A 56,497-nucleotide genomic window follows, 5' to 3' on the forward strand; every position below is an offset into this window, starting at 1 on the left:
TCGCAATCAATCCCATCCGCAATCTCCCAGGTCATCAAAACCCGGGGAGAGTGACATTCCAACTTTGCAGGATCAGGACACTTTAACTTTGCGGCTACAGATTTAAGTCGCATAACATACATTATGGAACTGGACGGTTATTTGGAAAGTGTTGCTTTTTCGTGCCAAATGACCTTTTAGGCGATCGTCCGAAACTGGCGTGAACGGCCATTTGGCTGTTGCGTTCTCGCGCTACATCGAAGTGTGGCGCGTCCTTTCACCTGCAACGCAACATGCCACTCAATCTCAGTTCGACATCGTTGCCGCCAGCGACGGCTGGTTTGATCAGCGCCGGCTCGTCCGGGAACCTCGGCGATGAAAACGTCCTTGAGACCGTCGACACGCCGCAGTCATCTCCAGAGATCGTCGAATGCGCTGCCCATCCACATTGAGAGCGTTGTTATTGACAACAACGCCAGAGTGTTGTTATCAATAACAACATGAAGGCCAGACTGATCGAGAAATCGCGAACGGTGATCAATGACAAGACGTATTTTGAGGTCGTGTTATGGCACCTACCCAACCCGGTTCCGGGCAGCACGCACCCGTTCAAGTATCGGCTGGCCTTCGTTGTGAACGGTGAGTGCGTTCTCCGCTACGACAATGAGCGCGGGAAAGGCGATCACCGGCACTTAGGTAACCGCGAAGAAGCCATCGAATTTACGTCCCTTGAAGCACTTTACGATGCCTTCCAAGCTGACATGGAAAGGATGCTCAGATGACAACTTTGACTGTGCGCTTGAGTACCATAGCGGATGCCAAGGCTCGCTTTGTCGAGGCCGGAAGGCGGGCGCTTGCAGGGGAGACAGCAGAGGCCGTACCTTCGGTCAACTTCACCTCCTACGATGACATGCACCGAGTGCTCGCGCCTTCCCGCCTCGCTATCGTCAAGGCGCTCGCGGGACATGGGGCGTTGTCGATCCGCGAGGTCGCGCGTCGGGTCAACCGCGATGTGCAGGCCGTTCATCGTGACGTGACGACGCTCGTCAATGCTGGTGTCATCGACCGGACAGAGAATGGAATCGAGTTTCCCTATGATCGCATTCATTTCGAGTACGATGTGAGCGCCGCAGCGTGATGAGGAAGTGTTGGCGCTGATCGGCTATGCGCGTTTCCACCCGCGAACAAACCGTCGCGGGACAGCTCGACGCGCTACGCAGGGTCGAGCTGTCCCGCATCTTCGAGGAAACCGCCTCGGGCGCGAACCGCGATCGGCCGCCGCCCGATCATCATGCCCCTGGTCCGATCCAGGCTCTTGGACAGGACCTTGCCTCACACCGCCGTCACTCGGGCCGTCGAGACCGTGGTCTTGGTCGGGGATCCGAACCTCCTCAACGAGGTCATCTCCATGGCACCGAGGAGCCTGCAACGGAACAGTGCCCTGAACTTCAAAACGCAATAAATAGCAACAACGGCCTCAGCAGGCGGCGCTACAGTGCCGTTCGTTGTTGCGAAGGTCTCCACAATAAGAGCAACAAACGTCCCAAAATCGGTACCGCAACACCGAGATAGAGGGCGTGACGCGTTCAGCCCCTGCCCTGCCGACATTCAGCCACTCACTCACTCAGCTACAGCAGCCGAAACTGCACTCTTTGGAACTTAATTGCGAGCATCCATTCGGGCCCGTTAGCGGTTCCGTGCCGTGTCATCGAGGTCGATCCCGGCACGACGCTGATCTACATAGCACTGGACAATCCAGCCGGACGGTCACGGCTTCACTCTTTGGCTGGAACACCGGGGCTTCGACCTTGAAAACCCGCATCGCTTCGCCTGCGACAACATGCCGACTGGTTGGCACACGCTCGTCTTGCCGCGCTTTGCAAGGGGCCCCGAGGCCAGTGAATGACATCTTCGGTTTCTTGATCCCAGCGCGGCAAACTAAACCTGCCGCGCTCGAACTCCGAAGGACTGGCGCTGATCACGTTGATCGTATTTTGGAAGACTCCTTACCGACGAGGTAGCCGCAAATCAGCCTTCCCTACTCAGGGCCGGATAGTTCTCGTCAGTACTTACGGCTGCACAAGAGGGTGCTGCCGGCCTTCCCTGACCTTTCGGCCATCATCCATGCCGGTTCCCATTGCCATCAAACATGTGGAGCGCTTCGGTGTTTGCCCCGACCTTCAGCTCGTCACCGATCTCGTTGCGCGCGCGCCCGGAAACGCGAAAAACCAGCTCGTCGCCGTTTTGGAGGCGACCGTGTATGAGGCTTTCGGCGCCGACCAACTCGATGCCATCGATGTGGACCGTTGCTTCGAAGGCTCGCGCCGGAGCATCGCCTGGCATCGGCGAAATATCTTCCGGACGGACGCCAAGCGTGTAATCGCCATTCGGGCGTGCCACATCCGATGCGAGCGACCATCCCGCCGACATGTCCTTGCCTTGCAGCAGGTTCATCGAGGGCGAGCCGATAAAGGTGGCGACGAAGGTGGTCGCGGGCTTCTCGTAAAGCTCCAGTGGCGTGCCGACCTGCTCTATGCGGCCGGCGCTGACGACGACAAGCCGGTCGGCAAGCGTCATCGCTTCCATCTGATCATGCGTGACATAGACGCTCGTCGTTGCGAGCGAGCGCTGCAACCGCTTGATTTCGATGCGCATCTGCCCGCGCAGCTTGGCATCGAGGTTCGAGAGCGGTTCGTCGAACAGAAACGCGGCGGGTTGGCGAACGATTGCCCGCCCCATGGCAACGCGCTGGCGCTGGCCGCCCGAAAGCTGCCGTGGTTTGCGGTCGAGATAGGGCTCGATTTCAAGCGTCCTTGCGGCCGTGGCAATGCGCTGGTCGATCTCGGCCGGCGGTGTCTTCCGGTTCTTGAGCCCATAGGCAAGATTCTGGCGCACCGTCATGTGCGGATAGAGCGCGTAGTTCTGGAAGACCATCGCGATGTCGCGCTCTGCCGGCTCGACGTCGTTGACCCGACGCCCGCCAATCAGGATATCTCCGCCGCTGATGTTCTCGAGCCCGGCGATCATGCGCAACAGCGTGGACTTGCCGCAGCCGGACGGCCCGACAAGAACGACAAACTCTCCGTCCTTGATCTCGAGCGAAACGCCCTTGATCGCTTCCACCGTGCCATAGGTCTTGCGGACGTCATTCAGGGTAATTTCAGCCATTACTTTTCTGTCTCCACAAGACCTTTGACAAACCAGCGCTGCATCAGCACGACCACGACGATCGGCGGGATGATTGCAAGGATCGCCGTCACCATCACATAGTTCCAAGGCGTCGAGGCGTCGGTAAAATCGATCATCCGCCGGAGCCCGATGATGATCGTGTTCATCTTCGCGTCATTGGTGACGAGCAGCGGCCAGAGATACTGGGTCCATCCATAGATGAAGAGGATAACGAAGAGCGCCGCGATGTTCGTTGCCGAGAGCGGCAGCAGGATATCCTTCATGAAGCGAAACGGACCGGCATTGTCGATGCGCGCGGCCTCCACCAGCTCCCCTGGTATCGTCAGGAAGAACTGGCGAAAGAGGAACGTCGCCGTTGCCGACGCCATCAGCGGCAGCGTCAGCCCCGCATAGGTGTCGATCAAGCCGAGATCGACGATCACCTTGTAGGTCGGCAGGATGCGCACCTCGACCGGCAGCATCAGGGTGATGAAGATCATCCAGAAGAACAGCATTTTCAGCGGAAAGCGGAAGAAGACGATCGCAAAGGCTGACAGGAAGGAGATGACGATCTTGCCGACAGCGATCGCGATCGCCACGACCGTCGAATTAAACAACAGCCGCTCGAGGCTGACGCCGACGACACGCTCGACGCCGCCGCCGATCGCCTCCCGATAGTTCTCGACAAGGTGATCTCCGACCACCAGCGACATGGGCGGCCGCACGATTTCGATCGAACTGTGGCTTGAGGCGACGAAGGTATAGTAGATCGGCAGCGCTACGATGATGATCCCGATGACGAGTATCAGGTGGCTTATCGCAGTTGATATGGGACGGTTCTCGATCATCTGCGCCTCACGAATAGTGGACCCGCTTCTCGACGAAGCGGAACTGGAACGCCGTCAGCGCAATGACGATGATCATCAGGATCACCGACTGGGCTGCCGAACTGCCGAGGTCGAGATTGACGAAGCCGTCGTTATAGACCTTGTAAACGAGCGTCTCGGTGGCCTTGGCGGGGCCTCCGCCTGTGACCGCGTGAATGATGCCGAAGGTGTCGAAGAAGGCGTAGACGGTGTTGACGACGAGCAGGAAGAACGTCGTCGGCGCAAGCAACGGGAAGACGATGGTCCAGAACCGTTTAGTGCCGCGGGCACCATCGATGGCTGCCGCTTCGATCAGCGACTTCGGGATCGCCTGCAGGCCGGCGACGAAGAAGAGGAAGTTGTAGCTGATCTGCTTCCAGGCTGCCGCCACGATCACCAGAAACATCGCCTGATTGCCGTTGAGCAGCGGATCCCAAGCGAAGCCATTGCGGCGCAGAATGTAAGAGAAGGTGCCCATTGCCGGGTTGAACATGAACAGCCACAGCATGCCGGCAACAGCCGGGGCAACCGCATAGGGCCAGATTAGCAGCGTGCGATAGACGTTGCGCCCGCGCACCACCCGGTCGGCCGCCGTGGCGAGCAGCAGCGCGAGCGCCATCGACAACAGCGCGGTCGCAAGGCTGAAGGCCACGGTGACCTTTAGCGAATGCAGATAGTCCGGGTTGGCAAGGATTGCCCGGAAGTTGGCGAGACCGACGAAGCCGGATTTAAGGCCGAACGGATCCTCGCGAAGCACCGACTGGTAGAGCGCCTGGCTGGCGGGCCAAAAAAAGAAGATGACCGTCAAGACGATCTGAGGTGCCAGCAGAAGATACGGCAGCACCTTGTTTGGAAACACGACGGACTGCATGGACTCCCCTCCCCATCAAAGACCGGTCCGCACCGCCTTTCGGCGATGCGGACATTTCGTTTTGGGGGTCAGTTTCCGACTGCAGTCTTGATCGCTGCGTTTGCTTTCACGACACCTTCGCTGAGCGCGGTCTTGGCATCCTTCTGGCCGGCAAGCATCGCTTCGAACTCTTCGTTGAGGATGTCGCGAACCTGCGGAAGGTTGACGAGGCGAACGCCCTTGGAGTTTTCGGTCGGCGCCTTGCCCATCATCTGCTTGATCGGCGTCTCGCGGCCCGGGTTCTTTTCATAGAAGCCGGACTTCTTGGTTTCCTCATAGGCTGCAAGCGTGACCGGCAGGTAGCCCGAAACCTGGTGAAGCTGGGCCTGGGTTTCCGTTTTCGAGAGGAAATGGAAGAACTCGGCCACGCCCTTGTATTCGCCATCGCTCTTGCCGGCGAAGACCCAGAGGCTTGCGCCACCCGGGATAGTGTTCTGCGGGCCATGGCCCTCATAGTAGGGAAGCTCGCCGACACCGTAGTTGATGCCCGACTTGACGATGTCGCCGAGGCCACCGGAGGATTCCGTCAGGATAGCGCACTCGCCCGACATGAACAGCTGCTTGGCTTCCGAGGTGCGACCGCCGTAACGGAAGGTGCCGTCCTTGGCGAGGTCGGCGATCGACTGGAAGTGGTCGACGAAGAGCGGCGCGTCGATCTTCAGTTCCACTTCGAGCCCGGCAAGCCCGTTTTCGTTCGTGCCGTAGGGCACATTGTTCCAGGCCGAGAAGTTTTCGGTCTGGATCCAGGTCAGCCAGGTCGAGGTGAAGCCGCAATTTGCCGCGCCGCTCGCCTTGATCTTCTTTGCCGCTTCGAAGACCTCGGGCCAGGTGGCCGGCGGCTTGGCCGTATCGATACCAGCCTTCGTAAAGGCGTCCTTGTTGAAATAGAGAATCGGGGACGACGAGTTGAAGGGGAAGGACAACATGGTCCCGTCAGCCTTGGAATAGTAGGCGACGATGCCCGGCAGATACTGGTCCTTATTAAACTCGTAGCCGCCCTTCTTAAGCACCTCCGCCACGGGGACCACGGCACCTTCCGCGCCCAGCATCACGCCACTGCCGGCGTCGAACACCTGCAGGATGGCGGGAGCCTGCTTGGAGCGGAACGCGGCGATACCCGCGTTCAGGGTCTCGCCATAGGTGCCCTTGAACACGGGGACAATCTTGTACTCCGACTGGCTTTCATTGAATTCCTTGGCAAGCCTTTCAACGGTTTCGTTGTTGGCGCCCGTCATCGCGTGCCACCAGGCAAGCTCCGTTGCCGCGAAGGCGTTCGAGGCGGCGAAGATCGAGATTGCAGATGTGGCCGCAAGCGTCCATTTCAAAACTCTCATGGCGGTTCCTCCCAATATTGAGACGACAAGTCTCGGTGCTCAGTCGCGTTGATCCTCCTCAATCAGTCGCGCCTGACTTTCGCAGCGAAAGTGCGCTGATTAAAAACGAACGATAACGAACCTGCAAGAGAAAATAGAATGCAGAATTCGCAAATTTCCGCCTTCGGAATATTCGTTCTGTTTCATATATGAACGCTGGAGGCACAATTGTCCCGGGCGAGATACAAATCGCCAACCACCCACAGCCTGCGCGACCGACTTGCGGCCGATGGACTTGCCCGCCTCATCGCCTTGATGCCTGTCGCCCTCCTGCTCTGCTAGGGGCGGCCGCCGGGGTTCTGACACTGCAGCCTATCGACGCGCCTTGGGACGTGTCGCGAGCACGTTGCGGATCGCAAAGCTCGAATGGATCCGGGAGACCCCCGGTAAAGCCGAGAGAATCTCCTTGTGGATGCGTTCGAACTCGCCGGCATTGGCGACTTCGACGCGCAGGAGATAGTCCGATCCACCGGTCATCAAAAAACACTCCCGCAACTCGGGATGTCTTCGTACAGCCGCCTCGAACCGGTCGAGATAGTCCTCCGTCTGGCGGTCCAGCGTGATGTTGATGATAACGGCAATGCTGGCCTCGACGTTCGAGGTGTCCACCAGGGCGGTATAGCCGCGGATGACGCCGGACTGTTCCATCAATTTTATCCGCCTTAGACAAGCGGATGGCGAGAGCCCGACCTCGGTCGCGAGGCTGGCATTGCTCCGGCGCGCGTCCAGGCGCAGCAGCCGAAGGATATTGCGGTCTATGGTGTCGAGCGCGGGCATTGCAGATTATACCAATTCTTCGCTGTTTCATTCAAAGATCACGAATCCGCGCAACGATCAATCGACAATTCGTCGACAATTCTGCGATCGTTTCACTACCCTCCGGACAAGTTGGGAGGCTCGGCCATGGACGGCGCAGTCAGGGAAAATACGCAGCAGAAAGCGATCAAGGGCGGCGCCTCAGGCTACCTCACGATCGATCTTGCGGCGCTCGTTCGCAATTACGACCGGCTTGTGTCTGAAATTGCGCCGGCGCGGGCCGCAGCAGTCGTCAAGGCGGATGCCTATGGGCTTGGCGCGGACCGGGTCGCGGCGCGCCTCTATGACCACGGCTGCCGGCACTTCTTCGTGGCCCAGTTCGTGGAAGCTCGGCGCCTGCGACCTCAGCTTGCCCGCGATGCGATGATCTTCGTTCTGAATGGCCTGCAGCCGGGCAATGAGCTCGCCTGCGCCGACGATGGCATCGTTCCAGTCATCAATTCCCTCGAACAATTGCGGCAATGGGCCGGTGCGGCTGTAAACCTCAACCGTCGCCTTCCCGCGGCGCTGCAGTTCGACACAGGCATGTCGCGGCTCGGTGTCCCGCCGCAGGAACGACCGGCGATCGCATCGATGCTGCGGACCTGCGGCATGATCGACATCCAGTTTGTCATGAGCCACCTGGCCTCTGCCGACGATGTCTTGAGCGAGCAGAACGGCAACCAGCTTGCCGAACTCCGACGCATCGCCACGGAGTTTCCGGAATACGAACTGTGCTTCGCCAACTCGGGCGGCATTTTCCTCGGCGAAGCCTATCACGGCGTGCTCGTTCGGCCAGGGATTGCACTCTATGGCGGTGCTCCGACGGATGGTCATCCAAACCCGATGGAGCCGGTCATCAAGCTCGATGTTGCGGTGGTACAGACGCGTGAAGTGCCGACCGGAGCGCGCGTCGGTTATGGCGGCAGCCATGTCGCCGCAAGCCCGACCCGGCTTGCCACCATTGCTGCCGGCTATGCCGACGGCCTGCCGCGCAGCTTGAGCGATCGCGGTGCGGTCTATTGCGACGGTGTTCGCTTGCCGATCGTCGGCCGGGTGTCGATGGACAGCATCACCATCGACATCTCCGCCTTGCCGGAGGGGCGCCTGCAACTCGGCAGCCTGGTGGAGGTCCTCGGGCCCAACCAGACACTCGAAGACATCGCACGCGATGCCGGCACCATCTCCTACGAAATCCTGACCGGTCTCGGGCATCGCTACGAACGGCAGTATCGCTGAGCTTCCTTTCCTTTTGAGGACATCATGAAAGTTATCGTTCTCGGCGCCGGCATCGTCGGCGTCACCTCGGCCTACCAGCTTGCCAAGAGCGGACATGAGGTCACCGTCATCGATCGCCAGCCCGGACCGGCGCTGGAGACGAGCTTTGCCAATGCCGGCGAGGTTTCCTTCGGCTACTGCTCGCCCTGGGCAGCACCCGGGATTCCGATGAAGGCGATGAAATGGCTGTTCATGGAGCACGCGCCGCTCATCCTTCGACCCAAGGTCGATGCCGCCATGATCTCCTGGATGATCAAGATGCTCTCGAACTGCACGTCCGGGCGCTACGCGATCAACAAGAGCCGCATGCTCAGGCTTGCCGACTACAGCCGCATCTCGCTCGCTGCGCTGCGCGCTGAAACCGGCATCGCCTATGACGAGCGCATGCAGGGAACGCTGCAGCTCTTCCGCACCCAAGCCCAGCTCGACGCCTCCGGCAAAGACGTCAAGGCGCTCGCCGCCGACGGTATTCCCTACGAAGTTCTGGACCGCGACGGCTGCATTCGCGTCGAGCCGGCGCTAAAACATGTGCGCGAGAAGATCGTCGGCGGCCTGCTGACGCCGAAGGACGAGACCGGCGACTGCTTCAAGTTCAGCAACGAACTTGCGAAAAAGGCGGAAGCGCTCGGCGTGCGCTTCAACTACGGCAGCATCATCCGCAGCCTCGACGTGGAAGGCGGCCGGATCAAGGGCGTCGTCACGGCGCATGGCACGCTCAAGGCCGACGCCGTCGTCGTGGCGCTCGGCAGCTTCTCCCCTCTCCTCGTCAGGCCGCATGACATCCGTCTGCCGGTCTATCCGGTCAAGGGCTACTCATTGACGATCCCGATCACCGACGCTTCGCGCGCGCCGGAATCGACCGTTATGGACGAAACCTTCAAGATCGCCATCACCAGGCTTGGCGATCGCATCCGCGTCGGCGGCATGGCGGAAATCTCGGGTTATACCAACGATCTCGGCGAGCCTCGCCGCCTGACGCTCCAGCACTCCGTCACCGATCTCTTCCCGGGTGGCGACGTGTCGAAGGCAAGCTTCTGGTCGGGGCTTCGCCCAATGACGCCGGATGGCACGCCTGTGATCGGCCCGACGAAGGTCGCCGGCCTTTATCTCAACACCGGTCACGGTACGCTCGGCTGGACGATGAGTTCCGGTTCGGCCCGCGTCATCGCCGATCTCGTCAGCGGACGCCAGCCGGAAATCGACGCCACCGATCTCGCGATCGCCCGCTACGCATAAGCGTGTTCCAATCAACCACCAATCTCGGAGACGGATCATGATCCAGGAAATCCACACCACCGACGCGCCGGGTGCCGTCGGTCCCTTCTCACAGGCAATCAAGGTCGGCAACCTCCTGTTCGTTTCCGGTCAGCTTCCGATCGATCCGGCCACCGGAGAGTTCAACTCGGACGACGCGATCGCGCAGGCCGAGCAGTGCCTCAAGAACCTTGGGGCTATTGCGACCGCAGCGGGCACGACCCTTTCCAACACCGTCAAGACCACGGTTCTGCTCACCGACCTCGGACAGTTCGCGGAGATCAACAAGGTTTATGCGGGCTTCTTCACCAAGCCGTTCCCGGCACGCGCCTGCTACGAGGTCAGCGCTCTGCCGAAGGGCGCGAAGGTGGAGATCGAAGCGGTCATCGCCATCCCGTAAAGTTTGCTGGCGCCGACGCTATTTCGGGAACTGCGGGCGAAGCCGGCCGGCGGTCGACAGCCTCGCCGGCCAGGTTTCCGCGTCCGAGTTCGGATTCGTCATTTGGACGACGAGGAAGACCTGATCATCCGCTCATCTATTACCCAGCCCGGTTCCGCGCTTGCCTAGGTCTGTCGCTTGGCCTTGCCTCCTCCCCTCGCCCACGCAAACAATGAGTTGACCGTTTTAAGCGCCGAGGCGACACTTGTGAGGTGCAGCAAGGCAGGAGGGTAATGATGGCTGAGGCGGACCACTGGCGTCATATGGCAAGCGCGCCGAAAAACGGGAGCCGGATCCTCGTCACGATCCGCCCGTCCGAACAAGGCGCCGCGGAAGTCGATCTCGCCTATTGGTCGAAGGGTGATCAGTTTGGGTCCGAAGGCTGGCGCGCCTCCGATTCCTCGCCCGGTCGCATCATCGAGTATGCCGAGCCTGAGCTGAAGTGTTGGATGCCGATGCCCATGGCAAATCTCGATCGCGCCGCGATGCCCCTGCCCTGGGAAGGCGAGGACGAACAGGAACTGGACGGCTCCGGGATCTAGGAGCCCAGGCGCCAGCTCGTCAGGTAGACCTTCGCTGTCCGTTGGCTTAGGCCGTCGCGTTGTCGAACTTTCTTCGCCACGGCGACACAATCGGCAGGTCGAGCCGATGCTCTTCATATCGCAGGGCACGGCCGCGGTGGTGCTCACCGCGGCCGCACAATCTGGCTATCGCATCATCGCCGCGACATTGCCGCCGTCGACGGTGATGACCGCGCCTGTGCTCGTGCGTGCCTTGGCAAGATGCACGAAGGCTTCGGCCACATCCTTGGCTGCGACTTCGCGATGAACGAGATTGCCGCGCATGTAGGCTTCCGGTGTGATGCCGCGGGCGCGGCTGCGCTCCTCGACCATCTGGTCGGTCATGAGACCGGTGCGGATGCGATCGGCGTTGACGGCGTTCGAAGTGATGCCGTCCGCGCCATGCTCGACGGCGTATTGCCGCATCAGCGCCATCAGCGCCGCCTTCGAGGTGCCATAGGGACCGAAGTTGGGGCCGGGATTGACCGCCTGCTTGGAGACGTTGAACACCAGCGCGCCGCCGGTGCGTTGCGCCTTCATGATCCTGGTCGCAGTCCGGGCAATGTAGTGATGCCCCCAGAAATTGAGCGCGAAGGCTTTCTCGAAGAGTTCGTCGGAGACCTCGATCATGGCGCCCTGGAAGGCAGCGCCGGCGTTCGAAATGACGATGTCGACACCGCCGAAATGTTCGGTAACGCCGGCGAGAGCGGCTTCAACGGCCTTGGGGTTGGTCACGTCGCAGGCGACGCCAAGGCCGCCAAGCCGGGCGGCCTCCTTCGTGACCGCCGCTTCGGCAAGATCGACGAGGGCGATTTCGGCGCCTTCCGCACGCAGCGCCTCGGCAATCGCAAGGCCAAGGCCGCCGGCGCCACCGGTCACCACCGCGACCTGTCGGCTGAGCGGCTTTTCCACCTGCTTCGCCAGTTTCACCTGCTCAAGCGACCAGTATTCGATGTCGAAGAGATCCTGTTCCGACAGCGCCTCGAAGCTCTCGATGCCCTCGGCGTTGCGGATGACGTTGATCGTGGCTTCCGCGACATCGGCGCCGACGCGTGCCGCCTTCTTGCTGGGACCTGCTGCGAAGAGGCCGACGCCGGCGACGTAGAAGACGCGGGGCATCGGGTCGAGCATCTTCTTGTTGCCGCCAACACGCGCGTTGTTGCGCTCGAAGTAGGCGCGGTATTCGGCGATGTAATCCGCCACCGCCGTGCGCACCGTCTCTGCCCAGGTGGCCATTTCTCCGGTAACCGGCGCCGGCAGGGCCAGTCCGAAGCGCTTGATGTGAATGACATGTTCCGGCGTCGCATTGCCGCGGCGCGCGAGATCGGCAGCGTTTTCTGCGTTGCAGAACTCGAGCACGGTCTCGCTCGCGCGGTGTTCGAGCACGAAGCGCTTCGGAGAGCCTTCGACACCGGTGTCGATGGCGACGGCGCCCCGCAGGATCGGGGCGATTTCGGCGGCCGACGCAATCGCTGCCGGTTGCTTTGCCTGAACGAACGGGCGCGGATTGCCTTTGGCGATGCGGCGCTCGGCCATGTCGATCGCCACGATCATCTTTTCATAGGCTTCGCGCGGATCCTCCGACCAGGTGAAGATGCCGTGCTTCAAGAGGATCATGCCGTCGGCGGTCGGATCGGCGCGGAAGGCCTCGTCGCAGGCTTTTGCGAGATCGAAGCCGGGCATGACATAGGGAACGATGATCGCCTTGGGGAAGAGTTCGCGAACGATATCTTCCCCGTGCGGCTGGTTGGTCAGCGACACGATCGCGTTGGCATGGGTGTGGTCGATGTGCTTGAACGGCAGGTTGGCGTGCAGGATCGCTTCGACAGAAGGATTGGGCGCCGCTGGATCGAGCAGCAACCGGCGCTGCAGCATGACCATGTCGTCGTCGCTAAGCGTCTGGAAAGCGACCATCGCCTGCAGGGGCTGCAGGCGGACGGCCGGCAGTCCTGCCGGTTCGATCGTGCCCATGTCCCAGCCGCTTCCCTTGACGCAAAGAACCGGAATTTCCGAACCGTCGAGATCGGTAAAGGTGGTCTTCACCGACGTGTTTCCGCCGCCGTGCAGCACCAGTTCCGGATCCGATCCGAGCAGGCGCGTGGTGTAGGTGCGGATCGCCAGGTCGCGGTTGACGCCGTTGCGGACGTAGGCGTCGACGACACTGGCATATTCGGTTTCAGACCATCTCGATTTCATGCAAAGGCTCCTCAGCTTCCGGCAGACATCACCTGCGACGGCTCCGGACAAAAATGACATGGCGGGACCATGCCCACCGAGCCACAGGAGGCTGACGGGAAAGGCCGCTTGGGAAATTTGGGATCGGCGTCTGGCGCGGGCCGCGTCGAAGAGGCGCGGGTCCGATCCTGTCTGCCGCGGTCTCGCCTGCCCATGCGGCCACATCCGCGGCCGCGTGTTCAAGCGCGATTCCGTTCTCGATCGTCCGTCACAACGGAACATAAACAAATGACAGCATAGTGTGTCAAATGTCAATTGAGCGTTCGAATTTGTTTGACGGCAGCCGCTTTTCCGGTTTGAGGTGGCGCAAACGGTATCAAGCGGAGTGACGGATGACGGAGAGCGCGCGGGCAAGTTGGATGATCGGCGAAGGCAAGTCGTTGCCGCCCGAGTTCGATGACGGGGTCGTTTGGGCCGCCTGGCTCTACTACGTCGATCAACTGACCCAGAGCGACATCGCCAAGATCCTCGGCATGTCGCGCGCGACCATCGTCAACTACCTTCAGGAGGCCCGCGAGCGCGGCCTCGTCACCATCCGCGTCAACACCGATGTCGGCGGACGCGTCGCCGTGGCTCGCAAGCTCAAGGAGAAGTTCGGGCTCGAAGGAGCGCTGGTCATTCCCGCGGGAGAGCCTGCGTCGCTGGTGACGCGGCTCGGTGAGGCGGGCGCCCGCCTGCTTGCCGACATGATCAAGCAAGGCGACACGATCGGTGTGGCCTGGGGACGGACCGTACTTGCAGTCGCCGATCAGATCTCGCTGGCCGAAGCACTCGATGGGCTGACTGTCGTCCAGGTCTCGGGTAGTTCCATCGCCAATCCCGAATTCTCGCCGGAGTTCTGTACCTCGCTGATGTCCCAGCGCATTCACGCGCGCTGCGTCAACCTTTTGGCGCCGGCGCTGCTGTCGACGCCGGAACTGAAACGCTGGCTTCTCTCCGAACCGGTGCTCGTCAAGCAGTTCGAGCTTATCCATTCGACCAACATCCTGGTTTTCGGCGTCGGCGATATCGGTCCTGACACGCTGATCCGGTCGGCCAATGTCGCAAGCCAGGAGGACTTCGACTCCTACCAGGCGCACGGCGCAGTCGCGGTGCTGATCTGCCGGTTCATCGACGAGGCGGGCCGACAGGTGAGCGGCGAACTCGACGATCGCATGGTGGGCATCGAGCTCGACGAACTCGTGCGCATCCCGAGCCGCGTCTGTGTCGCCGGCGGCGCGAACAAGGTAACGGCAATCCGCGCGACGATGAATGGCGGCTACGCCACTCACCTTGTCACCGACATCGAAACCGCCGAGATGCTGCTGGCCGAAGGGGTCTGAGGCGCTCCGTCAGGAGCGCCCTGCCAGCCCGTCAGTTTGCCTTCACGCGCGCGGTGCGCATGAATGCCTGCGTCCCCTCGAAGGAGGCGATGCCGGCATCAGAACCGAGACCGGTCGCCACCAGCGCGGCCGAGGCCTGCGCGAACTTCAGTGATGTCTCCGTGTCCATTTTGTGGTGCAGGCCGGTGATGAAACCGGCATTGAAGGCGTCGCCGCAGCCGGTCGTATCGACGACGTCGATCTCGAAGGCCGGCAGTTTCACGGTCTTTCGGTCCGGATCCATGAAATAGACGCCGTCGCCGCCGAGTGTGAAAACGCAATGCTTCACACCGAGATCGCAGAAGAAGAGCGCTGCATCCTCGGCGGTTTTCCGCCCGGAAATCAGCATGGCCTCCTCCACCGACGGCATGAAGTAGTCGATATAGGGGAAGAGCGGGCGGATGAGGGAAAGCGTCTTCTCACTGGCGCCGAGCAGATCGAAGGTGACGATCCGGTCCTTGGTCTTGGCCGCTTCGAGAAGCACGCGGCTCGGCTCACCGTCGAGGCGGTCGAGCAGGCCCGTGCCGCCAAGGTGGACAATCGGCGCCGCCGTCACGCGATCGAGCGCTTCGGCTGCGATCTCGAAATGACCGGACGCGCCGCGGACGTGAAGAGCAGGCCTTTCGCCGTTGCGGCGGATGTTGAGGATCGTGGCAGACGTCGGAACGCCGGGGATCCGCTGCATCTCGGCCGTATCGACGCCGAAGCGCTGCAAGGTCGAAAGTACGAAATCGGCCTTCTCGTCGTCACCGACGGCGCCAACCGCGAGGCAGTTGAGACCGAGCTTTGCAAGGTCGACGACGGTGCCCCCGGCGGTACCGGCAACCGTCAAGCGGATCTCATCGATAAACTCGACATTGCCGCCCTCGGGAATGCGATCGACCGGGCGACCGAGGATGTCGAGAATGTAAAGTCCGATGACCGAAACATCGTGCGCCATGCACTCAAACCTTTCTCAAGGAAACAGGGTTGTCGAATGACGCCGGCCCTGACCGCGCTTGGCGGCCCCGGGGCCAGCCGTCAGGATTGTCTGCCGCGGATCGAGAAGATCGCGCCGGCGAGAATGATAAAAATACCGACGATGACGAGCTGCCAGGTGCTCGGAATGCCGACGAGAATGAGGACGTTACTGACGAGCGTGATCAGCACGACGCCCAGAAGCGTGCCGATGACGCTGCCGGAGCCGCCGGTGATACGCGCGCCGCCGAGGACCACCGCGGCGATGATTTCGAGCTCGGCGCCGGCGAGATCGAACGGGTTCGCCAGCCGGTTGCTGGAGACGTGAATGATCCCGGCGACGCCGGCGAGAAGCCCCGCATAGGCAAAGACAAAGATACGTACCGTGCGCAGGTTGTAGCCGAGCCGCTCGGCCACACCGGCGTTTCCGCCGACGGCGTAGACTGCACGGCCGATGAGGGTGCGCTCAAGGATCCACCAGGTGACGAGCGAAGCGATGGCGAGGATGAGCACGAAGGCCGGCAGCGTCGAGGTCGAACCGTTGGCGCTGTGATGGGTGAAGAGCGCAAGCTTTCCGAACGCGTCCATTGCCGCCGGAATGTTCATGAACAGCGCCGTGCCGACAAAGGTGAGCAAGAAGCTGCGGATGACATATTGCGTGCCGATCGTCACGATCAGAGACGGCGCCTTGAGCGCGTGAACCAGAACGCCGTTGAGCGCGCCGAAACAGGCGCCGCCGATTGCGCCGAGCGCGAGGATCGCGACGATCGGCATGTCGGGCACGACATTCACGACCAGCATGGTGACGGCGTACATGACGAAGGCGGCAATCGCCGTGAACGAGACGTCGATGCCACCGGAGGCAAGGACGACGAGCACGCCGAGCGCGAAGAGGCCGCGGACGACGGACGCACGCAGGATGTCGAAAAGGTTCGACACCTGCCAGAAGTCCGTGTTGATCGCACCGACGACGAGCGAAACCGCGACGATCAGGATCAGCGTGAAGGCCGGTGGGTGGCGCATGAGCCACGTCCAGATGCCGGCAACAGCGCCCGCGCTTTCAGACCGGGGTTCTGCCGGGGAGAAGGTGGTTTCGCTCATTGAAGCCTCGCAATGGTATCGTCGGTCAGCGCGCGGGAGAGAACGTCTTCCGCCAGCCCCTCGGCGGCAAAGGTTTTGACGACTCGACCCTTGCGCATGACCATGATGCGGTCGCAGTTCTGCAGCAGTTCGGGCAGGTCGTCGCTGATGATGATGACGCCCATGCCGTCGCCGGCGAGCCGCTGGATGATCCGATAGATCGTGTCCTTGGAGCCGACGTCGACGCCGACCGTCGGGCCGTGCAGGATGAGCAGTTTTGGTTCGATCGTCAGCCAGCGCCCGATGAGCACGCGCTGCTGGTTGCCGCCGGACAACGACTGCACCGGCTTGTCGACGCCGGCCGAGACGACCTGAAGGTCGTCGACCGTGCGCTCGGCCAGCGCTCGGCTGCGGCGCCCGTCGACGATGCCGAAGGCATTGCGCAGCCGGTCGAGGACCGGAACCACGATATTGTCCTTGATCGATTGCGAAAGGAACAATCCCTCCGAGAGCCGGTCCTCGGGAACGTAGCCAATCCCGGAAGCGATCGCATCGGCGGGTTTGCCAAGGCGGATCTCGTTGCCTTCGAGAAATACACCGCCGCCGTCGGCCGGCGAAACGCCGGCGAGCGCAAGCGCCAGTTCGTTGCGCCCGGAATCGAGCAGGCCGGTAATGCCGATGATCTCGCCCTTGTGCAGCGACAAGGACACGTCTGCAAAAAATCCGGTTCGTGAGAGCTTTTCGACATTGAGCAGCTTCTCGCCGAGCGTGACGGCGGACCGCTGGCGGGTGTCGTCCAGCACTTTGCCTGTCATCCAGAAGGCCAGATCGGCCTTCGAATGGCCCTCGACGTCGCATTCGGCGACTTTCTGGCCATCGCGCATGATGATCGCCCGCCCGCCGAGCGACTTGCACTCGTCGAGCTTGTGGGTGACGAACAGCACGGCCACGCCCTTGGCGCGCAGGCGATCGACTACGCCGATGAGATTGTCGACCTCGTGTTTGGTCAGCGCGGTCGTCGGCTCGTCCATGATGACGAGGCGGGCGTCGGAGGCGATTGCGCGGGCAATGGCAATCAGCTGCCGCGTCGCCATCGGCAACTCGTCCGTCCGCGTTGAAAGAAAGGCCCTGCTCGCCGGCAGGCCAACGGCCGCAAGGGCGCGCTCGGCCGTCGCCCGCATATTCGGTATGTCGAGCCGCCGCGCAAGCTTGCCCGACGAGGACACCAACTGCTGAGTCAGCCCGATGTTCTCGGCGACCGAGAGATTGGGGAGCAGCGAAAAATCCTGATAGACCGTTTCGATGCCGGCAGCGAGGGCTGCGACCGGTGTCAGTCCGGTGACCGTCTTGCCGTCGATCAAGAGTTCGCCTGCATCAGCCCCTTGAGCCCCGGAAATGATCTTGATGAGCGTGCTCTTGCCGCAGCCATTCTCACCCATCAGGTGATAGATGTTGCCGGCCTCGATCGAAAGGCTCACGCCCTTGAGCGCGCGCACGCCACCGAAGTGCTTCTCGATGTTGCGCACCTCCAGAAAAGGGGGCGCGGGCTTGAGATGCGGTTCACCGCCAGTGGGCTGGGGCTGCATGGCTTTGTCCTGATGGTGCATGAGGGCGTTCGAGGGACACGCCGCCGCGCCGGTTTATGGCGCGACGGTATTAGTCGGCAGAACCAATCAGAACGGGTATTTGCCGTAGTTCGACTTGTCGACGTCGACCCAGGCTTCGCCGACGACGATGATACCGTCACCGGCACCCTTCTTGACCGTCACCTTTTCGTAGCCGGGCACGCCGAGATCCATGCCGTCCTTGATCTCTTCGCCCTTGATGACCATGTCGGCCACCTTGTTCATGACGTAGCCGGCATCCTTCGGATCCCAGAAGCTGATGCCATCGACGGCGCCGGATTCAAGATAGGATCCGGTATCCTTCGGCAGGCCGATGCCGAAGACGCAGGTCTTGTCCTGCAGGCCGGCCTCTTCGACGGCGCGGCCGATGCCGATGACGTCGATGGCGGAGCCGCCCTGGAAGCCCTTGATGTCGGGGTGCTTGCGCAGGATCTCGCGGGCCTTCTCATAGGCGCGGTTGGCGTCGTTGAAGGATTCGTTCTTCTCCGAGACCAGCTCCATTTCTGGGTACTTCTTGGCGTTTTCAGCGCCGCCGTCAGCCCACTGGACATGCGTCAGGCTGCCGAGCGAACCGACGAAGGACGTCCATTTTCCTGATTTGCCCATGCACTCGGCGATCTTCTCGTTGAAGCGGGCGCCGAAGGCCTTGTTCTCGAAGGCTTCGATGTCGACGAGCGTGTTCTTCATGCTGTCGGCCTCGTGGGTCACCACCTTGATGCCGCGCTGGGCGGCGCGCTTCAGCACGCCTTCGAGCGACGACGCATCCATCGGCACGACGGCAATCGCGCTGACCTTCTTGGCGACAAGGTCCTCAATCAGGCGTGCCTGCTGGGCGGCATCCGCCTTGCCCGGGCCGATCTGGCTCGTGGCAACCGTATCGTTGTCGTTGCCATAGGCGGCGACGCCCTCGGCCATGCGGGTGAACCAATTCTCGCCGGTGACCTTGACGACGGTCACGATGCTCGGCTTCTCCTCGGCCATGGCAGCCGCGGCACTCCAGATGGTGCTGAGAGCCACGGTGCAGGCGGCAATTTTACGAAAATCAGGCATAGTTCCTCCCATTGCGCCTTCGAAAGGAAAGAGCTGTGACGCGCGAAGGCTCGCGCCCGGCCCTGGCGGAAACGGGGTTAGCTGCGGGCCGCCCTGAACCAGGCTTTGAAGTCGAAGCCGGAGGTGGCGATGAAAACGAGCAGAAGAACGCCCCAGGCGAGGTCTCGGAAGAAGTTCGAGATGTTCATGAAGTTGAAGAGGCTGGAGAGCATCTGCAGCGACGTTGCCGAAAGCACGACGCAGATGACTCGCCCATAGCCGCCCTCGGGGCGAACCCCGGCCATGACGGCGATCAGGATAGCGATGAGGACATAGGAGGTGCCGTAGTCCCACTTCACGCTCGAGGTGCGCGCGGCAATGACGATGCCGGCAACCGACGCCAATAGCCCGCAAACCGTATAGGTCAGGAACAGGATGCGCTTTTCCGGGATGCCCGCGTAGCGCGCGGCCTTGGCATTGTTGCCGAGCAGAAGCAGACGTTGGCCGAAGGGCGTGAAACGCAGGATGGCGCCGATCGCGAGCGCGACGACCAGGAACAGAGCGAAGCATTGGGGCACGCTCAGGATCGTGGCATTACCGAAATCGTCGAGCGGCTCGACATAGCCGATGCTGAGCGCCGAACCATTGGTGAGAACGATCGCCAGGCCGGTAAAGAGCAATTGCGTGCCGAGCGTGGCGATGATCGGCGTCAATCCAACCTTCGCGATCAGGAAACCGTTCAGCATGCCGCCGACAAGGCCGACGCCAAGCGCTAAGCCGATCAGGCTCCAGGTGAAGAGAAGCGGAGCCTCGTCGGCGGGAATCACGTCGCGCAGAAAGTAGTAGGCGGCAACGCCCGAGAGATTGGCAAGCGCGATGCCGGAAAGGTCGATGCCGCCGTTGCCGGACATCATGGCCAGCATGACGCCAAGGGCGAGGAACCCCAGTTCGGGGACCTGCGACGCCATGGACTGGAAGTTATAGAGCTCGACGAAACTCGCGCCGACGAGTATCGCACCGGCGACAATGGCGGCAACGTTCACAGTGGCGAGAAAGCCGAGCTGCCGATCCATCTGAAAAGCCACGATGTCCCCTCCCATGCTGGCATCTGTGCAGACGGAAATGCTTCCCGGTTCTTCGGCTCCAGGCTCCTGTCTCCCCTGAAACCAACCGACAACCCGCGTCCTCTGTACATTTCTGACATTTGCCAGTCATCGGTGTGTTTTGTCAACAGCGTTCTTCTAGCTGTCCTGTAACCGAAGTGGAGGGTGAGCGGAAATGCCGGGTTGCTATCCTTCTCCTCCGTGGAACGTCCTGCTTGGCGAGACTGCCAAAGCGTCCTCAGCCCAAGCGTGACACCCGCCGGATTTGGAACGGCCAGGGCTGCAAACGGCAAGAATTGGGTGACAACGGGAGGCGAACGGTGGAGTTTGGCTCGGGCGCGTTACGCTTCGGCCTTCTGTTGAGCGAGCCATTCCCGAATGATGGTGGCGAGGCGTTGCGGCGCTTCCATCGGGACCATGTGGCCAGTGTCGGCGACGACCTCGAAGCTTGAGCCGACGAGCCCATTGTGAAGCTCCAGCGTTTCGGCGCGCGACCTCAACCGATCCTCTTCGCCGGCAATGACCAGGCTTGGGCACTGGATCGACGCCAGAGCGTCCCGTTCGTCCCTCCGCTCGATGAGAGCTTGTCGGCGAAAGGCGTCGCCTCCCATTCGATGGCCTGCCACCTGGATGCGATCGAGGATATCGGTCCGCCCCGCATTGTCGGGGTGCAGGGACGAGAGGATAGCCGATCGGCTGAGCCCCTTGAATGCCGTGCCAGCGGCCTGCCCGGCGACGACAGCCTTTCGCTGGCGCTCGACGTCGCTGTCGCCGCGCGCGGACGTGGCAATGAGGATCAGTGCGGTCACCCGGTCGGGCGCCTGCCGGACGATTTCCCGGGCGACGTAGCCTCCCATGGAGAAACCGGTGAGTATGAAGCGATCCGGGGCATCCATCAGCGTGCGACGGGCCATGGCTTCGATCGAGCCGTCTTGCGACAGGTCGGCATAGGTCGCGGGACCGTACTCGCCGAGTGCGGGAACCACATCGCGCCAGAGATCGGCGTCGAGCATGAAGCCCGGAACAAAGAGCATTGCCACAGTCGCCACCTCCCCGCACACCTGCTCGTAGATTGACCCTATCGGAAGAAATGGCGGCGGTCGTCAAGCGAGATGCCGCCTTCGGGCGGAAAGCCTCTTGCGCCCTGGCAGTCATGCGGCGCGAACCGTGCAGTGCGCCTGCCCCTTAGTCGACTTCCAAAGATCGGCTCAGCGCCGATTTCCAGCCGGCGATGAAATCCGCCGAGATGCGCGCCTGCGGTACCATCGTGTCGAAGCCGTGATAGGCGCCGGGAACCACGGACATTTCGACCGGCACGCCGGCCACGACGAAACGGGATGCGAAATGTATCGATTCCTGTGCGAACAGGTCGAGTGTGCCAACGCCGATCCAGGTGGATGGCAGGCCGGCAAGATCGACGGCGCGTGCCGGAACCGCCTCCGCCGGTGGTTCCGCCGTCAGCGGCTTGCGACCGAGCAGGGAAGTCCAGCCAAAAGCATTCGACTGCGCGTTCCAGATGAAGGTTCCGACGTGAGCCGGTGGCAAGCGCAACACAGTGCGGTCGTCGAGCATTGGATAACGCAACAACTGGAAGCGGATCGGCCACTCGCCGCGGTCACGTGCCCGGAGCGAGACGGCAGCGGCAAGTCCGGCGCCGGCACTCTCGCCCATCACGGCGATCCGCTTCCTATCAACGCCAAGCTCGACCGCAGCCTGATGCAGCCAGCCGAGCGCCGCGTATGCGTCCTCGAACCCAGCCGGGAACGGATGCTCGGGTGCAAGGCGGTAGTCGATCGAAACGATAAGCGCGCCCAGTTCCGCGGACAATTGCTGCAGTTCGGGAACGGCGACTTCGGGCTTGCCAACGACCAGTCCACCACCGTGCAGATGCAGGATTGCCGGCTTGTTCGGGCGCTCCGGCGCCGGATCGAGAACGACGGCCCGCAGCTTCGGATTTCCCTCGCCGCCCGCGATGAAGCGTTCCTGTGGCTGCACGGCCGGCGGCGATAGCGCCGGCGGGAATTGGGCGTTGCGGATCATCTGGAGATTGTCCATGCCGAGGTCGAGAGGCGGAACGTTCCCGAGGATCGGCAATCTCGAGGATTCGTCCCTGATCGCCCGCAAGATCGGACGCACCGAAGCGTCTATCTTTGCAGCACCGGCGCTGATCGCGGCGCACGGCATGTCACTGCTGCCTTCCGACCTAACAACCTATCCGTTGATCGGCGAGCAGATCGCACCGGGCGAAAGCCAGACCTGGACACTCCACCATGCGGCGCAAGACCCGGTGAAGGTTGAGTTCAAGCCGCGCATGTGTGCCAACAGCGTCCGCGCCATCTCGGAGGCTATCGAGGCCGGGATCGGCATCGGCCGCCTGCCAACCGTCATCGGCCGCAGGATGGTCGCCGAGGGAACCGCCATACAGATATTGCCTGGCTGAGCCGGCCCCGGACTGGATATTTCGCTGATACATCCTGCGAGCCGCGGCATGCTGCCCGGTGTCTGCCTGCTGATCGACACGCTGAGCCGCGAGGCTGGCGCGTTCTTGTAAGTGATTTCGAAGTCAAACGGTGGTGCCGCCGCAATCACGCCAAGGGCCCGTACCCGAGAGAACAAAATTGGCCTGTCATAACTGACATGGTCGCGATGAGCGTGCCACCGAACAGTATTCCGACTGGTTAGTCAGATTTACCAGTATGGATCGAAATCGGCGTCTTATCGTTCCAATCTTCCCCGCCTACCTTTTGCGTCGACACTGCAACGCAAGACGGAGGAGGAACTGGACAGGGCCCGCTGACTTTCGGCGCTCCGAATGACAGCGCCTCCCCCAAATTCAGCAGACGCGGATAGGACGCGCGCTTGTCGCGCCCTCCCCGGCATCGAATAGCCGGAGGAACGGCGACGTTCGCGATCGTCGGATGTCCCAACAGACAATCTATCGAGGAGAGAAACGTGCTTGATCGCATTCAATCGCAATTCGCAGCCGCAGGTACGGCGGTTTTCCTGGGCCTTTCGCCGGAGGTCGCCTTCGCCCAATCCCTGGAGGAGCGTCGCGAACGCGGCGCCGCCGTCATCCGGACCCTCAACAATGGCGTGACGCAGCCCAACCTGGAACGGATGCGGCAGGAGTTTCCCTTCCTTGCCGATGCGACCGAGGCCTATGCCCTTGGCGACGTCTGGGCTCGCCCGGGTCTCGACAACCGGACGCGGCAACTGGCAGCGGTCGCCGCCTTCGCTGCGATGGGCCTGACGGAGCTGATGAATGTCCATGCCGGATACGCGCTCAACATCGGTGTTTCCGAGGATGAACTCAAGGAAATCATCTACATGGTAACCGTTCCGGCCGGATTTCCCCGCGCCATTGCTGCCTCGCAATCCTTGTCGCAGCTCTTTGCCGAACGGGCCGAAGCGGGCAAGGACAAGTCTGCGGGAGAGCAGCCATGAACAATCTCCCCAAGCTTGCCGCCGCCACCCTTGTTGCCGGTCTGGCATCTGCCGACGCGCCGATCTCCCGTCAAGCCGTCGCGGAGGACGTCATGAGCAGCGAGGCTCAAAGCAAGCAAGCAGATCATCCCTATGTCGGCATGTGGGTGACCGAGGACGGGCGGATCCGCCAGGAACTGTTGCCGAACGGCCGTTATGACGAGGCGCGCGGAAACCGAAAGAGCGCCTATCAGGGGCGCTACGAAGTGACCGGCAACCAGATCGACTACTGGGATGACACCGGCTTCACGGCCGATGGCGAGTTCATCGATGACGTGCTGCACCATGGCGGCATGGTGTTTTACCGCGAAAGGTGATTGCGGAAGGGGAGCACGTGAAGACCGTCGTTACCGGGATCGCCCCGATCCTTTGGTGCCAATGATGGTTGCCGCGTGTCTCCCGCCCCGCCTCTGCGGCCGCATGTCCATTGCGCCGTTTCTCGCGCGGGAGGTGGGGAAGAAGTGAAGGCTCTGCCGGGCTCTTGCGATCGCGGCAGGCCTTCTGGAGGCGATCACAGGCGCGGTAGAACTCGCGGCGACATTCTTTGATGCCTTGAAGGTTGTCGATCGGCGGGCCAAGATTGCATCATCACTCTGCCCAATCACACCGACACTGGTAAGTTGAGCCGTCCAATGGCCGTCGATCTTAATGCCATCTCCGTCTTCATGGCCGTCGCCGAGGCGCGGAGTTTTCGCGCGGCTGCCGAGCATCTGGGCGTTACCCGATCGGCCGTAAGCCAGTCTCTGCGGCGGCTGGAAGATCGGCTCGGCGTTGCACTCGTGCAGCGGACGACACGCAGCGTCAGCCTTACGGAGGCTGGCGCGCAACTTTACTTGCGCGTTGCCCCAGCCCTCGCGGAGGTCGGCCTGGCCCTGGACGCCACAGCCGACCGGGACATGGCCCCAACCGGGCTGTTGCGGCTGGCGGTGTCCTCGATCGCCGAAAGGTTTATATCAGGGGCGCTGCTCGCAAGCTTTGCCGAGGCCTACCCCACGATCCAGATCGATGTGACCGTCACGGACGAGGAGTTCGACATCGTGGCCCAAGGCTATGATGCCGGGGTGCGGCTCGGCGAAGTCATCGAGCAGGACATGATCGCAGTCCCGGTATCGGCCGAGCAACGCCAGACCGCTGTCGCGGCGCCATCCTATATCGAACGCTTCGGCAAGCCCATGCAACCGTCGGACCTCGCCCAGCACCGATGCATCGGCTGGCGTCCGGCGCCTCAAACTGCACCTTATCGCTGGGAGTTCGGCAAGGATGGGCGCGAGTTCGACGTGGCGGTGAACCCGCAGATCACCACCAACGACATGTCGCTGATGATCCGGACCGCCTGCGCCGGAGGCGGCATCACCTTCGGCATGGAGGAAACCTTCAGACCCTATGTTTCTGCGGGACAGCTGGTGCCGCTTCTCGAGGACTATTTCCCGCCGTTCGCGGGCTTTTATCTCTACTTTCCCAATCGACGGAACCTTGCGCCGAAGCTGCGCGCGCTCATCGAGCATGTGCGGTGGCGGCCCAACGCGGGATAGAGCGATCCGAAGCGGCTAAGCGACGATCTCGCGTACGAAGTCGAGAAAGGCGCGGAGTTTTGCAGGCATCAGGTCCGAGCGGCGATAATAGGCATGGAGCGGAAAGGTTTCTTCTGACCAGTCCGGCAGGATCTGGATCAGATCGCCGTCCGACAATTCGTCCCTGACATAGATCTCGAGCAATTGCGCGATCCCCGCGCCGCTGCGGCAGGCGGCAATCAGTGAGCCCGTGTCATTGACCATGACCCGGCCGGTCGCCGCGAACGGTATGGCTTCGCCACGGCTCTGAAACTCCCAGGCGAAGGGGCGCCCGGTCGCCGGGTCGCGGATGAGGACGCATTGGTGCCCGTGCGAAAGATCGGCTGGCACTTGCGGCCTGCCATATTTCTTTAGGTATTGCGCCGACGCGCAGGTGAACACACGCGTTTCCAGCAGCAGCTCCGTATGCATCGAATGGGCGCCAGGCTCGCCGAAGCGTACGGCAACGTCCGTCCCCTCGCCGACAAAATCGCCGATCGAGTCACGCACGAAGATCTCGACCGACAGTTCCGGATAGCGTTCGAGAAAGTCATTGATCCTCGGGGCGAGCACGAAGTGCCCGAAGGTCCCATCGACATTGATCCGCAGCTTGCCACGCACGTGCGTTTTGGTGCCGCCGGCCATGATCGCGGCCTCCTCGATTGCCGAAAGAAGTGGCGCGACGAGTTCATAAAAGCGCCGCCCCTCGTCCGTCAGCGAGATTGCCCGGGCGCTTCGATTGAAAATACGTATGCCGACGCGCTCCTCCAATCGGGCCACTGCGCGGCTGACCGCAGGCTGAGTCAACCCCATTGCTTCACCGGCCCGTGCAAAGCTGCCGGCCTCGACGACTGCTGAAAGCACTCCGATCCCGCTGAGCAAGCGCGCATCAAACGTCATGACAACTCATACTTTCAGTAATTTATCTCCTGCAAATTATGCATTTTTTCTTCTCTCATGCTAGGCGTATCCTCCTCGCGATCAATAGACGGAACACCTGAAAGGCTTGGCACATGAGCAACAGCAACAAGGTCGCGCTGGTTACCGGAGCGTCGCGGGGCATTGGGGCGGAAATCGCCAGGCGCCTCGCCGGTGACGGCTTCAAGATTGTCGTGAACTATGCGGGACGCACTGAGGCGGCCAAGGCGGTCGCGGACGAAATCATCGGCGGCGGTGGCGACGCACGCGTCATTCAAGCGGATGTCAGCGACGCCGGCGCGGTTGCCGCGATGTTCGACACGGCCACGCAAGCCTTCGGCGGGGTGGACGTCGTCGTCAACAGCGCCGGCATCATGAAGCTTGCACCGATTGCCGACGTCACCGACGACGTCGTCGACGATACCATCGCGATAAACCTGAAGGGCGCGTTCAACGTCTGCCGCGAGGCGGCGAAACGACTGCGCAACGACGGCCGGATCATCAACGTCTCGTCGAGCGTGATTGGAATGCGCCTGCCGACCTATGGCATCTACATTGCCACCAAGGCGGCGGTCGAAGGACTGACCCAGGTGCTGGCGCAAGAGATGCGTGGCCGCGGAATTCGCGTGAACGCGATCGCCCCCGGGCCTGTCGCGACGGAGCTGTTCCTGAGCGGAAAGAGCCCTGAACTGCTGGAGCGCATGGCAAAGATGAACCCCCTCGAACGGCTCGCTGACCCCGAGGATATCGCCCGTGTCGTCTCGTTCCTCGCCGGACCGGAAGGCGCGTGGATCAATGGCCAGGTCATCCGGGCAAACGGCGGCATGTGCTGAGCCGCACGCATCTCCTCACAACGAATGCTCATTCATGGAAGGAACTTCCCGTGACACAGGCTACCACGCATGCCATGGTTCTGCCGGATCTGGGAGCAGCACCGGACTTTATCTGATCTTCAACCTCACCGCGGCCTTTGTCGCATTACTTGATGCTGAGGATCACGACGGGTGAAGTCATGAGCTGGTTCGGCTGGGAAAAGCTCTTCAACGGCGACATGCCCCGTGACATCGAGCTTTTCCAGAGTCGGGGCCTCGATCCGGCCGCTCGCCTATCTGACTATCGCCTTGGAGCTTTTCGGCGGTATCGCAATTGCGCTCGGGCTTCTGACCCGCCCCCTCGCCTTCATGCTCTTCATCCAGATGATCGTCATTCTGGTTGTGGTGATGATCCCACGCGGCACGGGCTTTCAGCTTTCGACGGTATGGATCGGCGTCTTTGCCTATCTCAGCGCCCATGGGATCGGACGCTGGGCGCTGGACCGGCCGATTGACCGGCAGGTCTGAGCGTTCCACCGCAGATCATGTGAGGCCAGGGTCTGCCTTGACCACGAGCGCCTGAATGGGCCGGTCGCGCGATAGCGCGGCTGGCCACCCAGCGGTTCGTTTCGGATACCGATCGGGAAGAACTGTTGTGTTCCCTAAACCTCTTTGCTAGAGGTTCCTTGTCGTATTCAGCTTAGGCGAGCATTCATTCGCATCGCCATGACCCGAACCATCGGGGTCCGCAGCGCCGACACTCTCCCCCCCCAAAAAAAACGCTTCGATCCTTCCGGCGCCACGAACGGGCTAGACGTCTTCGCGCGCCGGTTCTCTCCTGCTTCTCAAGCTCAAGGACGATAATCCGTGCCCTCACGCTTCATTTTGCCCACCCTCGCGCTTGCCGTTTTCTTTGTCGGCGCGACCGAGTTCATGCTGTCGGCGATGCTTTCGCCCCTGGCCGTGGCCTTCGAGACGACGCCGGCGCACGCCGCATGGCTCGTCAGCAGCTACGCGCTTTCCTATGCCGTGGCCGCGCCGATCTTCGGCTACCTTTCCGATCGCATAGACCGTCGCCGACTTCTGCTCGTGTCGCTGGTTCTGTTCTCGATTGACGGCCTCGCGCTGACGATCGCGCCGAGCTTCGGGGCAGCGATCGTCCTGCGGGTCTTCGGCGGCCTGGCGTCGGCGGCTCTGATTCCGACGGCCTTTGCCCTGGTGGCAGACATCATCCCCGCGCACCGACAATCCGCCGCGATGATAGGCATGACATCAGGCATCGTCTCGGGGCCGGTCATCGCCGGCGTCCTGACGGAGGCATTCGATTGGCGTGCGCCTTTCCTGGTGACTGCCGCCGGCTGCCTCGACAGTTGCCATAGCCCGGAGTGCGATTCCCGCCCGGGCGGGAAATCCCCCAGTGCCGAAGATGGGGCGTCCTGTCTGGCTCGGCCGTGGCAATTTGATCCGCCCCCTGGCCGCGAAAGGCCTTTGGAACGGAACGGCTGTCGGCGGTTTCCTTCTTGCCGGCGAGGTCCTGCGGCTTCGTTATGACTTCGGCGTTGGGGCCACCGGCGTCTCCATCTCGGCTTTCGGTCTGGGACTCTTGCTTGGCAACCTCGGCGTCGGCCGAGCCGCACGGCTGTTTCGCGGTGACAATCGCACGCTGATCGTTGCGCTGTTCCTCCTGAGTGCGGCGGTCGGCGGCTTCATGCTCAACCCCCTGTCGTTCACGGGAGACCTCGTTTTCCTGACGGCATGGGGCTTTGCCTTGGGGCTCGCCGCACCGACGAGCACCGCCATTCTTGCGAGCCTCGCCGGAGAGGAAAAAGGTCAGGTGCTTTCGCTTTCGGAAAGCCTCAACAACCTGACGATCCTGGCCGTGCTGCCGCTTGCTGCGATGCAGCTCGACGTGACGGGTGCAACTGGAGCGGCGCTGGTCCTTGCCGTATTCCTCGCGATCGGTGTTTTCCTCGCGATCGCGGACCTTGCCACCCGAAAGCCGACAGCGCCGTGAGACCTGTCTCGCGGGGGGAGGCCTGAGTCGGGGCGAACGAGGCGGCGGAGCAAGAACCGCGCCTTGCCGGCAAGCTCCGGGGCGTCCTCAGAGGAAGGTTGGCCAAGAAAGTGCCCGTGCGAGCCTAACCTCCCGCCCCGACAGCTCATTTTTTCGCGCGCAGCGTCATCCGGTGGTTGCCCGCCTATCGGAGGATGCATAAGCTCCCCGCCGCGCGGCATCGCCGCAGGCCGTTTCACGGCATCCTGGAGTCAAGAAATCAACCATGACAGTCGCCATCCCTGCCGTGACACGCCCGAAGACGCATCTGGCCGTCCTGGTCGTTCTCGGGGTCACCCATCTCCTCAACGACCTCATGCAGTCGCTGATCCCGGCCGCCTATCCGATCCTGAAGGACGCCTATGCGCTCGACTTCGTGCAGATCGGCATGATCACCATGACCTTCCAGATTGCCGGGTCTCTGCTGCAGCCGGCGATCGGCATGGTCACGGACAAACACCCCGCCCCCTATTCGCCAGTCGTCGGGATGATGTTCACGCTCTCGGGCCTGGTCAGCCTCGCCCTTGCCGATAGCTATGCCATGATCCTTGTCTCTGTCGCGCTGATCGGCATCGGGTCGTCCATTTTCCACCCGGAAGCCACGCGCATGGCGCGCTATGCCGCCGGCGGCCGGCAGGGATTGGCGCAGGGACTGTTTCAGGTCGGCGGCCAGGCAGGCGGCGCACTCGGTCCGGTTTTTGCCGCGGTGATCATCGTTCCCTGGGGGCAGCCGAGCCTCGCCTGGTTCGCCGCCCTGGCGTTGCTGGCGATGGTGCTTCTCGCGTGGATCGGCGGCAAGCAGCGGGAGATCAGCGCCGCATTCATGGCGCTGCGGGCGGACAGCAAGAGGGCGGGCAGCATCCGCCACGCGCCGGCGACGATTGGCGCCGCTCTGGTGGTCCTGACGCTGCTGATGTTCACCAAGAACGCCTATGGCGAAAGTTTCCGCTCGTTCTACACCTTCTACCTCATGGAGAAGTTCGGCCTCTCCATCCCTTCCGCACAGATGATGTTGTTCATCTTCCTGCTCGCCTCGGCCGCAGGCGCACTGATCGGAGGGATTGTCGGCGATCGCATCGGGCGCTACCGGATCATCTGGATCTCGGTTCTGGGGCCGCTTCCCCTGACGCTGATCCTGCCACATGCCGATCTGTTCTGGACCGGCGTGCTGACGGTGATGATCAACCTGATCATGGCAAGCGCCTTCGCATCGATCCTGATCTACGCCATCGAGCTGTTGCCGAACCGCATCGGGCTTATCGGCGGGCTGTTCTACGGCTTGAACTTCGGTCTCGGCGGCATTGCGGCAGCGCTTCTCGGGATACTGGCCGATAGTTACGGCGTCGAAACGGTCTATTATATCTGCTCGTTCCTTCCGCTTGCGGGGCTTCTCGCGTGGTTCCTCCCGAAGATCGAGGAAGGTCATTCTTGACGAACGTCTCCCACTCTCTCCACGGAGAGAGCGGGAGCGGACATGCCCGATTGTGGGATGACGCAACGCGTTTCATACTCGCCCTGCGTCGACGGCAGCAGCGTTCTAAAGAGAGGATAGTGACATGCATGAACTTGCAATTCTTGCCTCCATCCTGGGCGTCTTCCTGCTTGGAGCCATGAGCCCCGGGCCGAGCTTCATCGTGGTGTCGCGGATCGCGATCGCACGGTCCCGCGCCGATGGATTGATGGCAGCGGTCGGCATGGGCATTGGCGGCTTTTTCTTCGCCTGTATTGCGGTCGCCGGCCTGACGGCGATCCTTCTTCAGGTTGAATGGCTCAACATCCTCCTGAGGCTCGCCGGTGGCGCCTATCTCGCCTGGATCGGCATAAGCATCTGGCGGGCCGCACCGCAGAAGATAATGATTGCCGAGACACCCGCCGACCAGCCGAGCACGCTCTGGAAATCCCTGCTGCGGGGGCTCTTCGTTCAGATCTCCAACCCGAAGACGGCGATCTTCTACGCCTCGATGTTCGCCGCGCTGTTGCCGTCGCCGGCGCCTACCTGGATGCTTCTCGCCCTGCCCCCGCTGCTCTTCATCAACGAGTTCGCGTGGTACGCAATCGTCGCCCTCGGCTTTTCCTCCCACGGCCCGCGGGTCGTCTACCTGCGCTCCAAGACCTGGATCGACCGCGCCGCCGGCGCCGTGGTGGGCGCACTCGGGCTGAAGCTGATGACGGATAGCGCACGAACAATCGCCTGACGGCGCTTGTTCGCAGCGTTGCCTTATCCGAACGACCGGCGCGGCCGCCGGCACCTAAATCCGATCACCGGACGGGACGCCGCAACAGGGCGAGCGTATTCAGCGCGGTGATGACGGCGAGCGGGAATTGGGCGATCCCCGTCAATTCAAAAAGCAAATTATCCGGCAACCGGTACACGGGCTCGGGAAACAGGGACCGTGCTGCATCTGTTCCGAAGCCGAAATAGGCGGCGTTCTTGACCACATGGTTCCAGCCTCCCTCGTAGATGCCGATCATTGCGACCGGAAAGGCGAGCACGACAAGGGCGGCCAGCCAGGTCGCGACACGTCCAGCTGTGGTCCCGCTCCTCGACCGGCCAACGAACAGGGCGGCCACAATGACTATTGCCGCCGGCACGGCCAACTGGACGATATGGAGACGCCACGGTGTTTTATAGATGTAGGCGCCATAGGCGTGATGCACGCTCGTCAGGGTGAGCAGGAAAAGCGCGCAGGCACCCGCTTTTCGAAATGGGGAAGAGAGAGGGGACGTTGCAGAAAGCGCAACCATGGCTGTTCCTCGATGTTGACTAGACGACATTCGGCTAGCACGATCCGGAACACGGTGTTCGGAAGTTGCGAAACAGAAGGGCGCCTCGTGTACCGAATGGGACTGCAACGCGCGCTCGTTCGGAAAAAGGAGAACAAACTTGCCGATCGATCGACGCGTGGCCCGAACGCGCACGGCGCTCTGTGAAGCTCTTCTCGCCTTGATACGCCGCAAGCACTACGAACTGATCACCGTCGAAGACATCCTGACCGAGGCGAATATCGGGCGGTCGACGTTCTATGCGCACTTCACGTCGAAAGACGACCTTCTGAAACGCAGTCTGGAGCGTCTGCGCGATCTGCTGGTGACTGCAAAAGACAAGACGATCTCATCGCCACGCGAGCGGGAGCGAGAAGAGGCGTGGGATCCCAGCCGCGCCTTGTTCGAGCATGTCGCCGAACACGCGGACATCCAGGTCGCACTTGCCGGCGGACGCGGAGGCGGCATCGTTCGCGATGCGGTTGACGGGGTGCTTGCGGAGGTCCTTCGCCAGTCGCTCCCCGCCACGATGCATGCCGCTCTTCCGCGTGACCTCGTGATCCGTCACATGGTCTCCACGTTCAACGCCGTTCTGCGCTGGTGGCTGGAGGAGCGACCGGAAATGCCTCCCCGGGAAGTCGACGCTGCGTTCCGAAAACTTGTACTTGATGGCCTGCCGCCGGAGACATGCCGGCCCTTCATCATGACGTCGTGACCGACAGCCTGCGCGGCAACCGAGCTTTGCTCCGCCGCGAACACGAAGGTTTCGCTGCGAGAAGATCGTGCTCCTAGTTGGCGCACAGCATTCGGGCGTCGAAAGCGCTTTGCTCTTTGTTGAAGCGCACTGCGATGGCCTTCTTCAAACCATCAGGGTGCACTTGAAGCACGCCGTCGGCCTGGCCGGTTTCGGCAGGCGTCTCGATCTGCCGATAATTCACGAGGCCGGGCACGAGATCTACCTGCTCGACATAGCCCGGTACTTCGAAGCTATAGACGATGTCCGTCGAGACGAGTTCGAGGTTCACCACCGCGCCGGCGGGAAGCGTGAACCGAGCGCCAACGGCGCATTGGACGGTGGGATCATCTACGAGACGTTGGCCTGGCTTGCGGTATTCGAGCGTGAGCGCGCCCTTATCCGCCCTCAATAGGATCGTGAGATCATCGTCAGGCGACGCGGCCTCCTCTGCTGTTGCCATACCCGACGATACGAAGGCCATGGTAAGAAAGACGATGATCCTTGACGCCCAAGTCATTGTTCGGTCTCTCCTTTAGGTCGACAGTCGATGGACCGCCGATGGTCCAATTCGACCCAAAGGTGATAGCTTTGCAAGGCTCAACCGGCAAGGCGGTTCGCTGTCACTTGCGCTACTTAGCCGGCCGACTTCCTGTCCGACGCCTGAACGACTGTGACGGCGATCATGTGGAAGACGTCGTCGGCGTTGCAGCCGCGCGAGAGATCGTTGGCAGGCTTCGCAAGCCCCTGCAGGATCGGGCCGATGGCGGTGGCGCCGCCGATGCGCTGGGCGATCTTGTAGCCGATGTTTGCCGCGTCGAGGTTGGGGAAGACAAAGACATTGGCCTCGCCATGCAGCGCCGATTGCGGCGCCTTTGCCGCGCTGACGGCCTCGACAAAAGCGGTGTCGAATTGCAATTCCCCGTCGATCACCAATCCCGGCGCTGAGGCATGGGCCAGGCGCGTCGCCTCCACCACCTTCGAAACGCGCTCATGCGCGGCACTGCCGGCCGTCGAGAACGAGAGCATCGCCACCTTCGCCGGTTTGCCGGAGAGCGCCTCGTAGGAGCGTGCCGAGGTCACGGCGATATCGGCAAGGCCGGTGGCGTCAGGATCCACAACCAACCCGCAATCGGCGAAAACGAAGGCGCCCTTCTTTTCGTGGTGCGGCGCGCAGAGCATCATCAGGAAGAAGCTCGACACCAGTCCGACATCCGGTGCCCGGCCGATGGTCTGGAGTGCGGCGCGCACGGTATCGGCGGTGGTGGCGACAGCGCCCCCGACCGTTCCGTCTGCCTGATCCTCGCGGACCATCATGGCCGCAAAGACAAGAGGCGAGCGTACGGCTGCTGCCGCGGCCGCTTCGTCGACACCTTTGCTACGACGGAGATCGTGGTAGGCAACGGCAAGGTGCTCAGTCAGCGCAGACGAAGTCGGATCCTCGATGCGGATTTCGTCTGGTGCGCCGCCGGCGGCGTGCAACTCCTCCGCGACGATTTTCCTGTCGCCGACGAGCGTGATCTTGGCGATACCGGCGCGCACGGCGCGCAAGGCGCCTTCGACGATGCGTGGGTCTTCGCCCTCGGCGAGCACGATATGGCGCGGGGCGGCTTTAGCGGCCTCGATAATGCGATCGAGCGGTTTCATCAGGCGTGCCCCAGATAGTGAATGCCGACGAGGATGAAGAGAGCGATAAAGACGGTTTCGGCGACGATCAGCGCGACGGCGTCGCCACCGACATCGAGCACGCGGCGAAGCGACGTGCGCATGCCGACGGCGACGATGCCGGCAAGCAGCGCCCAGCGCGACGTTTCCATGCCGGCCTTGGCCACCAGTTCCGGCACGAAACCGAAGGAATTCAGCGCTGCAAAGATCAGGAAGGCGACGACGAAGCCGGGCAAGAGCGGCGGGCGCTTACCGGTCTCTCCCTCAGGCTGCGGTACTTTGCGCAGTGACAGCGAAAAGATGAGCACGACCGGCGCCAGCATGGTGACGCGGATCAGCTTGACGAGCGTCGCCGTTTCGCCCGCCTCCGGCGAGACCGAGAAGCCTGCGCCGACGACCTGCGCGACGTCATGGATGGTGCCACCGAAGAAGATGCCCGTGGCGCGCGCGTCGAGCCCCATGGTCTGGGCGAGGATCGGATAGGCAATCATCGCAAGTGTCGAGAGCACGGTGACCGAAAGCACGGTGAAGATCAGGTTGCGCTCGGAAAATTCGTTCTTTGGAAGAACGGCTGCGATCGCCATCGCTGCAGACGCTCCGCAGATTGCGACCGAACCGCTGGTGATAAGCGCTAGCCGCCAGCCACGCCCGAGAAGCTTTGCGGCAAGCAGGCCGAAGCCGATGGTCGCGGCGATGGCTGAGATGAGGAGCAGGATCGTGCTTGCGCCAAGCCCGATGAGGAGGTCGACGCTGATGCGCATGCCGAGCAGCGCCACACCGATGCGCAGCACTTTCTTGGCACAGAAATCGATGCCGGCGACGCAACGCCCTTCCTCGGACAGAAAGTGAAAGGCGATGCCGAGCAGGAGCGCCATGAGCATGGCCGGCGCGCCGTAGTGGTCGGAAAGGAATTGGGCAGCGACGGCTACCGCCGCGGTAACGGCAAAGCCAGGCCAGTAGGCCGCAAAGCCGGAGGGTACGCTTCGGAAGCGTTCGTGGACGGAGGCGACGAAGGTCATGGTTCTGTTCCGGTCATCTGCGGGTGGCTTCGCCCCGCCCGGGGTACCGGGCGGGGCTTGACGTAATCGAGGATCAGGCCCGCTTCTGGGGGCGCATGTCGGCGCGATCGATACCGGCAACGGGCACCGGCTTCTTCATCGCGTCGCGGCGGAAGGGTTCGCCGAGCTCCTGGTTGAGGATGACTTCGATGAAGGTTGTCACGCCCTTCTTCTGGTCGGCGATCGCAGTAGACAGCGCCTCAGTCAGCGCCGCCGTCGTATTAACGGCAACACCCTTCAGGCCGCAGCCTTCAGCCACCTTGGCGTAGGAGAGGTTGGGGTTGAGCTCCGTGCCGACGAAGTTGTTGGCGTACCAGAGCGTCGTGTTGCGCTTTTCGGCACCCCATTGGTAGTTGCGGAAGATCACCATCGTTATCGCCGGCCATCCCTCGCGGCCGATCGAGCCCATCTCGTTCATCGAGATGCCGAAGGCACCGTCACCGGCAAAACCGACCACTGGCACATCAGGGCAACCGATCTTGGCGCCGACGATCGACGGGAAACCGTAGCCGCAGGGGCCGAACATGCCCGGCGCCAGATATTTGCGGCCCGCTTCGAAGGTCGGATAGGCATTGCCGATCGCGCAGTTGTTGCCGATGTCGGTGGAGATGATCGCTTCCTTCGGCAGGGCCGCCTGGATCGCACGCCAGGCCTGGCGCGGTGACATGCGGTTCGGCTCGCGCGAGCGTGCGCTTTCGTTCCATTCCGTGCCCGGATCATCGTCCTCGTGATCCATCGAGGAGAGTTGCTGCTGCCAGGCCGAGCGGGTCTGGTGGATCGCGGCCTTGCGCTCCTCGCGGCCGGCATCGCCGGCAGACGGCGAGAGCAGCTCCAGGATCTGGCGGGCGACCTGCTTGGCATCGCCGCAGATGCCGACCGACACCTTCTTGGTAAGCCCGATCCGGTCGGCGTTGATGTCGACCTGGATGATCGAGGCGTTCTTCGGCCAGTAGTCGATGCCGTAGCCCGGAAGCGTCGAGAACGGATTGAGCCTCGTGCCGAGCGCCAAGACAACATCGGCCTTGGAGATCAGCTCCATCGCAGCCTTCGAGCCGTTGTAGCCGAGCGGGCCGACCGACAGGCGATGGCTCCCCGGGAAGGCGTCATTGTGCTGGTAGCCGCAGCAGACTGGCGCGTCGAGACGCTCGGCGAGCTTCATGGAATCGGAGATGGCATTGCTGATGACGACGCCGGCGCCGTTGAGAATGACCGGGAATTTTGCCTCGGACAAAAGCTTGGCCGCTTCGGCAATCGCCTGCGGGCCACCAGCCGGGCGCTCGAAGCGAACGATCGCCGGCAAGTCGACGTCAATCACCTGCGTCCAGTAGTCGCGCGGAATGTTGATCTGCGCCGGCGCACAGCCGCGCCAGGCCTTTTCGATCACCCGGTTGAGGACTTCAGGGATACGCGAGGGATCGCGTACTTCTTCCTGGTAGCAGACCATCTCCTCGAACATCGCCATCTGGTCGACTTCCTGGAAACCGCCCTGCCCGATCGTCTTGTTGGCCGCCTGCGGCGTGACCATCAGAAGCGGCGTGTGGTTCCAGTAGGCGGTCTTGATCGCGGTGATGAAGCCGGTGACGCCGGGGCCGTTCTGGCCGATCGCGACCGACATCGTGCCCGTGGCGCGGCTGAAGCCGTCGGCCATCATGCCGGCATTGGTCTCATGGGCGCAGTCCCAGAATTTGATGCCGGCCTTCGGGAACAGGTCCGACACCGGCATCATGGCCGAGCCGATGATGCCGAAGGCATGTTCGAGGCCATGCATCTGAAGAACTTTGACGAAGGCTTCCTCGGTGGTCATTTTCATGGGGTGGTTCCTTTCCTGGTATTATTTCAGAGAGTTAGAGGATCTCGTCACGGAGGTAGTACCAGCGGTACATTCCCCATTGGCCGAGCCGTCGGAACGGCGTCAGAAGCCCGTGGCCCGGCAGAGGCGAAGTGAAGATGGGAAGGTCGAGGCCGCCGCCTTTGCCGGCGACCATCTGGGCCATGCGACGGCCGGCCTGGGCGGAATACATCACGCCGTTGCCGCCATAGCCCATGGCGTAGAACAGCCTCTGGCTCCGGTCCGGCTGGAAGATGCGCGGCATCATGTCGTGGCTGACATCCACCCACCCCCACCAGGAGTAGTCGATGTCGATGCCGCGGAGTGCCGGGAACTTGCGGTAGAGACCGGCAAGCAGAAGCTCGAGATGCTTCGGATTGCTCGCGTCGCGTCCGGTGATGGCGCTGCGGCTGCCGATCTGCACCCGGCCATCCGGCAGCATGCGATAGTAGTGACGCAGCGTCCGCGTATCAGTGAGCGGGATGCGCGCCTTGAAGTTCAGCGCCTTCTGCTCGCTTTCCGTCAGCGGCCGAGTGACGATCGAGTTCGACAGGATCGGCATCAGTCGGTGGCGGGTGAGCGCGTTCATGCCGGGTGACGTGTAGCCGGCCGTCGCAATGCAGACGGCACGCGCCCGCACCGTTCCGCCAGGCGTCGTCAGGTAATGCATGCCGCCCTTGGCGGTGCAATCAAGTACCGGGCTCGACGTATGCACCTTTGCCCCCAGCTTGCGGGCAAGCCTGAGGTAACCGAAGGCGAGCTTGGCGGCATGGATGCCCATGCCATCGGGCTCATACATCGCCCCGCGGGCTTCCTCGTCGCGAACGAAATCGCGGTGGATCTCGTCGCGCGAGACCATGCGGGCGCGATAGCTGAAGGTATCGTTGAGGACGCGGACCTCGCTTTGCAACGCCGGCAGCATCTTGTCGCGGTGGGCGATATAGAGATGGCCGCCATCCTGCGGATCGCAGTCGATTTCGGGCTCGCGGACGAGAGAGCGAAAGAGGTCGAATCCCTCGGAAATCTCCGCATGCATCTTGCGGGCAACGTCCACGCCCCAGCGGGCGATCCATTGCGAGCGCTTCAGGCGGCCGGCAGAAATCTGTGCCTGCCCGCCGTTGCGGGTGCTGCAGCCCCAGGCGACGCCATTGGCCTCCAGAACCGTTGCCTTGATGCCGTGCTCGCGCGCCAGATGAATGGCGCAGGAGAGACCGGTATAGCCGGACCCGATGATCGCAACATCGACATCGATATCGCCCGTGATCGGACCGTCGTCCTCCGGTTCGGGACCGGCAGTGCCGATCCAGTAGGTCGGCGCATAGTCCTTGCCCGTGCCGGGGCTGCGGGCATGGTTGGGGTCATAGGCCGGGTCAAACGGCTCTCTTTCTGGCTTCAAGGGTGTGGCGCGCAGTTGCATGGCTCTAGCTCCAGGCCATCAGTAGCGGGGTTGCAGGACCGGGCGGTTCTTGCGGAACGCCTGCTTGCGCACGATCTTGCCGTTGCGGAAGGTGAAGAGGTCGCAGCCTTCTGCCTCGATGCGGCTGCCGTCGGCAGCCGTGCCGGAGAAGGTCCACTCGGACACGCCGCGATCGCCTTCGACGAAGTGGCTGTGGTCGCCCCATTCGGCGTCCGGCATCGATTTCCAGACCCCGCTGAAGGCATCTGCGATCGGACCGGTGCCGACGAAACGGTTGCCGTAGACCTCCGGGCCGCCGACGGCGTTGAATACGCAATCTTCGGCGAAGAAGTGCATGACCCCGTCGATGTCATGCCGGTTGAAGGCATCGAACAAGGTTTTGAGATCGGTTGCCGTCAGTGTCATGGTCCTGTCCTTTGTCTTGGTCGTAAGGCATGGCTTCGCCGGAGACGGGAAAGGCCGTCTTCAAAAGGCCGCCAGGCCGTATTCAGTTGAAGTGTCGGAGGTAGCCGCCGGTTAGAGGCGGCCCTTCCAGGGGATCAGCGCCTTTTCGAGGTAGCGGATCAGAAGATCGAAGGCGAAGGCGAAGATGCCGATGATGAAGATGCCCATGATCACCGTGTCGCTTTCGAGGTTTTCGGCGGCATTCAAAACCATGAAGCCGAGGCCTCGGTTGGCCGCCACCATTTCGGCGGCAACCAGGGTGGTCCAGCCGACGCCGATGCCGATGCGCATGCCGGTGAAGATCTCCGGCAAGGCGGCCTTCATGATCACCTGACTGATGACCTGCCCGCGGGTGGCGCCCATCGCATAGGCAGCGTGGATCTGTTCCGTCGAGACCGAACGCACCCCTGCCCTTGCGGCAATTGCCATCGGCGCAAAGATCGCCAGATAGATCAGGAACACCTTCGGGAACTCACCGATGCCGAGCCAGATGATGACGAGCGGCAGGTAGGCGAGCGGCGGCAACGGCCGGTAGAATTCGATGATCGGATCGAACAGGCCGCGCACGAAGCGATTGACGCCCATGAGCACGCCAATCGGCACGGCGGTCAGCAGCGCCAGCAGGAAAGCGCCGAACACGCGGCCGATACTGGCAAGCGTGTGCTGCATCAGCGTCGAGTTCGAAACACCGTCGGTCATCGCCAGCATGAACTTGTCCCAGACCGCCAGCGGCGACGGCAGGAACAGCGGCTTGACCCAGCCGCCTTCGGTCACGAGGAACCAGAGAGCGACGATGACGACCGTCGTCGAAAAGCTGATGAGGCCGCTGCTGCCTTCACCGGGCGCGCCGAAGATCTTGCCGGCCTTTACGGGCTTGGCGCGTGTCACTCTGTCAAGCATGGGCCACCTCCGGGTTGCCGGACGCACGTTCGTCGCCATAAATGATGCCGAGCACTTCTTCGCGCATGCGGATGAATTCCGGGCTGGATTTGATTGCGCGCGCATTGCCCTCGGCGAGGAACCGCTTGTTGAAATTGAGCTCGTAGGTGTGGGTGATGCGGCCCGGGCGCGGCGACATGACGATCAGCCGCGAGCCGAGGAACAACGCTTCTTCCACACTGTGGGTGATGAAGAAGAACATCTTGTTGGTGAGCTGCCAGACCTTGAGCAGCAGCTCCTGGATGGTCTCGCGTGTCAGCGCGTCGAGTGCTGCCATCGGTTCGTCCATCAGGAGCATCGCGGGATCGCAGGTCAGCGCCCTTGCGATGCCAACACGTTGCTGCATGCCGCCTGAGAGGTGATAGATCATGTGGCGGTGGAAGTCCTGAAGGCCGACCAGAGCTAGGTTCTTGGTGGCAAGATCCCGCCGGGTCGCCTTGTCGACGCCGCGCAGCTTGAGGCCGAACTCGGTATTCTCGATGACGTTCAGCCACGGCAGAAGCGCGTGCTTCTGGAAGACAACGCCGCGCTCGGCGCCAGGTCCGTTGACCTGGTGGTTGCCAAGGGTGATGTCGCCTTCCGACGGGGCCATGAAGCCCGCCATCAGGTTGAGCAGCGTCGTCTTTCCGCAGCCCGATGCGCCCAGCGCAACGACGAAGTCTCCGCTGTTGATGGTAAGGTTGACGCCTTTCAAGGCGATGATTGCCTGGTCCGAATAGAGGCCCGGGTAGGTCAGACTGATGTTTCTGACGCTCAATGTTTCCATGAGAAATGCCTCCCTGCACCTCGGTCACGGTCTATGGTGGTGCGCCGGCCGCTCCTCAACGGCCGGGCAATCGACAGATTAGCCTATTGTGCGGCCGCCTTGGCAAAGTCGGCGTTCACATAAGGCGCGTAGTCGTCGAGCGACTGGCTGATCTGCTTCTGCTCGACGAGGAACTTGGCGCTTTCGGTCAGTGCACGCGTGGCGCCGCCGCCGAGCCAGACCTCGGAGGCCTGCTCATCCGCATTCGGGAACGAAAGCAGGCGCAAGGCTTCGACGGTGCTCGGGCCATCGCCGCCGATCAGCTTGACGATGCCTTCCACTTGTGGCGACTCCTCCGTCCACGCCGCCTTGTTGGCGTTGTAGTCGGCATAAGCGTCCGCCAGAACCTTGGTGAAGGCTTCCATCAGCTTCGGATTCTCCGAGGCCCAGGCCTTGTCGACCACCAGCCCGTCGAAGGTCGGCACGCTAGCCGCGCCAATCACCTCGGAATCCGAGATCGTCTTGCCGGTCTTCTGGATTTCCGAGAGCGCCGGCGGCCAGACATAGGCGGCGTCGATATCGCCACGCTGCCAGGCGGCAACGATCTGCGGCGGCTTCAGGTTGAGGATTTCCACCTCGCGCGGATCGACGTTCCAGACCTTGTTCATACCGACCAGCAAGTGAAAATGCGACGTCGAGACGAAAGGCACGGCGACCTTCTTGCCCTTGAGATCGGCCGGCGTCTCGATGCCCGAGCCCTCGCGGGCGACCAGCGCTTCCGACTGGCCGATATTGTCGAGGATCCAGAAGAGCTGCAGTTCGACGCCGCGCGTCGCGGCAGCCGCAGTACCGGTCGAACCGAGAACGCCGATCGGCACGTCACCGGAGGCAAGCGCCGTAGTGATGTCGCCGGCCGAGCTGAACTGGCGCCAGTCTATCGAATAGCCGGCCTCCTTGGCGGCTGCATCGAAACGGCCATCGGCGATCGCAGCCACGAACGGGCCGACGATCTGCTGATAGCCGACGACGAGTTTCGTTTCGGCATAAGCGACGCCGGATGCGGCCAGGCTCGCGACAATGCTGGCGGCTGCGGCCAGTCGTCTGAAATGTCCATGTAGCATTTGTCTTCCTCCTCTTTGTTTATTCGCTGACCGTTTCTCCGGTCTTGCTGATGACGATAAGGCCGAGATCCGGCTTGCGTTATATCCAGTCTGGAAGTTGAATAGATCCAGTTTAACGCCGTCGGGGGAGCAGGCGTCGTGCAGATGAACGTTTCCGAAACCATTTTTTTTATCGATCGCGACAGTGGGATCGGCTTGCAGGCGCAGTTGCGCGAGACGGTCGTTTCGGCAGTGCTCGCCGGAAGGGTGCAGCCGCGCGCGCATCTGCCATCCAGCCGCAAGCTCGCCGACTATCTGCGCATATCGCGCATCACGGTGACACTCGCCTATCAGGAACTGATCAATCAGGGCTATGTCGAGGCGGTTAACCGCAGCTCCTATCGCATCTCCGGCAATCCGCCGGGCATGGATGTGGAAGGGGAGCGCCCATCCGCCGGCTCCAATCCGATCGACTGGAGCCGCAAGATCAAGATGAGCTTTGGCGTCGTGCGCCAGGTCGCCAAGCCGCTGGACTGGCGGCGCTATCCATTCCCCTTCCTCTATGGCCAGATGGACCCGACACTGTTCGATCTCAATGCCTGGCGCGACTGCGCCCGGCGGGCATTGGCGCGAGAGGATTTCGTGCTGATGGCGAGCGACTTTGCCGCGGCCGACGATGTGCGGCTGGTCAACTACATCTGCTCGCGCACACTGCCGCGCCGGGGCATCCACGCCACGCCGGACGAAATCCTCGTCACCGTCGGGGCGCAGAATGCGCTCTGGATCGTGACCCGTCTGATCCTGGAGAAGGGCTCCGCCGCCGTCTGCGAAAACCCCTGCCATCCCGATATCAGCGCCTCGCTGCTGTTGAGCGGCGCCGACGTCACCACCGTCGATGTCGATGTCGAGGGCCTGTCACCGGATGCCTTGCCGGAAAACGTCGATGCCGTCTTCGTGACCCCGAGCCACCACTCGCCGACCGGCGCGACTATGCCGGTGGATCGGCGAACGCAACTGCTGCAGGCTGCGGAAGAAAGAGATTTCGTGATCGTCGAGGACGATTACGAGTTCGAGATCAGCTACCTCGCTCCGCCTTCCCCGGCGCTGAAGGCGCTCGATCCGTCAGGCCGGGTGCTCTACATCGGCAGCTTCTCGAAATCGCTTTTTCCCGGGCTTCGGCTCGGCTACCTCGTGGCGCCAGCCCCCTTCATTCGCGAGGCGCGTGCGCTTCGCTCGCTGATGTTGCGCCACCCGCCCGGACACCTTCAGCGCACCGCAGCCTATTTCCTGGCGCTCGGCCATTATGACGCCGTGCTCCACCGGATGCGGACCGAATATCACAAGCGCCACGTAATCATGGCCGAGTCACTGCGTAGGGCGAACCTGAAAGTCGCAGGCTCCTCGACCTTCGGCGGCACGTCCTTCTGGATGGAGGGACCGGAAGGGCTCGATGCCGACCGGCTGGTCAGCGAATTGCGGCAGGACGGCGTGCTGGTCGAATCCGGCTCGCCCTTCTTCCCCAGAAGCGACCAGCCCTGCCGCTACTTCCGCATGGGATATTCGTCCATTCCAAGCACAAGCATTGCCGAGGGCGTCGCCCGGGTTCGCGCCCGCATCGACAGTCTTTGCGGCGGCAGCGAGCAGGCCTCCGTGGCGAAGTGACAGGTTGACCGCTTGTGACTTTCCCTATCGAGCTGGCCGTAGCGTACCTTGGGCTAAGGCGTCCTCTCCATTGCCCGGAATGTTGCTCGCGCCTGAGCCGATCAATCGGTCATTTGGATTGTCGCCATAAGCGTATTCAAGATTGTCGACAAAGGCGTTGACAAATACTTTTGGCGTGCGATGGTGCCGCTTAGCAGCAACGAGCTAGGGAGGAGCAGGTTGATGCAAGGGCTCCAGAAGACCGCGTACTCGCACGACTTTTCGCAATGCCGCACGCACGAGCCCGCACCGCCGGGCCGGCTCGCCTGACATCTCCTCATTCGATCGCCATTGCGGCGTCCAACACTGGACTCGGGTTTCTGAACCGCCTCCATGAAGCGGCGGAGAGGTATGCCCCTGTTCGAGTTGATGCTTGGCGTTGGCCATCGAATGACCGCCGATCGACAACGGGACTTGGTGCTTCAAGCATCGCCAGGAGGCTTTCGTTTGGGTGCATCGCCGTCCAAGAACGCCAGTTGATCAAGATTCCCGCATAGGCCGCCGAAGGTCTTTGCGGTGATCGACACGACCGAGAAGGTCATGCCGCGCAACAGCAGATCACGCCACTGGCCGCCCCTGTCGGGCGGCGAGATGGACGGCCTGTGAGCCGTCCTTGCCTCTTAAAAAGAAGCTTCCCGTTCAAGGGGGCCGGTGACCTCAACAAAGGAGAACAGCAGAATGCTCAAGAAACTGATCCTCGCAGCCGCCATGTCGACGGCGCTTTCCGCGGCTGCTCACGCGGAGACGCTCAAATGGGGCTCCTCGCGCGATATCTACTCGCTCGACCCTTATTCGTATGGCGACAGCTACACGCTGTCTTTTCTCAATCACGTCTATGAAGGGCTCGTGCGCTTTGACGCCGACCTGAAGATCGAGCCGGCACTGGCGACCTCCTGGGAAACGGTATCGGACACGGTCTGGCGGTTCCATCTGCGCGAGGACGTCAAGTTCCACAATGGCGCTGATTTCACGGCCGATGACGTGATCGCCTCGCTGACGCGGGTCAGCGATCCGGCATCTCCGCTGCGGGGCAACCTCCCGGCATACAAGTCGGCGAAGAAGGTCGACGACCGCACTGTCGATATCGAACTGACCGGCCCCTATCCGCTGCTCTTGAACGACCTGACGAACATCCACATTTTCGACGCCACGTGGCTCGCCGACAACAATTCGCTGAAGCCGACGGATGTCGGCAAGAAGATAGAAGGCTACGCTACCTACCACACCAACGGCACGGGTCCGTTCAAGCTCGAGAGCCGCACGCCCGACAGCAAGACCGTTCTGGTCAAGAACGGCGAGTGGTGGGACCCGGCGAAGTCCAACATCGATCGCATCGAGTTTACGCCGATTGTCTCAGCCGCGACACGCGTGGCGGCACTGTTGTCAGGCGAGATCGACTTCACTGAGAATGCGCCAGCGCAGGATCTTCCGCGCCTTGTCGCGCAGCCGGACCTGAAGGTCATGGAGCGCACCGACCTTCGCACCATCATGATGGGCTTCAACCGCAAACCGAAACTGGCCGACGGCGTCGACAACAAGTTCAACGACCTGCGTGTCCGCCAGGCCGTCGCCCATGCGCTCGACACAGAACTCATCCAGAAGCGGGTCATGCGCGGCAAGTCGAGGACAGCGGGTGCGATCGTTGCGCCGGAAATCCCGGGATATGTCGAAGCACTGGACAAGGTCGTGCCGTACGATCCCGAACTGTCGAAAAAGCTGCTCGCCGAGGCCGGCGCAAGCGATCTCCCCTTCACGCTCGTCTGCACGAACGAGGCCTATGTCAATGAAGAGGAGCTTTGCCAGAGCATTGTCAACATGCTGAGCCGCGCCGGCTTCAAGCCGCAACTCGACATCGGCCCGACGGCGGCACAGGCGCCCAAGCGCACGGGCGGTCTGTCGGATGTCTACATCATCGGCTGGGCAAACGAGCCAATGCTCGACAGCTACTCGATCCTGCTTCAGATGATCGAGACGAGGAGCGACAAGGCGGGCGTCTTCAACTGGGGCGGCTGGAGCTATCCTGATATCGACAAGCTGATCATCCAGGCATCGACCGAAATGGATCGGACCAAGCGGCTCGATCTGCAGACCAAGGCACTGCAGATGGTCAAGGACGAGATCATCATGCTGCCGCTGCACCAACAGCCAATGGCTTGGGTGATGAGCAACAAGATCGATAAGGTCGCTCAGCTCGCCGACAACAAGCCGCGCCATTGGCTCACGCATATCGCGGACTAGCCCTGTTGCGGAGCTGGAACGGCGAACGTTCCAGCTTCGACAGGCCGGGACCAGCAGCCCGGACTCTGCCGGCCCCCTTCGTGCTTCTCCGCCTAGATCAGCCAGTCGGCGTCCAGCGCATAGGCCTCGATGGAATCGATCTTCATTTGCGACCCGTCGTCAAAATCGCCATCGGGTGTGCCGGCCATTCCGCCGACCGCGAGATTGACGAGCATGTACATCGGCTCGTGCATGTCCGCGGGGGTATCGGCGCGGGCGATCTCGGTATCGTCGAAGTACCAGACGATCTCGTCTTCCGTCCAAAGCACGCCGTAATCGTGGAACCCGTCGGTATCGGCGACTTGCGCGCCGTCTCTGACGATCGTGTGCTCGCCGCTTTCACTGGAATGGGCGGTGGTGATGACGGTATTGGTGTCCTGCCCGCGCATTTCGACGACGTCGAGCTCCGGCGGCCAGGAGCCGTCGGCGGGCAGCAGCCAGAAAGCGGGCCAGGCACCTTGATCGTCCGGCATGTCGGCCCGCATCTCGAAGTAGCCGTAGGTCTGTGCAAAGGACGAATAGGTCGTCAACATCCCGGACGTGTAGTCATAGCCACCGATCTCGGACTGGATTGCGTCCGGTGCACGCTCTGCGGTGATCGTCAGTACACCATCCTCGACCGAAAACGGGTTAGCCGATGCGGTCGGCCCGTAACTCGGATTGACGTACCATTGCAGTTCACCGTTTTCCGAGAGCGTCGCCCCCTCTTCCGGCGCCCACCAGTATTTGGCATCCCAGATGCCGCCCATACCGTCGGTGAGCTGAAGCGTGTCGAAATCGTCCGAGAAGGTCTGCGTCAGGGCGGATCGGTCCAGGCTCAACTGGAACTGGCCCTCCTGCAGTTGGTCGGCTGTCGTATCGGCCAGGACCAGGCTTTCACCATCGCCGAGATGGAGGCGGAGATCGTCTCCCTGCTGGCCTGCATTCGCCAGCACATCTTCGAACGAGGTAATCCCGTATCCGTCGAGGCGAATGGTATCGTTGGAGCTGAAGTCGGTGACAAGGTCGCTGCCGTTGCCGTGCTCGAACACGAAGGTATCAGCGCCTCCGGAACCGACCAGCACGTCATTGCCTGCGCGTCCGTCGATGGTCTGGCTGCCGGAGCCACCGGTGATGATGTTGTCGGCGCTGTTGCCGAAGGCGTGTCGACCGTCACCGGTGACGGTCAGGTTTTCGAAGTTCTCCGGTAAGCTGTAGCTCATCCAGGTATCGATCGTGTCTATCCCTTCGCCGGGTGCCTCTTCGGCCCGGTTCGTCGATGAATAGAGATAGTAGACGTCGTCGCCCGTGCCGCCGAACATGGTCACATCGACGGAACCGTCGCCCCAGATCGAATCGTTGCCGGGAGTTCCGTAGAGCGTGGACCCGGATCCGGTTGCGGAAAACCATGCGGTCGAACTTCCGCTATAATGGAGCGGTTGTCCGAGGGCGTTCATGGCAGTTCTGCTCATCGAGAAGTCTCCTGTTTACTGGAGTGCCCCTTCCCGATGAGCACCTCTAGCATCTCAAGCTGTCGCCCACACCCCCAACATTTGCGGATAGTCCGGAGCAGCGGCCTCCCCACGAGGGAGCCGAGCGGACCCAGCCTAGACGTATTTCGACGCGAGAAGTGCTGCGATCTCCGCCTGACAGTTCACGAGCGGACGTGTGTGCTGATTGGCTTTTGCCATCGCCATCGCGCCGGAATAGGCGGCGATGATCAGGGTGGCGAGGCTGCCGGGTTGAATGCCTGCGACGCGCTTCAGGCGGATGTCTTCCTGGAATCGCGCTGCGAGCGCTTCTTCCCAAGCCTCAAAAATTGCACCCAGCGCCTGCTGCATCTCGTCATCATGCCTGGAGACTTCGATCGCCATATTGTTCAGCGGGCAGCCGGAGACGGAGCCGTTTTCGGAGAGCTCGCTGATGATCTCGGTGAAGATCTGATCGATCGCTGTGGGCGTATCGCTCGAGATACGCAGCGGGTCGATCCACGTTTGCCGCACCGCTTCGGCGACGCGGTCGCGGATAACCGCCAATCCAAGTTCCCGTTTGGCCGGAAAGTGATGGGCCATAGCGCCCCCCGAGACGGATGCCTTCGCGCGCAATTCCTGCATTCCCGTCGCGAGATATCCTTGGGTGACAAAGGCCTGGTAGGCCGCATCGACGATCCTGCGGCGCACCGCTTGAGGATCGTTGGTTCTTTTGTGTTCGCTCATGACCGCCGCCTGAAAAATCGTTCGCCATAGTGCCTTGACAAAACAGGTCGATCAACCTGTTATTAGAAACAGGACAATTGACCTGTTTTGGAGGATTCATGGAACCGCACGCCGTTTACGAACTTCGCCGCTACCGACTTCATCCCGGCGGAAGGGATCGCCTGATCGACTTGTTTGACCGCGAATTCGTTGAACCGCAGGAAGCGCTCGGAATGCGTCTTGAAGGCGAATTCCGCGACTGCGACGATCCCGACGCCTTCGTCTGGGTACGTTCCTTTGCCGATATGCAAACGCGAACCGACGCGTTGGCGGCCTTTTATTCGGGCCCGGTTTGGAAGGACCATGGGTCTCGCGCCAACGAGACGATGCTCAACTCGGACAATGTGTTGCTGGTCAAGCCTGTCGCTGGCACGCAGCCGTTTCCTCACAACCTTGCAAGGGAGCAAGATGTACAATCGACCAGAGGTGTCGTCACCGTGAACCTCTGCTCGCTGGCGCCCGGCACGGAGGACCGTTTCGCTGCATTCTTCATCGCCGAGGCACTGCCGATCCTCGAAGACGCCGGTGCTCGCATCGACGCGGTGTTCGTTACCGAACGCAGCGCAAACGCCTTCCCGAGGCTCCCCGTCCGTGAGGGCGAAACGGTGTTTATCTGGTTTGAAATGCATGAGGACGACGACGGCCTTTCACGGCATCGGGAGCAACTGAACAAGGACGTCAGATGGACCAGTGAGGTCTTTCCTCGAATGGATAGCCAGTGCTGGCGAAGGATCGAGGTTTCTCGGCTGACCCCGACGTCGCGATCGCTTTGCACCTTGTAGCTGGCGCCCATACACGACGGATCGGTACGAACGCACCCACAGCCGCCAGGAACGCATCCTGGCGGAACCAAACCAGCCTCCAAACGTTGTATTGGGTTAGGGGAGGCACGGAATGAAACACGCGGATGTTCGAACAGTCGCCAACTCCCAGATCAGACATATCTGGGACGTCGCGGATTATTGCCGGCGGACCGGTATTCACAAAACCGAAGAGCAGCGCCTGATCAAGATGCTCGGTAGACAGGCAACCAGCCACGAGCTCCAGATGAACATCGTGCGCGTTCAGACGCGTATCCGCTGAAGCTTCGACATGGGAATTGCGCGAGCGGTCACCGCGTGATCGGTGGCCGGTTTCGACTTCTTGCCCGTTCAGAAATTCCTAAACGTCTTCGCTACCTTAGTCGACGAACTCGACAATCACGCCAGGCTTGACCATCCCCGCCAACTCCTCCGCATCCCAGTTGGTCAGGCGAACGCATCCGTGCGATCCCGACTTGTCGATCATCGACGGCTCCGGCGTGCCGTGAATTCCGTAGGTGGGCTTCGAGAGATCGATCCAGACCGTGCCGACCGGACCGTTCGGACCGCCCGGCAAGGTCAAGATCTTTCGGTTGTCGCCCTGCTTGAAGTTGATCTTGGGATTGTAGACATAGGGCGGCATTCGGGCGACGCCTTTGACCTTGTGCGTTCCCGAAGGAGATGGCGTCTCCCGGCTGCCGATCGTTGCCGGATAGGCTGCGATCAGCGTATCGTCGGCGCCAAGTGCCACGATTTGACCGGTGCGCCGGTGCGCTTCAATGCGCTTGACCGTTCCCTGCGTCGATGGACCTGGGTTCACAACGGAAACCGTGTCACCGACCGAGAACGCCGAAGTCTGATTGAGCGCCTTGAGAAGATCGATATCCATGTGGAAGCGCTCCGCCAGCTTCTCGGCGACGCTCGTGTATCCGAGCTGACCCATCTTCGCCTGCTCGGAGTAGTCTTCGGGGATCTCAGCGACCAATCCTTGAGCATCGTCCTCGGAGATGACGTAGGGCTCGACCACCGTCGTCTGCTCCGGCAGTCGCCCGATGACGTCGGCGTCCAATGTTCCGTCAGCGGACAGGCCTTGCATGGTCTCGAAGGCGGCGATCGCCTTGGCGACATTCTCACCGGCGAAACCGTCGATCACACCGGGCGACGCCCCCGCCCGATCGAGAAGCACCTGGAGCCGGACGATGGCGGGGTCTGGCTTGTCCGAGGTCTCGGTCGTCCGTTCCAACAATGTGGGTGTAATCGATGCACCGTCGATGGCGTCTGGCTGAAGCGTCTGGGCATTGGCCAGCGCGGCGAGGGATAGCAGCATCAGCGCCGCCAATGGAACCTTGTTTTTCATGATCTCTCAATCGATCAGCCCCTGATTTGTTCCCGCCTCGCGGCGCCAAGATGCTGCTTTCTCAGGTGCAAACGGCATTGACCTTGCGGCTTTTTTCGCCGCCGCCAATCGGCCCCAGGCCGAGCCTCGATCCGTGGCCCCATAGGCGCACCGACCTCGTGTCAGAGAAAGTCTCTTGACAGAACACGAAAGTCGAAATCTTATTGTAAAGCGTTTTAGTAAATCGGTTTACAACGGCAGGGGATGGAGCCAAGGTGACCACACGACGCGTCACAGGTCTGAAGGATGTAGCCCGAGCTGCCGGTGTTTCCGTGACAACGGTCTCGCGCCTGCTGAACGGATCGCTCGACCTGCCTTTCGAAACGAAGAAGCGGATCTCGGATGCGATCCGCGACCTCAATTACCAGCCCAACCCGCATGCCCGCCGGCTCAGCCGCGGTCGTTCCGATACGATCGGTCTTGTCGTTCCCGATATCGCCAACCCCTTCTTCGCGACGCTCGTGGCAGCTGTCGAAGAAGAGGCGGATACCCGCGGGCTTGCCGTCTCGCTTTACGCCACCCTGAACCGGGCCGGTCGCGAGGTCGCCTATCTCCAGCTGATCGAACGCAATCACGTCGATGGCCTGATCTTCGTCACCAACCACCCGGACGACGGTCAACTCGCCACGTTGATAAACCGCACCGGCAAAGTCGTGATCGCCGACGAAGACGTTCCCGGCGCGCAGGCGCCCAAGCTCTTCTGCGATAACGAGCTGGGCGGAGCGCTCGCAGGCCGGCATCTGGCGGAATTCGGGCACAGGGATGTGCTGTTCGTCGGCGGCCCGCAAGCGATGATCAGTTCGCGTCGGCGCTCCAACGGTCTTGAGCGGACGCTGCGCGACGCGTTCGGCGAGGATATCCGTCTTTCAAAATACGCCGGTGACTACACCGTGGCCTTCGGTCGGCAGGCGGCGAAGCGCTTCATCGAGGAAGGTCGCCCGGCAACGGCGATCTTCGCCAGCTCGGACGAAATCGCCATCGGCATGATCGAGGTCTTCCGGGACCAGGGGGTTTCGATCCCGGACGATGTTTCGGTCATCGGCTTTGACGACGTCGGCCCGCTCCATCTTTTCGGTCCGCCTATGACCGCCATTCGCCAGCCGGTCCGCGCGATCGGCGGGCGTGCCCTCTCCCTTCTTCTCGAAACAAACTGGCAGGGCAAACAGGCTCTCGTCGAAGAGCTCCTGCCAGTCGAAATCGTCGTGCGGAAATCCGTTGCTCCGCCTGCGAAACGATAAATCACGCAATGGAGAACCAACAGAGGATGAGAACATGAACTGGAATTTGAAACGCAGGACTTTAGTCGCCACGCTTGGTTTCACGGCATTGACGACCCTCGGCGCTGCTCTCTCGCCGGCCCTTGCCGCCGAAAAGACCTTTGCGCTCGTGCAAATCAACCAGCAGGCGCTTTTCTTCAATCAGATGAACGAAGGCGCGCAGAAGGCGGCTGACGCTGCCGGCGCGAAGCTCGTCATCTTCAATGCCAACAACGACCCGGCCGCGCAGAACAGTGCGATCGAAACCTACATTCAGCAGAAGGTCGATGGCATCGCCGTCGTCGCAATCGACGTCAACGGCATCATGCCGGCGGTCAACCAGGCAGCCGAAGCCGGGATCCCCGTCGTTGCCATCGATGCGATCCTTCCGGAAGGCCCGCAGAAGGCGCAGATCGGCGTCGACAACGCCACGGCCGGCGCCGACATGGGCAAGTTCTTCCTCGACTACATCAAGGCCAACGCCGATGGCAAAGCCAAGATCGGTGTCGTCGGCGCGCTGAACTCCTTCATTCAGAACGTTCGGCAGGAGGGATTTGAAAAGACCATCAAGGATGTCGACGGTATCAGCTCGGCCGGCGTCGTCGATGGACAGAACGTGCAGGACAACGCGCTCGCTGCCGCCGAGAACCTGATTACCGGCAATCCCGACCTGACCGCAATCTACGCGACCGGCGAGCCGGCCCTGATGGGTGCCATCGCCGCGGTCGAAAGCCAGAGCAAGCAGGATAGCGTGAAGGTCTTCGGTTGGGACCTGACGGCCCAGGCGATCGCCGGCATCGACGCCGGCTACGTCACCGCCGTGATCCAGCAGGATCCGGCTGCCATGGGTGCCGCTGCCGTCGACGCCTTGAAGAAGGTCTCCGACGGCGGCAGCGTCGAAAAGACCATCGCCGTGCCGGTAACGATCGTCACCAAGGACAACGTCGAGCCATATCGGGCGATCTTCAAATGATGACGACTGAAAGACAGCATCCTCCCGCTGTCGCTGGTGTCGGGGGGGCTTTGCCCTCCCGCACCGGTGTCAGCCCCCGCGTGTCCCTCAAAGGGATCGTCAAGACGTTCGGATCGCACCAGGCGCTGCGTGGCGTCGACCTCGACATCTATCCCGGCGAGTGCCTTGGCCTCGTCGGCGACAACGCCGCCGGCAAATCGACGCTGACCAAGGTCATCTCGGGCACCTACATTCCCGATGGCGGGACCATTACGCTGGAAGGCGAAGAGGTTCGGTTCTCAGGACCTGCGGACGCCCGTAACCGCAATATCGAAATGGTCTTTCAGGACCTGAGCCTTTGCGACCACATCGATGTGGTCGGCAATCTTTTCCTCGGTCGAGAAATCAGCAAAGGGCCATTCCTCGATACGAGGACCATGCTCGAGGAAGCACGCAAGATGCTCGATGCGCTGGAAATCCGCATTCCGCGTCTGACCGGCAAGGTCGCTCAGCTCTCGGGCGGACAGCGTCAGGCGATCGCGATCGCGCGCGCCGCTTCGTTCAATCCGAAAGTCCTGATCATGGACGAGCCCACCTCGGCGCTCGCCGTGGCGGAGGTCGAAGCCGTGCTCGCGCTGATCAACCGCGTCAAGGCAAAGGGCGTCTCGGTCATCCTGATCACCCACCGTCTCCAGGACCTGTTCCGTGTCTGCGACCGCATTGCCGTGATGTACGAAGGCACCAAGGTCGCCGAGCGCGAAATCGGCAAGACCAACCTGGAAGACCTCGTCAAGCTGATCGTCGGGGAAGGAGCCAAGCAATGACGGCCTATACCGAACGTGCGAAAGGCTCGCCGGCGGCAGACTTCCTTTCGGAAAACGCCCAGGTCCTGTCGATCGCCTTTTTCTTCCTGGCCTGCGTCGTCTTTTTCGCGGCCACGACCGATACCTTCATGACGCTCGGCAACATTCTGAACGTCATCCGCCAGGCAGCGCCGATTCTCATCGTCGCCGTTGCGATGACGCTCGTCATCATCACCGGCGGCATCGACCTCTCTGTCGGCTCGCAGGTCGCCCTGGTCAATGCGGTTGCGGCCATTGTCTTAGCGATGGGCTATCCCTGGCCTCTCGTCGTCGTCGCGATGCTCTTCTTCGGCGCCTTTCTCGGCTTCGTGCAGGGATGGTTCACCGCCTATCAGGGTATTCCGGCCTTCATTGTCACACTTGCCGGCCTGTCGATCCTGCGCGGCTTGGCGCTCTATCTGACGCAAGGGTACTCGATCCCGATCAAGGACGCTCCCGGTTTCTTCATGCTCGGCCGCGGCGAATTGCTGGGCGTTCCGATGCCTGCGCTTATCGCGGTTGCGGTCGCGGTCGCCGGTTATGTCGTCATATCCTCCACCAAATACGGCCGCCAGGTCGTCGCCGTCGGGTCCAACATGGAAGCGGCTCGCCGCGTCGGCATGCCGGCGAAATGGGTGATCGCCTCGGTCTATATGATCGCCGGCGTTGCCTGCGCCCTTGCTGGCCTATTGATCGCCGCGCGCCTCGGCTCCGGCTCTTCGAATGCGGCCGTCGGCTTCGAGCTTCAGGTTATCGCCGCCGTAGTGCTGGGCGGGACATCGCTGATGGGGGGGCGCGGCACGATCCTCGGGACCGTGCTCGGCACGATGACGATTGCGGTCATCGGCAACGGCCTGATCCTCATGCATATCTCGCCGTTCTTCACGCAGATTGTTACCGGCGCGATCATTCTCGTTGCGATCTGGCTCAACACCCGGATCTTCACCGCCAACTTTCGCTTCGGCGGCAAGAGATGACCGTCATGAGCAAGGAACTGTCAGAAGGACATGTGCGGTCCGGCAAGGTGATGACGGTGAACGGCGCGATCGACGCGAATCAACTCGGCATCACACTGATGCACGAGCATATCCTCAACGATTGCCGCTGCTGGTGGAACGCACCGCAAACGAAGGAGCGTCAGTATCTCGCCGAAGGCTTCGTCTGCATGGAGATCCTCGGCGAACTGCGCCAGGACCCCTTCGTTAACAAGCACAACATTACGCTCGACGACGAACCCTTGGCTATCGCCGAATTGCAGGCTTTCGCGACCGCAGGCGGCCGTACAGTCGTCGAACCTACCTGCAATGGCATCGGTCGAAACCCGCGCGCCTTACGGCGGATCTCCAAGGCGACGGGTCTCAATATCGTGATGGGGGCCGGATACTATCTTGCCTCCTCGCATCCGGCCGAGGTCGCCGACATGAGCGTCGACCAGATCGCCGACGGCATCGTCCGCGAGGCCATCGACGGTGTCGACGGCACGGGCGTGAAAATCGGACTGATCGGCGAGATCGGCGTCTCCTCCGATTTCACTCCGGCCGAGGAGAAGTCCCTGCGTGGGGCCGCCCGGGCGCAGGTCCGGACCGGTTTGCCGCTGATGGTGCACCTGCCGGGCTGGTTCCGGCTCGGCCATCGGGTGCTCGATGTCGTCGCCGAGGAAGGGGCGGATCTGCGCCACACCGTGCTTTGTCACATGAACCCGTCCCACGACGATTTCGCCTATCAAAGCGAGCTCGCCGAACGCGGTGCGTTCATCGAATACGACATGATCGGCATGGACTTCTTCTATGCCGATCAACAGGTACAGTGCCCGAGCGACGAAGAGGCAGCACGAGCGATCGCCAGGCTGGTGGACGCTGGCCACATGGACCGCATCCTGCTCTCGCACGATGTGTTCCTGAAGATGATGCTCAGCCACTACGGAGGCAACGGCTATGCCTACGTCCTGCGCCACTTCCTGCCGCGTCTCAAACGACACGGGCTGGAGGACGGCGCGCTCGACAGAATGATGCGGGACAACCCCCGCTCGGTATTCCAAACCGGGGCCTGATATCGGCTCCCAACGCAATTCAAGACAGACGGATAGACCATGACAAAGAAAGTGCTTCTCGTCGGCGAGAGCTGGGTAAGCTCCGCCACCCACTACAAGGGTTTCGACCAGTTCGGCAGCGTGACCTTCCATCTGGGCGCGGAACCGCTCGTCAAGGTGCTCAAGGACAGCGAGTTCGAGCTGACCTACATGACCGCACACGACGCCGTGGACCAGTTCCCCTATGAAATGGCAGGCCTCGACCAGTACGATGCGATCATCCTGTCGGATATCGGCGCCAACTCGCTGTTGCTGCCGCCGGCCGTATGGCTGCACTCGCGCACCGTTCCGAACCGGTTGAAGCTCATCAAGGCTTGGGTCGAAAAGGGCGGAGCGCTGTTGATGGTCGGCGGCTACTTCTCCTTCCAGGGTATCGACGGTAAGGCGCGCTGGCGCCGCACGGCTGTCGAAGACACGCTTCCGGTGACGTGCCTTCCCTATGACGACCGCGTCGAGATTCCCGAGGGCGCGGTTGCCGACGTCGTCAAGCCGGACCATCCGACCATGGCGGGGCTTTCGGGCAGTTGGCCGTTGCTTCTCGGCGTCAATGAAGTGGAGGTTCGCGATGGAGCCGAGGTCGTCGCCCGGCTTCCCGAAGATCAGGGCGGACACCCGCTGCTCGTCCTTGGCGGTTTCGGCAAGGGGCGCACCGCCGCCTGGACGTCCGATATCGGCCCCCACTGGCTGTCGCCGGCATTCTGCGAGTGGGAGGGCTACGGCCGCCTCTGGAAGAACATCCTTGGGTGGATGACGGCAACGGAGCGCTAACCGCAGCGAGGAGCGCGCGCTGAGGAGAGCCTCAGCGCGCGCTCAGGATCGCTTGCAACTGCTCGATCGACGGAAACGCCGAACGGGTTCCGGGACGGCTGACAGTGATGGCGGCGGCGCGCGTTGCATGTTCGATCGCGGTGCGATCGAGGCGAGTGCCACGAAGTGCGGCGGATGCGAGCGCCACCGCCATGAACGTGTCGCCGGCGCCTGTCGTGTCGACGACGTCGCATTCGACGGCGCCGATCCGGACACTGCTTTCGGCGGTGACGAGCATGGCTCCGTCGCCGCCGAAGGTCAGGACGACTTCGCGAACGCCGGCCGCAAGCAGCTTGCGGGCAGCCTCTTCGCCGCTGGTACCGGTCATTGCCTGCGCCTCACCCTGGTTGAGGAAAGCAATGTCAACCAAGGGCCACAGGGTGCTGAAATAGGGACGCAAGGGAGACGGATTGAAGGCGGTGATCATGTGGCGGGCGCGCGCAGCTTCAAGGACACCGCGCGTCGTTTCGTCCGACAGGTTTCCCTGGAGCACAGCAAGGTCGCCGGGAACCGCGTCGGCCAGCGCTGCCACGGCGTCGGCAAGCGTGAGGTTCTGGGCAGAGTCGGTGGTCGTGATGTTGACGTTTTCTCCATCCGGCGTGGTCAGCACGATCGAGAAGTCG

The 56,497-nt window shown here is 62.0% G+C and carries 56 protein-coding genes (1 of these 56 cut by a window edge); 28 read left to right on the forward strand and 28 right to left on the reverse strand.

The features are described 5' to 3' along the window. Window positions 1–479: 479 nt before the first annotated feature. Entirely contained in the window at window positions 480–761 is a 282-nt protein-coding gene (locus tag ASD01_RS21170; protein ID WP_060529085.1) for a toxin-antitoxin system TumE family protein, read from the forward strand. Beyond that, a complete protein-coding gene (locus ASD01_RS21175; protein ID WP_060529084.1) occupies window positions 758–1,117 on the forward strand; it encodes an HVO_A0114 family putative DNA-binding protein in 360 nt (119 codons plus the stop codon). The genes ASD01_RS21170 and ASD01_RS21175 overlap by 4 nt, the downstream gene beginning before the upstream one ends. A gap of 980 nt (window positions 1,118–2,097) precedes the next feature. On the opposite strand, the gene ASD01_RS21180 is transcribed toward ASD01_RS21175, so the two are convergent. The 5 genes from ASD01_RS21180 to ASD01_RS21200 form a co-directional block, all read right to left on the reverse strand. Beyond that, window positions 2,098–3,147 (reverse strand): sn-glycerol-3-phosphate import ATP-binding protein UgpC, encoded by a 1,050-nt coding sequence (locus ASD01_RS21180; RefSeq protein WP_060529083.1) that lies wholly within the window; start codon window positions 3,145–3,147, stop codon window positions 2,098–2,100. Continuing rightward, window positions 3,147–3,995, reverse strand: coding sequence for a sn-glycerol-3-phosphate ABC transporter permease UgpE (gene ugpE / locus ASD01_RS21185; RefSeq protein ID WP_034790368.1), 849 nt, complete (start codon window positions 3,993–3,995; stop codon window positions 3,147–3,149). The genes ASD01_RS21180 and ugpE overlap by 1 nt, the downstream gene beginning before the upstream one ends. Window positions 3,996–4,002: 7 nt before the next feature. Then, a complete protein-coding gene (ugpA, locus tag ASD01_RS21190) occupies window positions 4,003–4,884 on the reverse strand; it encodes a sn-glycerol-3-phosphate ABC transporter permease UgpA (RefSeq protein ID WP_034790369.1) in 882 nt (293 codons plus the stop codon). Between the two features lie 68 nt (window positions 4,885–4,952). Further along, window positions 4,953–6,257, reverse strand: a complete 1,305-nt coding sequence (ugpB, locus tag ASD01_RS21195; protein ID WP_060521180.1) for a sn-glycerol-3-phosphate ABC transporter substrate-binding protein UgpB — start codon at window positions 6,255–6,257, stop codon at window positions 4,953–4,955. A gap of 351 nt (window positions 6,258–6,608) precedes the next feature. Beyond that, window positions 6,609–7,073: an Lrp/AsnC family transcriptional regulator gene (locus ASD01_RS21200; protein WP_034790372.1), complete on the reverse strand. Its 465-nt coding sequence runs from the start codon at window positions 7,071–7,073 to the stop codon at window positions 6,609–6,611. 126 nt (window positions 7,074–7,199) lie between these two features. Between ASD01_RS21200 and alr the strand changes: the two genes are divergently transcribed. The 4 genes from alr (at window position 7,200) to ASD01_RS21220 (ending at window position 10,604) form a co-directional block, all read left to right on the forward strand. Beyond that, complete coding sequence (gene alr, locus ASD01_RS21205; RefSeq protein WP_060529082.1) at window positions 7,200–8,330, forward strand: alanine racemase; 1,131 nt, start codon at window positions 7,200–7,202, stop codon at window positions 8,328–8,330. Between the two features lie 24 nt (window positions 8,331–8,354). Further along, window positions 8,355–9,605, forward strand: coding sequence for a D-amino acid dehydrogenase (locus ASD01_RS21210; protein WP_034790377.1), 1,251 nt, complete (start codon window positions 8,355–8,357; stop codon window positions 9,603–9,605). A 37-nt stretch (window positions 9,606–9,642) separates the two neighbouring features. Continuing rightward, on the forward strand, window positions 9,643–10,023 hold the full coding sequence (locus ASD01_RS21215; protein ID WP_034790381.1) for a RidA family protein: 381 nt from the start codon (window positions 9,643–9,645) through the stop codon (window positions 10,021–10,023). Window positions 10,024–10,298: 275 nt separating this feature from the next. Continuing rightward, window positions 10,299–10,604, forward strand: a complete 306-nt coding sequence (locus tag ASD01_RS21220; RefSeq protein ID WP_034790383.1) for a hypothetical protein — start codon at window positions 10,299–10,301, stop codon at window positions 10,602–10,604. 165 nt (window positions 10,605–10,769) lie between these two features. Here the strand turns inward: ASD01_RS21220 and ASD01_RS21225 are convergent, their stop codons facing one another. Beyond that, window positions 10,770–12,818: a bifunctional aldolase/short-chain dehydrogenase gene (locus tag ASD01_RS21225; RefSeq protein ID WP_060529081.1), complete on the reverse strand. Its 2,049-nt coding sequence runs from the start codon at window positions 12,816–12,818 to the stop codon at window positions 10,770–10,772. A 371-nt stretch (window positions 12,819–13,189) separates the two neighbouring features. Between ASD01_RS21225 and ASD01_RS21230 the strand changes: the two genes are divergently transcribed. After that, window positions 13,190–14,179: a sugar-binding transcriptional regulator gene (locus ASD01_RS21230; protein ID WP_226020752.1), complete on the forward strand. Its 990-nt coding sequence runs from the start codon at window positions 13,190–13,192 to the stop codon at window positions 14,177–14,179. Window positions 14,180–14,210: 31 nt separating this feature from the next. On the opposite strand, the gene ASD01_RS21235 is transcribed toward ASD01_RS21230, so the two are convergent. The 7 genes from ASD01_RS21235 to ASD01_RS21265 all read right to left on the reverse strand — a co-directional run bounded on the left by ASD01_RS21235 (window position 14,211) and on the right by ASD01_RS21265 (window position 22,067). Next, window positions 14,211–15,158 carry a carbohydrate kinase family protein gene (locus tag ASD01_RS21235; RefSeq protein WP_060529080.1) on the reverse strand — a complete coding sequence of 316 codons (948 nt, stop codon included), beginning with the start codon at window positions 15,156–15,158 and terminating at the stop codon, window positions 14,211–14,213. An 80-nt stretch (window positions 15,159–15,238) separates the two neighbouring features. Continuing rightward, window positions 15,239–16,198, reverse strand: coding sequence for an ABC transporter permease (locus tag ASD01_RS21240; protein ID WP_226020791.1), 960 nt, complete (start codon window positions 16,196–16,198; stop codon window positions 15,239–15,241). Window positions 16,199–16,272: 74 nt separating this feature from the next. Further along, entirely contained in the window at window positions 16,273–17,841 is a 1,569-nt protein-coding gene (locus tag ASD01_RS21245) for a sugar ABC transporter ATP-binding protein (RefSeq protein ID WP_060529100.1), read from the reverse strand. An 87-nt stretch (window positions 17,842–17,928) separates the two neighbouring features. Next, window positions 17,929–18,930, reverse strand: a complete 1,002-nt coding sequence (locus tag ASD01_RS21250) for a substrate-binding domain-containing protein (RefSeq protein WP_034790392.1) — start codon at window positions 18,928–18,930, stop codon at window positions 17,929–17,931. A 77-nt stretch (window positions 18,931–19,007) separates the two neighbouring features. Then, window positions 19,008–19,982, reverse strand: a complete 975-nt coding sequence (locus tag ASD01_RS21255) for an ABC transporter permease (protein ID WP_034790394.1) — start codon at window positions 19,980–19,982, stop codon at window positions 19,008–19,010. A 371-nt stretch (window positions 19,983–20,353) separates the two neighbouring features. Next, on the reverse strand, window positions 20,354–21,046 hold the full coding sequence (locus ASD01_RS21260) for an alpha/beta fold hydrolase (RefSeq protein WP_210337640.1): 693 nt from the start codon (window positions 21,044–21,046) through the stop codon (window positions 20,354–20,356). Window positions 21,047–21,197: 151 nt separating this feature from the next. Further along, entirely contained in the window at window positions 21,198–22,067 is an 870-nt protein-coding gene (locus tag ASD01_RS21265) for an alpha/beta hydrolase (protein ID WP_060529077.1), read from the reverse strand. Here ASD01_RS21265 and ASD01_RS21270 point away from each other — a divergent pair. The 4 genes from ASD01_RS21270 (at window position 22,066) to ASD01_RS21285 (ending at window position 25,027) form a co-directional block, all read left to right on the forward strand. Next, on the forward strand, window positions 22,066–22,452 hold the full coding sequence (locus ASD01_RS21270; RefSeq protein ID WP_060529076.1) for a LysR substrate-binding domain-containing protein: 387 nt from the start codon (window positions 22,066–22,068) through the stop codon (window positions 22,450–22,452). The genes ASD01_RS21265 and ASD01_RS21270 overlap by 2 nt on opposite strands. Before the next feature lie 512 nt (window positions 22,453–22,964). Continuing rightward, window positions 22,965–23,456, forward strand: coding sequence for a carboxymuconolactone decarboxylase family protein (locus tag ASD01_RS21275; protein WP_090297369.1), 492 nt, complete (start codon window positions 22,965–22,967; stop codon window positions 23,454–23,456). Further along, complete coding sequence (locus ASD01_RS21280) at window positions 23,453–23,812, forward strand: Atu4866 domain-containing protein (RefSeq protein ID WP_060529075.1); 360 nt, start codon at window positions 23,453–23,455, stop codon at window positions 23,810–23,812. Before ASD01_RS21275 ends, ASD01_RS21280 begins: the two co-directional genes overlap by 4 nt. Before the next feature lie 315 nt (window positions 23,813–24,127). Beyond that, window positions 24,128–25,027, forward strand: coding sequence for a LysR family transcriptional regulator (locus ASD01_RS21285; RefSeq protein WP_034790409.1), 900 nt, complete (start codon window positions 24,128–24,130; stop codon window positions 25,025–25,027). 15 nt (window positions 25,028–25,042) lie between these two features. On the opposite strand, the gene ASD01_RS21290 is transcribed toward ASD01_RS21285, so the two are convergent. Continuing rightward, on the reverse strand, window positions 25,043–25,945 hold the full coding sequence (locus ASD01_RS21290; RefSeq protein WP_034790410.1) for a LysR family transcriptional regulator: 903 nt from the start codon (window positions 25,943–25,945) through the stop codon (window positions 25,043–25,045). Window positions 25,946–26,058: 113 nt separating this feature from the next. On the opposite strand from ASD01_RS21290, the gene ASD01_RS21295 reads away from it, so the two are divergent. The 6 genes from ASD01_RS21295 to ASD01_RS21315 all read left to right on the forward strand — a co-directional run bounded on the left by ASD01_RS21295 (window position 26,059) and on the right by ASD01_RS21315 (window position 31,023). Further along, window positions 26,059–26,796: an SDR family oxidoreductase gene (locus tag ASD01_RS21295; protein ID WP_060529074.1), complete on the forward strand. Its 738-nt coding sequence runs from the start codon at window positions 26,059–26,061 to the stop codon at window positions 26,794–26,796. A 225-nt stretch (window positions 26,797–27,021) separates the two neighbouring features. Next, a complete protein-coding gene (locus tag ASD01_RS21300; RefSeq protein ID WP_060529073.1) occupies window positions 27,022–27,303 on the forward strand; it encodes a DoxX family protein in 282 nt (93 codons plus the stop codon). A 339-nt stretch (window positions 27,304–27,642) separates the two neighbouring features. Further along, window positions 27,643–28,326, forward strand: coding sequence for an MFS transporter (locus tag ASD01_RS36220; protein ID WP_200953459.1), 684 nt, complete (start codon window positions 27,643–27,645; stop codon window positions 28,324–28,326). Window positions 28,327–28,378: 52 nt separating this feature from the next. Next, window positions 28,379–28,789: an MFS transporter gene (locus ASD01_RS36225; protein ID WP_200953457.1), complete on the forward strand. Its 411-nt coding sequence runs from the start codon at window positions 28,379–28,381 to the stop codon at window positions 28,787–28,789. 265 nt (window positions 28,790–29,054) lie between these two features. Continuing rightward, window positions 29,055–30,260, forward strand: a complete 1,206-nt coding sequence (locus tag ASD01_RS21310) for an MFS transporter (protein WP_113187759.1) — start codon at window positions 29,055–29,057, stop codon at window positions 30,258–30,260. 124 nt (window positions 30,261–30,384) lie between these two features. Beyond that, entirely contained in the window at window positions 30,385–31,023 is a 639-nt protein-coding gene (locus ASD01_RS21315) for a LysE family translocator (protein ID WP_060529072.1), read from the forward strand. A 64-nt stretch (window positions 31,024–31,087) separates the two neighbouring features. Here the strand turns inward: ASD01_RS21315 and ASD01_RS21320 are convergent, their stop codons facing one another. Then, window positions 31,088–31,573, reverse strand: coding sequence for a hypothetical protein (locus ASD01_RS21320; RefSeq protein ID WP_060529071.1), 486 nt, complete (start codon window positions 31,571–31,573; stop codon window positions 31,088–31,090). Between the two features lie 139 nt (window positions 31,574–31,712). Here ASD01_RS21320 and ASD01_RS21325 point away from each other — a divergent pair, with 139 nt between their 5' ends. After that, window positions 31,713–32,306: a TetR/AcrR family transcriptional regulator gene (locus ASD01_RS21325; protein ID WP_051659196.1), complete on the forward strand. Its 594-nt coding sequence runs from the start codon at window positions 31,713–31,715 to the stop codon at window positions 32,304–32,306. A gap of 73 nt (window positions 32,307–32,379) precedes the next feature. On the opposite strand, the gene ASD01_RS21330 is transcribed toward ASD01_RS21325, so the two are convergent. The 9 genes from ASD01_RS21330 to tauA all read right to left on the reverse strand — a co-directional run bounded on the left by ASD01_RS21330 (window position 32,380) and on the right by tauA (window position 41,541). Next, the gene (locus tag ASD01_RS21330) at window positions 32,380–32,808 is read right to left on the reverse strand and encodes a cupredoxin domain-containing protein (protein WP_156623674.1); all 429 of its coding nucleotides are present in this window, start codon (window positions 32,806–32,808) and stop codon (window positions 32,380–32,382) included. A 152-nt stretch (window positions 32,809–32,960) separates the two neighbouring features. Further along, window positions 32,961–33,971: a phosphate acetyltransferase gene (gene pta / locus ASD01_RS21335; protein WP_060529069.1), complete on the reverse strand. Its 1,011-nt coding sequence runs from the start codon at window positions 33,969–33,971 to the stop codon at window positions 32,961–32,963. Beyond that, the gene (locus ASD01_RS21340) at window positions 33,971–35,008 is read right to left on the reverse strand and encodes a YeiH family protein (RefSeq protein ID WP_034790424.1); all 1,038 of its coding nucleotides are present in this window, start codon (window positions 35,006–35,008) and stop codon (window positions 33,971–33,973) included. The genes pta and ASD01_RS21340 overlap by 1 nt, the downstream gene beginning before the upstream one ends. A gap of 73 nt (window positions 35,009–35,081) precedes the next feature. After that, complete coding sequence (gene xsc, locus ASD01_RS21345; RefSeq protein WP_060644367.1) at window positions 35,082–36,857, reverse strand: sulfoacetaldehyde acetyltransferase; 1,776 nt, start codon at window positions 36,855–36,857, stop codon at window positions 35,082–35,084. A gap of 34 nt (window positions 36,858–36,891) precedes the next feature. Continuing rightward, on the reverse strand, window positions 36,892–38,292 hold the full coding sequence (locus tag ASD01_RS21350) for an NAD(P)/FAD-dependent oxidoreductase (protein ID WP_060529068.1): 1,401 nt from the start codon (window positions 38,290–38,292) through the stop codon (window positions 36,892–36,894). An 18-nt stretch (window positions 38,293–38,310) separates the two neighbouring features. Continuing rightward, window positions 38,311–38,691 carry a nuclear transport factor 2 family protein gene (locus ASD01_RS21355; protein WP_156623684.1) on the reverse strand — a complete coding sequence of 127 codons (381 nt, stop codon included), beginning with the start codon at window positions 38,689–38,691 and terminating at the stop codon, window positions 38,311–38,313. Window positions 38,692–38,808: 117 nt separating this feature from the next. Further along, window positions 38,809–39,636, reverse strand: coding sequence for an ABC transporter permease subunit (locus tag ASD01_RS21360; protein WP_034790428.1), 828 nt, complete (start codon window positions 39,634–39,636; stop codon window positions 38,809–38,811). Further along, window positions 39,629–40,441: a taurine ABC transporter ATP-binding protein gene (locus ASD01_RS21365; protein ID WP_034790429.1), complete on the reverse strand. Its 813-nt coding sequence runs from the start codon at window positions 40,439–40,441 to the stop codon at window positions 39,629–39,631. Before ASD01_RS21365 ends, ASD01_RS21360 begins: the two co-directional genes overlap by 8 nt. Window positions 40,442–40,524: 83 nt before the next feature. Then, the gene (gene tauA, locus ASD01_RS21370) at window positions 40,525–41,541 is read right to left on the reverse strand and encodes a taurine ABC transporter substrate-binding protein (protein ID WP_034790430.1); all 1,017 of its coding nucleotides are present in this window, start codon (window positions 41,539–41,541) and stop codon (window positions 40,525–40,527) included. 144 nt (window positions 41,542–41,685) lie between these two features. Here tauA and pdxR point away from each other — a divergent pair, with 144 nt between their 5' ends. Together pdxR and ASD01_RS21380 are read left to right on the forward strand one after the other, a co-directional pair. Next, window positions 41,686–43,182 (forward strand): MocR-like pyridoxine biosynthesis transcription factor PdxR, encoded by a 1,497-nt coding sequence (gene pdxR / locus ASD01_RS21375; RefSeq protein ID WP_060521160.1) that lies wholly within the window; start codon window positions 41,686–41,688, stop codon window positions 43,180–43,182. 717 nt (window positions 43,183–43,899) lie between these two features. Beyond that, a complete protein-coding gene (locus ASD01_RS21380; protein WP_034790432.1) occupies window positions 43,900–45,459 on the forward strand; it encodes an ABC transporter substrate-binding protein in 1,560 nt (519 codons plus the stop codon). Between the two features lie 92 nt (window positions 45,460–45,551). Here the strand turns inward: ASD01_RS21380 and eglC are convergent, their stop codons facing one another. After that, complete coding sequence (eglC, locus tag ASD01_RS21385) at window positions 45,552–46,949, reverse strand: endo-1,3-1,4-beta-glycanase EglC (RefSeq protein ID WP_060529066.1); 1,398 nt, start codon at window positions 46,947–46,949, stop codon at window positions 45,552–45,554. 135 nt (window positions 46,950–47,084) lie between these two features. After that, window positions 47,085–47,693 (reverse strand): TetR/AcrR family transcriptional regulator, encoded by a 609-nt coding sequence (locus ASD01_RS21390; protein ID WP_060529065.1) that lies wholly within the window; start codon window positions 47,691–47,693, stop codon window positions 47,085–47,087. A 98-nt stretch (window positions 47,694–47,791) separates the two neighbouring features. Between ASD01_RS21390 and ASD01_RS21395 the strand changes: the two genes are divergently transcribed. Both ASD01_RS21395 and ASD01_RS21400 read left to right on the forward strand, forming a co-directional pair. Further along, on the forward strand, window positions 47,792–48,514 hold the full coding sequence (locus ASD01_RS21395; protein ID WP_060529064.1) for an NIPSNAP family protein: 723 nt from the start codon (window positions 47,792–47,794) through the stop codon (window positions 48,512–48,514). Window positions 48,515–48,626: 112 nt separating this feature from the next. Then, window positions 48,627–48,815 carry a hypothetical protein gene (locus ASD01_RS21400; RefSeq protein ID WP_034790447.1) on the forward strand — a complete coding sequence of 63 codons (189 nt, stop codon included), beginning with the start codon at window positions 48,627–48,629 and terminating at the stop codon, window positions 48,813–48,815. 96 nt (window positions 48,816–48,911) lie between these two features. Here ASD01_RS21400 and ASD01_RS21405 read toward each other — a convergent pair whose 3' ends face one another. Then, the gene (locus ASD01_RS21405) at window positions 48,912–49,889 is read right to left on the reverse strand and encodes a L,D-transpeptidase family protein (RefSeq protein ID WP_060529063.1); all 978 of its coding nucleotides are present in this window, start codon (window positions 49,887–49,889) and stop codon (window positions 48,912–48,914) included. A 254-nt stretch (window positions 49,890–50,143) separates the two neighbouring features. Between ASD01_RS21405 and ASD01_RS21410 the strand changes: the two genes are divergently transcribed. Genes ASD01_RS21410 through ASD01_RS21435 form a run of 6 tightly spaced genes read left to right on the forward strand, consistent with a single transcriptional unit; the run spans window position 50,144 to window position 55,835 of the window. Further along, complete coding sequence (locus ASD01_RS21410) at window positions 50,144–51,166, forward strand: LacI family DNA-binding transcriptional regulator (RefSeq protein WP_156623675.1); 1,023 nt, start codon at window positions 50,144–50,146, stop codon at window positions 51,164–51,166. A 34-nt stretch (window positions 51,167–51,200) separates the two neighbouring features. Further along, entirely contained in the window at window positions 51,201–52,157 is a 957-nt protein-coding gene (locus tag ASD01_RS21415; protein WP_060521156.1) for a substrate-binding domain-containing protein, read from the forward strand. Continuing rightward, window positions 52,157–52,960, forward strand: coding sequence for an ATP-binding cassette domain-containing protein (locus ASD01_RS21420; RefSeq protein WP_034790756.1), 804 nt, complete (start codon window positions 52,157–52,159; stop codon window positions 52,958–52,960). The genes ASD01_RS21415 and ASD01_RS21420 overlap by 1 nt, the downstream gene beginning before the upstream one ends. Then, window positions 52,957–53,955, forward strand: a complete 999-nt coding sequence (locus ASD01_RS21425; RefSeq protein ID WP_034790450.1) for an ABC transporter permease — start codon at window positions 52,957–52,959, stop codon at window positions 53,953–53,955. Before ASD01_RS21420 ends, ASD01_RS21425 begins: the two co-directional genes overlap by 4 nt. A gap of 5 nt (window positions 53,956–53,960) precedes the next feature. After that, window positions 53,961–55,028, forward strand: coding sequence for a phosphotriesterase family protein (locus ASD01_RS21430; RefSeq protein ID WP_060529097.1), 1,068 nt, complete (start codon window positions 53,961–53,963; stop codon window positions 55,026–55,028). 39 nt (window positions 55,029–55,067) lie between these two features. Next, the gene (locus ASD01_RS21435) at window positions 55,068–55,835 is read left to right on the forward strand and encodes a glutamine amidotransferase (protein WP_060521153.1); all 768 of its coding nucleotides are present in this window, start codon (window positions 55,068–55,070) and stop codon (window positions 55,833–55,835) included. 31 nt (window positions 55,836–55,866) lie between these two features. Here the strand turns inward: ASD01_RS21435 and ASD01_RS21440 are convergent, their stop codons facing one another. Then, window positions 55,867–56,497, reverse strand: partial view of a ribokinase gene (locus ASD01_RS21440; RefSeq protein ID WP_060529095.1) — the 3' portion only. It continues 269 nt past the right edge of the window; only the last 631 of its 900 coding nucleotides appear in the window; the start codon falls outside the window, past its right edge — the gene reads right to left on this strand; its stop codon occupies window positions 55,867–55,869.

Origin of the sequence: Ensifer sp. Root423, assembly GCF_001426275.1 — a bacterium.
Classification (GTDB): domain Bacteria; phylum Pseudomonadota; class Alphaproteobacteria; order Rhizobiales; family Rhizobiaceae; genus Ensifer; species Ensifer adhaerens.

Coding starts and splice junctions, on each gene's coding strand:
- ASD01_RS21350 (WP_060529068.1), bottom strand. CDS start 38,292: ATGCAACTGCGCGCCACACCCTTGAAGCCAGAAAGAGAGCCGTTTGAC.
- ASD01_RS21360 (WP_034790428.1), bottom strand. CDS start 39,636: ATGCTTGACAGAGTGACACGCGCCAAGCCCGTAAAGGCCGGCAAGATC.
- ASD01_RS21225 (WP_060529081.1), bottom strand. CDS start 12,818: ATGAAATCGAGATGGTCTGAAACCGAATATGCCAGTGTCGTCGACGCC.
- ASD01_RS21380 (WP_034790432.1), top strand. CDS start 43,900: ATGCTCAAGAAACTGATCCTCGCAGCCGCCATGTCGACGGCGCTTTCC.
- eglC (WP_060529066.1), bottom strand. CDS start 46,949: ATGAGCAGAACTGCCATGAACGCCCTCGGACAACCGCTCCATTATAGC.
- ASD01_RS21250 (WP_034790392.1), bottom strand. CDS start 18,930: ATGCCTGATTTTCGTAAAATTGCCGCCTGCACCGTGGCTCTCAGCACC.
- ASD01_RS21315 (WP_060529072.1), top strand. CDS start 30,385: ATGCATGAACTTGCAATTCTTGCCTCCATCCTGGGCGTCTTCCTGCTT.
- ASD01_RS21430 (WP_060529097.1), top strand. CDS start 53,961: ATGAGCAAGGAACTGTCAGAAGGACATGTGCGGTCCGGCAAGGTGATG.
- ASD01_RS21270 (WP_060529076.1), top strand. CDS start 22,066: ATGCCGAGGTCGAGAGGCGGAACGTTCCCGAGGATCGGCAATCTCGAG.
- alr (WP_060529082.1), top strand. CDS start 7,200: ATGGACGGCGCAGTCAGGGAAAATACGCAGCAGAAAGCGATCAAGGGC.
- ASD01_RS21200 (WP_034790372.1), bottom strand. CDS start 7,073: ATGCCCGCGCTCGACACCATAGACCGCAATATCCTTCGGCTGCTGCGC.
- ASD01_RS21295 (WP_060529074.1), top strand. CDS start 26,059: ATGAGCAACAGCAACAAGGTCGCGCTGGTTACCGGAGCGTCGCGGGGC.
- ASD01_RS21210 (WP_034790377.1), top strand. CDS start 8,355: ATGAAAGTTATCGTTCTCGGCGCCGGCATCGTCGGCGTCACCTCGGCC.
- ASD01_RS21390 (WP_060529065.1), bottom strand. CDS start 47,693: ATGAGCGAACACAAAAGAACCAACGATCCTCAAGCGGTGCGCCGCAGG.
- ASD01_RS21280 (WP_060529075.1), top strand. CDS start 23,453: ATGAACAATCTCCCCAAGCTTGCCGCCGCCACCCTTGTTGCCGGTCTG.
- ASD01_RS21230 (WP_226020752.1), top strand. CDS start 13,190: ATGACGGAGAGCGCGCGGGCAAGTTGGATGATCGGCGAAGGCAAGTCG.
- ASD01_RS21340 (WP_034790424.1), bottom strand. CDS start 35,008: ATGACCTTCGTCGCCTCCGTCCACGAACGCTTCCGAAGCGTACCCTCC.
- ASD01_RS21265 (WP_060529077.1), bottom strand. CDS start 22,067: ATGGACAATCTCCAGATGATCCGCAACGCCCAATTCCCGCCGGCGCTA.
- ASD01_RS21405 (WP_060529063.1), bottom strand. CDS start 49,889: ATGAAAAACAAGGTTCCATTGGCGGCGCTGATGCTGCTATCCCTCGCC.
- tauA (WP_034790430.1), bottom strand. CDS start 41,541: ATGCTACATGGACATTTCAGACGACTGGCCGCAGCCGCCAGCATTGTC.
- ASD01_RS21175 (WP_060529084.1), top strand. CDS start 758: ATGACAACTTTGACTGTGCGCTTGAGTACCATAGCGGATGCCAAGGCT.
- ASD01_RS21415 (WP_060521156.1), top strand. CDS start 51,201: ATGAACTGGAATTTGAAACGCAGGACTTTAGTCGCCACGCTTGGTTTC.
- pta (WP_060529069.1), bottom strand. CDS start 33,971: ATGAAACCGCTCGATCGCATTATCGAGGCCGCTAAAGCCGCCCCGCGC.
- ASD01_RS21425 (WP_034790450.1), top strand. CDS start 52,957: ATGACGGCCTATACCGAACGTGCGAAAGGCTCGCCGGCGGCAGACTTC.
- ASD01_RS21285 (WP_034790409.1), top strand. CDS start 24,128: ATGGCCGTCGATCTTAATGCCATCTCCGTCTTCATGGCCGTCGCCGAG.
- ASD01_RS21245 (WP_060529100.1), bottom strand. CDS start 17,841: ATGCAGCCCCAGCCCACTGGCGGTGAACCGCATCTCAAGCCCGCGCCC.
- ASD01_RS21290 (WP_034790410.1), bottom strand. CDS start 25,945: ATGACGTTTGATGCGCGCTTGCTCAGCGGGATCGGAGTGCTTTCAGCA.
- ASD01_RS21220 (WP_034790383.1), top strand. CDS start 10,299: ATGGCTGAGGCGGACCACTGGCGTCATATGGCAAGCGCGCCGAAAAAC.
- ASD01_RS21310 (WP_113187759.1), top strand. CDS start 29,055: ATGACAGTCGCCATCCCTGCCGTGACACGCCCGAAGACGCATCTGGCC.
- ASD01_RS21235 (WP_060529080.1), bottom strand. CDS start 15,158: ATGGCGCACGATGTTTCGGTCATCGGACTTTACATTCTCGACATCCTC.
- ASD01_RS21400 (WP_034790447.1), top strand. CDS start 48,627: ATGAAACACGCGGATGTTCGAACAGTCGCCAACTCCCAGATCAGACAT.
- ugpB (WP_060521180.1), bottom strand. CDS start 6,257: ATGAGAGTTTTGAAATGGACGCTTGCGGCCACATCTGCAATCTCGATC.
- ASD01_RS21320 (WP_060529071.1), bottom strand. CDS start 31,573: ATGGTTGCGCTTTCTGCAACGTCCCCTCTCTCTTCCCCATTTCGAAAA.
- ugpE (WP_034790368.1), bottom strand. CDS start 3,995: ATGATCGAGAACCGTCCCATATCAACTGCGATAAGCCACCTGATACTC.
- pdxR (WP_060521160.1), top strand. CDS start 41,686: ATGAACGTTTCCGAAACCATTTTTTTTATCGATCGCGACAGTGGGATC.
- ugpA (WP_034790369.1), bottom strand. CDS start 4,884: ATGCAGTCCGTCGTGTTTCCAAACAAGGTGCTGCCGTATCTTCTGCTG.
- xsc (WP_060644367.1), bottom strand. CDS start 36,857: ATGAAAATGACCACCGAGGAAGCCTTCGTCAAAGTTCTTCAGATGCAT.
- ASD01_RS21435 (WP_060521153.1), top strand. CDS start 55,068: ATGACAAAGAAAGTGCTTCTCGTCGGCGAGAGCTGGGTAAGCTCCGCC.
- ASD01_RS21330 (WP_156623674.1), bottom strand. CDS start 32,808: ATGGCCTTCGTATCGTCGGGTATGGCAACAGCAGAGGAGGCCGCGTCG.
- ASD01_RS21420 (WP_034790756.1), top strand. CDS start 52,157: ATGACGACTGAAAGACAGCATCCTCCCGCTGTCGCTGGTGTCGGGGGG.
- ASD01_RS21365 (WP_034790429.1), bottom strand. CDS start 40,441: ATGGAAACATTGAGCGTCAGAAACATCAGTCTGACCTACCCGGGCCTC.
- ASD01_RS21240 (WP_226020791.1), bottom strand. CDS start 16,198: ATGCGCCACCCACCGGCCTTCACGCTGATCCTGATCGTCGCGGTTTCG.
- ASD01_RS21260 (WP_210337640.1), bottom strand. CDS start 21,046: ATGCTCTTTGTTCCGGGCTTCATGCTCGACGCCGATCTCTGGCGCGAT.
- ASD01_RS21215 (WP_034790381.1), top strand. CDS start 9,643: ATGATCCAGGAAATCCACACCACCGACGCGCCGGGTGCCGTCGGTCCC.
- ASD01_RS21180 (WP_060529083.1), bottom strand. CDS start 3,147: ATGGCTGAAATTACCCTGAATGACGTCCGCAAGACCTATGGCACGGTG.
- ASD01_RS21255 (WP_034790394.1), bottom strand. CDS start 19,982: ATGGATCGGCAGCTCGGCTTTCTCGCCACTGTGAACGTTGCCGCCATT.
- ASD01_RS21395 (WP_060529064.1), top strand. CDS start 47,792: ATGGAACCGCACGCCGTTTACGAACTTCGCCGCTACCGACTTCATCCC.
- ASD01_RS21170 (WP_060529085.1), top strand. CDS start 480: ATGAAGGCCAGACTGATCGAGAAATCGCGAACGGTGATCAATGACAAG.